We start from the raw sequence: 57,671 nt of genomic DNA on the forward strand, positions 1-57,671 counted from the left end.
GCGTAGCTTACACCGTAAAGCGCAAGTGGTGCCACGTTTAACAACATCAAATAAGCGAGCCTTGATGGATATCGCTTAACCATCATCATGCTAAATAACATCGTGATGACCACTGCTACTTGGATAAACAAATACTTACCGGTGAATGGAAAAAGTACGTCGTCGTAAGTGCCCACCTTGGGCATCAAGTAGAATGAGAGAAGTACAAACAATAGTAAATAAAATGGCCAACTATCCAATGCACTATGTCTATAAGCCGCACACAAAACAACGCTAGCAAATAACACATTAGCCCAAATAAGCGTATCGATTTGGGTTTTTATTATTAGCGCACATGCGATAAGTAACAGTGGGAGTAAAATTCCCAATTGTTCTTTTCTCGGCATTAATAGATCTTTGACAGGCAACGGACTTATCATTGAATTCGTCAGTCGCCAACCTAGTACGTCTACCAGCACATATAAGTACATAGAGATAAGTGCAAAAATCAGCAGCACCCAAAAGTCGCCGCTCCCACCAACCGCAACGGCGGTGCAAAACCATAAGAAATGCCCAACAAAACTTTGCCACCACAACCACTTTTGTTTCACATAATCCGCAACCCATATCGCAGAGAGTGAAACAAAGCTGATATATAGCAGTAACGCACCGATATTATTAGAACCTGTCGATACCAAAGCAGGCACGACATACGCACCAACGATGCCAATACCTGCGAGCACTGGGCCAAATCTCAGTGCCAACGAAGTCGCAGCCAAGGAGATAATGGCGAGTAAAACAAAAGCCAAATTAGCCGGTATAAAATGATAGAAATCAAAAGCAACTAGCGTCATGGCAAAGCAAGTGATCACGCCACCACTGGCAAGCGCTGCAGAAATGTATGGAGTATTAATTTTTAGCTTTTCTTTGTAGCGATTTACGGCTTCAGCGGCAGTAACCAAACCAGCTCCAAAAAGAGCCCCAAGTATCACTCGTACACTTGGGGGAAGAAGTCCGGCTTCGATGGAATACTTTGCCAAAAAAACACCGCCAAGAGCTAGCACCACGGCACCTAACCAGAAGAGTCCATTTCCTTTTAATAAGGGATCTAAAGTAAAGTCAAATTCAAAGGCAGGTTTACTCTTACTCGGCTTGGCTCTTGCGATAGTGACCGTGCTTTCGCTTTCAGACTGCTGAGATTGTGGATGATTGGCTGTTTCCGTGGATTCGCCCAATGCAGTCCGTGCAATTAATGATGTGCTATTAGCTGTTTCAACGTTTATTTCCCCACACTCAGAATGTTTGTGTTCTGTACGTGTTTGCTCTAGCGGCCGTTGCTCAGAATAGTCTCGGCTTTCAAGAGCCGAGATCCTGCGACTCTGCTGCTCTATCGTGCTTTGTAATTGATGTACCTTTTTGACTAGTTGCTTAAGCCTCTGTCTATCTTGTAGAGCAAAAACAGCGCCAATAAATACAAAAAGATAAAAAATAAAAGAGATAAACTCCGTATCCATACGACTCCTTATTTGTTTGCTAGGCACCTGGCTAACCTGTATTAGAAACAGTATGAGATCAACCACACCAATAAATCAATCTCTCATGATAGTAGTAATGACTTTAGCAAGCCGCATAAAAAGTACTATGACTTGAAATTTTCTAACATTGACCAAAAATACACATGAGCCCCGTTGTCATATTACCTCCTTGTAAATAAACTAAAAAATTATATTTAGAGACGTTGTTCTAAGAATTTTTCTATGCGTTTTTTATTGCTTTTACTCGCCATAGCATTTTCTGGCTGTAGCTATACTCAGTCGAACTTAAAGCCAAAACAGTGGCGTTTTGCGACCGATCCGCATGGCAGCCAAGCAATTCTGAATGGCCCGCTTGTTGATGAAGAGCAAGTTGCTATTCAGTTTAAACGCGTGCCGCGAGTCGACAAACAAAACAATTCTTGGGTAGAACTCATTTACGACTTACCCACTAAACAGCTCCCCTATCAATTCAATATCGCACTGACGTATAAAAGTGATAACGCTTTAATCGTTAAGTTATCACAACGTGAGTATGGCGGCTCAGGTGATAGAGGCTATGCGCACTATCAAACTAAATTACCAGCTTCAAGCACTTGGCAAACAATCAACGTATCTCTGAACGATTTTGCCAGACCCAATTGGACACCTGCTTGGTCAAAAGACAAAGGGGTTATACTCAAGCATGTTTCCGCACTTTACTTGGTACCTGACTTGACGGACGCAGAAGGTGGCGAGGCAAGTCTTGCAATAAAAAGTCTTCGAATTGAGTAATTCACTGATTAGAAATGATGTACGGTAGATGTGAAGTATTGCGGCCGTTCGCAAAGACACAATGTAGCCAGCACAGATAACGGTTAAATTATTAGCGCTGGCTAATCAGAGGCAATTAAGCGTTAGATTTCTATATTAAGCACCTAATGCCGTTAGCTTTTCTTTTAATTCTTCTTTATTGATTAGGCCCATTTCGTGTTGCTTTTTGGTTTTACGAATTTCATCGAAATTGTCTAGTTTCAAACGTGCTTTAGCCAGCTTAGTATCAAACTCGTCTTGTGAGATTACATCAAGTTTTAGCGCTTTTTCTAGCTTCTCTTTTTCACCATCAAACTCTTTTTGAAAAACCGCTTTTTCCTGGATAACAATCTGATCTTTCAGTTGCTTCTCAATAGCGATAACTTCGGCTTCCAGCTCGTCTTTACGCTTAATTAACGGGTCGATACGCTCGATAGTGTCTTGTAATACAGCTTCAAGGTTTGCACCATCATTTTTGATTAAATTTTCAATGTACTTACGACCAATGTCTTGGTACGCAATATTAAGTTGACCATCAATTGAGGCGATATCCGATTTCAAACCTGCAAGCTTTGCATTGTCTTTCGTTGAAGACACAATATCACCACCTAGTTTACTGGTAGATTCACCAATACTACTACCAATAGATTGCGCTTGAGTTTTAAATTTATTTAATAGACTCATGGTTATTTTTCCTTAAATAGATTGAGGTTTTCAATGTATATAATATCTAACACGTTAATAAACCAGATAAATATATTTCAGGTAGATTAAGTGATGCTTGTTAAGCCCAGAGTATCTCGACTTAGCTTTTAAGATACTCGTTTCTTACGCTTCGACATAATGCGCTTAGTGCCACTCCACGCCATCCAACAGCCGAATAACACGGCTCCCACGACCAAAGAGTAAATAGCAAAAGAAGCGATTTTAATAATAAAAATGACGAGCAAGGTGATGAACAGAACAACAAACAACAGAAGCTTTGGTGATTTAGCCAGCTGCTTGGCAATAAAAGAAGGTAAAAACGCACTTAATATGCGCTCCAATCTTTGAGCATTCATAACACTAGTATCCTTGTGTTTAAGTGAGATTATTTTTAAACGGACGATAGGTTATCAGCTTTATTTCTACCTGCCAAATTAATTATTGGTTAATTATCAAACTGAACAATTCCAACCTGCAAACCAGTTATTAAGTGTAATCTACGACAGAAATAAAAATTAAAACCATTACTTACAAAAAGTTATCATTTTAAAAAGTGTTACACTTTAAAATTTTTATACCTTTTTTATCAACAATTGAAACTAACCAATTGTTAGTACCCAAAACAATACTGTTTTATTTGAGTAAACCTAGATAGTGCCTTCTAGATTTAGGTCAACACTTTTCCAAGATTGTACATGGCTTCATCCAAATGCAGGATCGAAACCAACTTCTCCACTAGGGATACTTTCACACCAGCTGTTAATCATAAAATATTCTGCAGGTATCCCTGAAAATGTAAGCCTTGGGGAGTGATTAAACCCAAAGCGTGAGTAATACTCAGGCTCGCCAATCAGCACAACGCCGTCTACCTCTCGCTGTTTTAGTATCTCTAACGCTCGGTTAATTAGCAGACTTCCTATACCTTTTCCCTGCACTTTTGGGGCAACGGATAGCGGTGCTAGTGCTAACAACTTACTGGCTTTTCCATTGATTGTTATAGGAGAAAAGGCAATATGGCCAACAACGCTTTCTCCATTTTCAGCAACCAAAGATAGCGCTAAACGCTCTGTATTTCTTAACTTTTCAACTATCAGGTGCTCCGTCGGCTTTGCTCCTGGTTCATGATGTGGATGATTTTCAAAAGCTAAGTACGTAAGTGAGCGAATGGCTTCATAATCTTGTGTGTTTTCTGGTCTAATGTTCATCATTACCTCTTTAATTTGGTTATAAAAAACGGATAGCCATTTAGACCTAATTAATTGTCATAGATATCAATTGCATCTTTTAAATCTGAAAGAACAGTAGTGTCAAGTGTGCCAACTTGGCTCAGACAGCGTATTTGGGCAACAGGTTATTTACTCTACCCTGAGCTAATTTGCTCATCAAGTTGACTGTTTTTGTCCTAGCTATTGAATTTTCTTCATTCCTATACTGAAGAACATAATAATAACGACGAAAGGTTACTCAGCATGATTGCAGCAACTCAATCACATAGAGTCAGTTCAACCAAAGGTATGCCACGGCATACCTTGTCACTTCTGATAGCGGCAGTATTATCAGGCCATAGTTATGCCGAAGCGGAGTCCACGCTAAGCGCTGAGCAAAGCAAAAAAATTGAGCGGATCAGTGTTACCGCAACGCGGCAAACCGAAAATCTACAAGATGTCGCGCTTGCAGTGACCGCCCTCTCCGCCTCAGAGCTTGAGAAGATGAACGTACAAGATCTCGGAGACTTGGCATCTCACGTTCCGAACCTTAACCTACACTCAGGTGATGCTTCCAACGCCGTCATTTATATTCGCGGAGTTGGCCAAATTGACTCTATCTCCTTTAATGACCCCGGCGTTGGTGTGTATCTCGACGACGTATATCTTGGGCGCGTTCAAGGTGCCTTTTTAGATGTTGTCGACCCTGAGCAAATCGAGGTATTACGTGGTCCACAAGGCACCCTTTACGGTCGCAATACTATAGGTGGCGCGGTGCGTTTCAGTAGTGCCAAACCTTCGCAAGATAACGAAGGATATGTCAGCGTGGCGCTTGGAAATTATAATGCTCGGACGATAAAAGCTAGCGTCAACGGCGCATTGATTGAAGACACGCTCTCTGGGCGATTTGCGATTGCCAAAAGTAGCCGAGATGGCTTTAGTGAGAATCGCTATAACAATAGTGACGACCATGACAAAGATACCCTAGCGTGGCGCGGCAGCTTACTTTATCAACCAAGTGAGAATTTTTCGGCCTATTTAGTCGTCGATGGTTCGAACGCATCTCCCTCAAGCTCACGCACCCCACATCGAGAAACGCCTATCTATTCTGTGATAAAAGAAGGCTACTATGCACCCGAGGAAGACCCTTTTGTCGTCGACGTTAACTACAATGATTTAGAAGAGCTCGATACCTCGGGAGCGAGCTTAACGCTTGAATATCTCACGGGACACTCGGTATTTAAATCCATCACTGCTCGACGCGAAATGGAATACCGCACACACTTAGACTTAGATGCCACCCCTGATGCATCATTTGGTATTTTTAATTTCGAAGATCAACAGCAGATAAGCCAAGAGTTTCAATGGTTATACAAAGACGACAAATTCTCTTTGGTATCTGGGCTCTATTACTTTAATGAGGACGATCTGAGTTTTGGCGGCTCCGTTGCTCCGGACTTTTTCGTTATGGTGTCACCAGACGTTTACCTGCCTTGGCCTGTGATTAACGCAGGAGAACGCGACCAAGAAAATACCAGCTCAGCCCTCTACGCTAACCTCTCTTGGTCTTTGACTGAAAAGCTCGACGTCACGCTTGGCGCACGCTACACCATTGAGAAAAAAGAAGTCACATCCAAAGGCGAGGAGTTTTTTGGCACCGGTGTAACAACAGCAGAGGAAATGGAGGCGGTATTCGGCACAGGCATTGGCTATAGCCCTACAGGCTACAGCGCATCCAAGGAGTGGAAAGAGTTTACCCCAAAAGTGGTATTCGATTACAGCATCTCTGACGACAGCATGATTTACCTGAGCGCTGGAAAAGGGTTTAAAAGTGGCGGTTTTAACGGCCGGATCACCTCATTTGCACAACCTTTTGAACCAGAAACCTTGTGGAGCTATGAAATTGGCTCTAAGTCTTTATTGAATAAGCAGAATATTCGCTTAAATACCGCAGCTTTTTTCAATGACTACAAAAACTTTCAGCTCAGCCGCTTTTCTATCGACCCCGACACCGGCGCGTTTTTATCACTGTTTGAAAATGCAGGTAAAGCCACTATTTATGGTGCAGAAATGGAGCTCGAAGCCGTGGCTTCCGATAACCTCACACTGAACCTCAACCTGGGCTATTTAGGGGGCGGTTATGATGAGCTCATCGGCGACTTTGGTAAAGAAGTCAGCGATGAAAGGGAGCTGGTTAATTCACCCAAATGGAATGGCCGCGCAGGCTTTGAATACTTCTTTAGCACCTTTACACAAGGTGAATTTTCACTACGTGCTAGTGCCGCCTATCGCAGTAAAACCTATCTTACCGTGAGCAGCTCAGAGGTACTTGCACAGTCTGGCTACACCCTCTTTGATATGTCACTACACTACCGTTCCGCGGACGACAGTTGGGAAGCAAGTTTATACGGCAAAAACTTAGGCGATAAACGCTATCGTCAACACGGCTTCGATCTTAGCGCAGCACCTGGGGTTCAACTTGGTTATTACGGCGCGCCTAGAACGTACGGTATCAACCTTAAATATAAGTTTTAATTATGAAATTAGACAAACAAACACAAGCATTGTTAGACGATCTCGCGGCTCAAGCTGGCGACATTCATGACATCGAAATCTCCATTGAGACCTCACGACAAGGCGCAAGAGCGATGTTTTTGGGGCTCGCGGGAGAGGTTGACGCACAAGTAAGTAGCCAAGACCTACACATTGAACACAATGGTATTCACGTGGGCGTTCGCTGTTACCGCCCAGCGCAGTCTTTGGCAAGCCCCAGTCCTGCGGTGGTGTTTGTCCACGGCGGCGGTTGGTCTTTAGGAGATGTCGACTGCTATGGCGGACTGGTAAAAGACTTATGCCAGCAATCCGGAGTCGTTTTTTTCAGCGTCGAATACAGCCTTGCGCCTGAGCATAAATTCCCATGCGCCCTGCAACAAGTAATCGCTGTAGTGGATTGGCTGCAAGAAAACCACCAGCGGTTGGAGCTAGACCCTACTAAGATTTCCCTGATGGGTGACAGTGCGGGTGGCAACTTAGCGCTTGTTGCAGCGCATAACTTACATCAACAACAGCCAAACACCCTAAGTAACTTATACCTAGTTTACCCTGTGGTTGACTCTTTTTCTCCCCATGAAACCTATCCGTCACGCATGCAGTATGGCGATGGAAACTTGTTGCTAACCAGAGACGCAATAAAAGACACCTGCGACTGGTATTTAGCACCCGAACAAAGTGCGGCGGACGTCAATGTCTCGCCATTATTTATTGAAGACATGACGCACCTTCCTACCACCAGTGTGTTGCTTGCCGGCTGCGACCCACTTTACGATGAGGGAATACTGCTCGCTAAAAAACTAAAGCAAGCGGGTGTGCTTAATACTTTAACCTGCTTTGAAAATACCATACATGCGTTTTTCTCCTTTGCCGTGCTCGACGTCTGCAAGCTCGCGCGCAGTAATATCGCCAATCAGTTAAAACATGACTTGACCTAGGATAAGAATATGAAAAACACAAACACGGCGTTGCGCACTCATACTTATGGTTTGCTCGTTTTTATCTCACTTGCAGCAAGTGGTTTAGCGCACGCTTCAGCGACACTTGAAGCCACCTATACCTCAGGTATTAATAATGGCTGGCAAAAAGTTGAAAGGTGGCGAGATAACTCAGGGCATATTGGCAATGAAAGCTTTCCTGCCGACGGCCGTGGCGATCAATCAGGTCAGCGCGCTACTTTCTTTGCATCTAGCCAACCAAGCTCTGCGCAGTTTCTGCTTTATCATGCGCCGGGTTGGGATAGTAACAGCCGCCAAACACCGGTGTTGCTGATCCACGGTGCCAATCAAGATGCCGATTTGGCTTGGGCAAATCCAAACGAGGCCGGTAGTTACGGCTGTGGTCGACAAAACTGCCCTTCGCAAGGCTTAATGCAAGCGCTTGCCAATGATAATTATAAAGTTTTTGCCTTAAATCTGGCGCATAAAAATGGCGATGGCTTTATCTGGGCGGAGCAGATAGCCAATGCCATCGCTCAGGTTAAAAATAAGACGGGTGCAACGCAAGTCGATTTAGTCACTTGGTCAAAAAGCGCGTTTAATGCCCGTATGTATATTTCTTCTTTGACCAATGCTTGGAGCACTAAATTCAACAGTGACGTACGCAAACTGGTGATGCTCGGTGCCCCCAACAACGGCATTGATTGGTCATTTCGTCACGGTGTTAATCATACCTATGGTGCTTATTCGCAATGTGGCGGCAGCATAAATGGGCCTACTGCGCATGATCAGATATTATGTTTTGGCCTATGGTATTCAAGTTCTGAGTGGGTTTACGACTCGCCTTACTTTCCCGGCTCTGCGCAGATGCTAAAAGCACTAGATGATAAATATGCACTACCCACCACAGAGCAAGATTGGTATACCACTTACTACGGTGGCTTAGGGTTTGTGAGCAAAGGCCGAGGTATCGCAGCGTTTACGGTCAACTCACTAGTAGACCAAGTTCGTAGCACTGGCACCGACAGCAGCGTTCAAGTTTATAATCTTTGTGGCGATCAGGCCGATATGGCATTTATTCACAATGAGCATACCGGCCCTTCCGATGGCGTTGTATTTATCAGTAGCTGCATCGACAGCACGGGAATAAGTAACTTGGCGGGCTCCGCGGTTGTGACCACCAACCACCTAGAGCTTGGCTGGGAACCCAGTGCAATCAACCAAATCAAAAATTGGTTAAGTGCTCCCTAGCAGCCCCCTCTGCGGGTGGTGACAAAATACTGCACTAAAGTTGCAACGCAAAACTATTGCTATCTTGAGTTGATGTTGATTAACTGAATTGTTGAGAGTGACAGGATGAGCTTACGTATTTATGTCAAACACCGCCATTGCACCTTGCTACGTGCAATTGATGCAGCACACACTCACCGCAGCAAAACTGGAATTTGCTGCGGTCGCGCAGTATTTGGCTATCAATAAAGCCATTGACGCCCTAGATGCCATTGAGTTTATGCGCGTGATGGAACACTGTGCTGTCGAGCTCAATGACGAAAGCCTAAACCTTAACCGTAAAAAGCTTCTGCCTGGCACCAACGAATTTGTATTCAATAGTCTGCGCCATTGCCGTACCATTACTCAGCTATTACAAGAGCTTGCCCGTGGCTATAACTTTATCCATGCGGGAACTTACAATTTTTGTGAGGTATCTCACACTCAAGTGAGTTACATAATTGATGATGCAGCCTTTGACTACGCCACGGCCGCTGACGCACAATTTTCTCGCTGTATGTTAGATAGCATGCTGGTATTGATCCACGGCTTGGTAAAATACGTGTGCGCCGAAACCACCCAAGTTCAACTCACACAAGTACAGACCAAAAGTGACTCAAGCTCGCTGCTAAATTCGGTTATCACCCACATTCCCATTAAACCCTTAAGTAATCGCTACTTACTCACCTATCAATACCAAGAAACGAATCAATCATTAGATTTAGCGAAGCTAGAGCATCTTACGCTCAGCACCATTTACCATTCACTAGCAAACACGCTCCATCACCAGCAGTCGATTAACGACCATGCTAACTTGCTTGATAGAGTCTATAGTGAACTTAACGCGGGAATATTATGCCAAGAACAAATAGCCGACAAGCTCAATATCAGTCCAGCAACATTAAGACGAAGGCTCGCTGAGTATCAAACCAATTTTAGGCAACTAAAAAACAACGTACAGAACAAGCAAGCCAAACTGCGACTCACTCAAGGTAGTAGTTTGTATGAGGTGGCGCACACGCTGCAGTTTTCAGATGAACGTAGCTTTATTCGTGCATTTAAGTCGTGGAACGGCGTAACGCCCATGCAATTTCTGAAAGGTCTGAGCTCAAAATCCTAGCGACTTAATTTTGTTCAGAGCTGCTAATTACAACTTATGTAAAAGTTGACGTTAAACAAAGCAACGCACAACAAAAGTGATATTGTGCAACAAGCAAACAGAGTAAAAATGTAATACGTGGAAGGGATATGGAAACACTTCAACTTGCAGGAACGCTACTCGGCGGTTTGGGGATATTTTTAGTTGCGATAAGCATGATGACAGACGGCCTAAAATTAGCAGCCGGTTCGTCGCTGCGTCGAGTACTTGGAGTGTGGACCAAAACCCCTCAGCGCGGTATTGCTTCTGGCTTTTGCATGACAGCCTTAGTGCAATCATCCAGCGCGGTTACTGTGGCCTCTTTGGGCTTTGTGAATGCGGGTCTTATCAGCATGCATCAGGCGCTTGGTATCGTCTATGGCGCCAATGTTGGCACCACCATCACTGGCTGGTTAGTGGCCGCGGTTGGATTTAAATTTAATATCCAAGCTATCGCACTCCCCTTGATTGGTATTGGCGCCTTGATGAAGTTGCTACTACCTCGCTCACGACTAGCGTCAGCAGGCATGGCCTTGGTTGGTTTTGGGCTATTTTTTATCGGCATTGATATTCTCAAAGGCGCGTTTGAGCATATTGTCGCTGCTTTTGATTTAAGCCAGTTTACCGCAGAGGGAATAAGCGGCATGTTGACCTTTTTGCTGGTGGGCATGGTGATGACAACCCTCACTCAATCTTCCAGTGCTTCCATCGCCTTGACCATTACCGCCGCTGCTAGTGGTATGATTGGATTATATGCCGCAGGCGCGATGGTTATCGGCGCAAACGTCGGTACCACATCAACATCTATTTTGGCATCCATTGGCGCAACAGCTAATGCCAAACGCGTCGCGGCGGCTCAGGTGATATTTAATGTGTTCACCGCGGTCGTCGCTTTCGCGGTATTACCTGTGCTGTTTTATCTCATCAACTATTTTACCGCGCTTTTCGGCGTCACTGCTGATCCCGCCTTGTCATTGGCACTTTTTCATACTTTGTTTAATATTTTGGGTGTGCTACTCATCTTTCCACTTAATGACAGGCTCGCTGGCTTTTTAATGAAACGCTTTTGCAGTGCCGAGGAAACGGCTTCAAGACCACGCTTTTTGGATAATACCATCGCTCAAACGCCTGAACTTGCAATCAATGCTTTATTGCTTGAGTCCAAACTCGTTGCAGATAAGGTGTTAGCCCAGTTTGATAAATGCCTACTCCCGACCGATAAACTCGCGATTGAACAGGCACTCCATGCAATCCAATCACTGTGTCAGCAGATTAGCCTTTTTATTGTGTCGGTAGAGCAATCAGCATTATCACCCCAGACCACCTCATTACTCGCTAAACTCATGCGTATTGAGCAGTATTTGTCTACATGTAGCCATTGTGTAGAGCAGTTAAGGGAACACGCTCCATATAAGCAACTCGCAGAACACCATGACTTGCATGCACAATTGAATGAATACCAAGCCCAGCTTAGCCACTTTATGAAAACCAGTTTACATGAGCAAAGCATAACACCTGCAGAACTATCGTCGGCGCAAGAGGCATTGCAACGTTTACATGACGATGTGAAAGATGACTTAATTCTAGCAGGTACTCACGCGTCACTAGCGATAGATAAGATGGTAAGCAATATCAATACACTGTCGGAAATGTGGCAACTTTCACAACAGTGGCATAAAGCGATGTTGCTGATCCACGCCATTGAAGCGCAGCTGGAGCCGCCTCAATCAAGTATTCAAAGCAGTGAACACAGCACCACAGCTTAACGCTGTGGTGTGATACTTTTAGTATTATTCGATAAAACTGAGTTCTTGAGATTCTAGCGAAAACTGTTCGCCGGTATCCAGTGAAATTTCAATATAAAATACATGGTTCTGCTTATAGGTGGGCTCACTATTCAGTGCAAACTGGATAAATTTGCTGGCTCTTTTCTCTTCAATATTTAAAAACTCGGATATTGAAAAGTAGTCTTTTTCGCCATTATCCAGCCCACGATAATCAACCTGATTTGAGTAATCAGAACCAATATAGACAATGTCAAACACCTCATTTAAGCTTGAACCTGCAGGTAACTCGTCACTAAACGCAGCGCTAGAGGTTATGTTTATATCCGTAATTTTTTCATCGGTATACGGAGGAACAGGTGAACAGGCATAAGCGGTGCTAATTAAAGAGAACTTAAAGCTCGGTGCGCTTAATTGCGCTACAGACTGCGTATCAGCTTTAAGTTGAAATACGAGTGTTTGATACGAAATAGGTTCAACGCCATCATACTCAGTGTCAACCCATTCATCCACCTTATCAGCGCTAAATTCGCCGAGGGTAAAGCCAGTTATATCAAACCTTGAGTTACCAACACCACCACATTGCCCCCCGCCATGTGGACCACTACTGTCGCTATTACACCCCACTAACCCTATCGCTAATACTGCGCTTACAAATATCAATTTTGTTTTCATTCTGGCTCCGTTTCCAGCGAGATAAAGTCTCTATTTTGAGTCCAAACCAGGATAAAAATAAAGTCGATCATCTACTTTATTTGTTATTAAATGTTTTCGTAACAACGATTCAGTCTAAAGAGTTCGCTTTTCTTCAATATTTTATTGGGCAAGAAAATATAGTATAACCAACTGACAAGTATCTAGTAAAGGGACAGCGAAATGCACAGTAACGCGCGCTTTCATTATATTGATAATATGCGAGGCTTAGCACTATTGCTTGGCGTTGTTTTTCATGCGGCCTTGGCGCACGGCCCTTATTTTCATAACCTTTGGATCAGTGTCGATCCAAACAAAAATGTCTTTTTTAACTACCTCGCCATGTGGACGCACCTATTCAGGATGCCACTATTTTTTATCATCGCCGGCTTTTGTGCCGCCCTGCTTATTCAAAAACGAGGTGGTAACGCTTATATTCAAAACAGGTTAAAACGGCTACTCATTCCCTTTATTATTTTTCTACCGCTCACCTTGTTGGTGTTATTACATGCGATGCATTGGGGCAGCAGCGTTGCCAGCGCCCCACCACCGTTATTTGATGTTATGCAGCAGATAAAAGAGCCTCAGGTGACAAGTATGCATCTATGGTTTTTATGGTATTTAAGCCAGTTCTGTGTGTTATTTTGGCTGCTACACAAGTTTCCACAGTTTTATCAACACATCCTTGATACCGTTGTTAAACCAATCTTTTTATGTGCCGTGTTACCGCTTATTGTCATCGTATCTATGGTCAATTTGATGGTGCCATTTCCAGCTCCTGATAAACTGCAACCTCATTGGTGGGCTTACGGGTTTTATGGCTCTTTGTTTTTGTTGGGTGCAGGACTATTTCATCATCATGGAGTGGTAACTCGCTACTCAAAGCAATTCAACTGGTTATTAATTATTGCCTGCACTTCATTGGTTGCATACTTTTACTTTTTGCCGCCACCACCGTCGCTTGAAAAAGTTATAATCGCGGTTAAAACAGGCGACGCAGCGCCTGAAAAAATCAATTTGATCAGCGTTGTAGTTCAAACCATCGCCATCCTCAGCTGGACAGCTGTCGCTTACTTAGCGGGGTTCAAATGGTTGAGTCGATTTAACAAACAAAGTCGCTATATCTCAGATGCCTCCTATTGGATTTATCTCATCCATATTCCTGTACTTATGTATATTCAATTTCCTCTTACGAACATGGAGGTATCTGCCTTCATCAAGTTTATTATTGCTTTATCTCTGACGGTGACGGTAGGCATTATTAGCTACCATTATTTGGTTAGAAATACGGTGATTGGTATTTTATTAAACGGCAGAAAAGCCAAGCCAAAAAATGAAAAAGCAGGCATATTGACGGAGTGATCTGTAGTAGAAGGAATCGTATGCAAAAGCCAGAGCAAAGCTCTGGCTTTTAAAAACGCTAACCATAGCTTCGTGCAGCTTGATATGCACCGCGAGCTTGCACTTTTTCAAGATAAGCTTTGATATTGCCACGCGTTGTGAGCAAACCGACTTTATCTGCAATTTCTAGCATCACCGTCATCATAATATCTGCGGCGGTAAAGTCGTTGCCAGCAAAATAGCTTTGCTTAGCAAGTGTGGCATCTATGTAAGAAAAGTCGACATTTACTTCTTTAGCAATATAGCCATCCATTGGTTTATCGCCTGTACGCTGCTCCATCTTCATCATCAAAGACGCGATCACCGGCAGCGCCAATGACCCCTCAGCAAAGTGCAACCATTCTTGATATTGATAGTACTCAGGTGTCCCCACATCTGGTCGCAAACTACTTTTTTCCGCCTTATCTAGCAGATATTCCATGATGGCTCCAGACTCACATAAGACTAGGCTGTCATCGACCAACACGGGGGCTTTTCCAAGTGGATGCACCTTTTTAAGACTTTCAGGCGCAAGGCGCGTTTCAGAGTTTCGCTCGTGCTCCACAAGCTCATAAGGCATGTTGAGTTCATGTAAAAGCCAAAGCACTCTTGTCGAGCGTGACTCGTTTAAGTGGTGAACAGTTAACATCGATTTATCCTTCCTAAAATTTAGTTATACCAGCTCGTCTGGACCTAAACGCACAACAAGCTTGCCAAAGTTTTTACCCTCTAGTAAGCCAATGAACGCCTCAACAGCATTATCCATACCCTCAACTAGATGCTCTTTGTATTTAATCTTGCCCGCGTTTAACCATGGTTGCATCGCTTCGCTAAACTCGTTGTATCTATGCCCATAATCATCGAATACAATAAAGCCTTGCATTTTCACTCGCTTAGTAAGCAGTGTCGCCATCAACATAGACATACGATCAGGTCCTGGTGGCAATTCAGTGGCATTATACTGAGAGATCAACCCACAAAGTGGGATCCGAGCACTTGAGTTAAGCAGTGGCATAACCGCATCGAACACCTTACCACCCACATTTTCAAAATAGACGTCGATACCAGATGGGCAAGCCTGAGCTAACTGCTCTGCGAGATCATCCTTACGATGATCAAGGCAGACATCAAAACCAAGTGCCTCAGTAGCGTAACTGCACTTTTCAGCGCCACCAGCAATACCTATTACTCTACAGCCTTGCAGTTTTGCTATTTGTCCAACAAGGCTCCCTACAGCACCTGTTGCTGCAGCAACCACTACAGTTTCTCCAGCTTTTGGCTGGCCGATATCCATCAATCCCATGTAGGCAGTAAGGCCTGGCACCCCTAAAACGCCCAAGCTATATGATGGGTTGGGTAAATTGTTATCTAACTTAAGTAAGCCCGTGCCATCCGAAACGCTATAGTCCTGCCAGCCACTCATCGCGAGTACCCAGTCACCTTGGGTAAATTTAGGGTTATTCGATTCTTCGACTCGGCATACCGTACCACCCACCATCACTTCGCCGATAGCAACCGGATCTGCATAGGATTTTGCGTCGCTCATACGGCCACGCATGTAAGGATCTAACGACAAAAAGACGGTACGAAGAAGCACCTCTCCCTCTTTTAGCGTTGGGATCTGTGCTTCTTCATAATTGAAATTTTCTTGCGTTGGTGCACCATGTGGGCGCGACGCCAAGGTAATGCGACGATTCGTTTGTGCGTTTTGAGCTTGGTTTATTGCGTTACTCATGATTTATTCCTTTTGATAAGCAGGTTACAGCTGGTTTAGGTACGTCAGCATTTTCTCAGCGACAAGTTCAGAGCTTGCTGGATTTTGTCCTGTAAACAGTAAGCCATCTCTAATGGCAAACACATTCCAGTCATCCACTTTTTGGAAATCTGCACCTCGTTTAACCAGCTCATCTTCTAATAAAAATGGCACGACATCAGTTAGCCCGACGGCCTCCTCTTCACTATTCGTAAAACCAGACACCACCTTACCTTTTACCAGATATTCGCCCGATGTAGCTTTTACATCCATCAGCACAGCGGTTGCATGGCATACCGCACCAACTGGTTTATCTGCAGCTAAAAAGGAACTGATCAATTGGATTGAATTGGTATCTGTTGCTAAATCCCATAGAGGTCCGTGACCGCCTGGGTAAAATACGGCGTCAAAATCTGCCGCGTTCACCTCTGCTAGCGGCAGCGTATTTGCCACCAGTTCCTGCGTTTTTTGATCATCAAAATAGCGCTTAGTACTGTCGGTTTGGAAATCAGGCTGTTCGCTTTTTGGGTCAATTGGCGGCTGACCACCTTTTGGTGAAGCAAGCGTTACTTCTACCCCTGCATCCACAAAGGCATAGTAAGGTGCAGCAAACTCTTCAATCCAAAACCCTGTCTTCTCACCTGTGTTGCCTAGTTCTGCATGTGACGTTAGCACCATTAAAATTTTCTTTGCTGTCATCAAAATTACCTCTCATTCTTTGTTCAAACTTCAGACTATTTAGCCTGCGGATAAATATAAAAGTATGAGCTTAAGACTAGTTAAACAATGCAGACAAAAGCTAACTCTTTGTTCAAACAATTGATACAATGAATTTATCAAAGTCGATGGAGTAGTGCGTGGATATTTCGTTTGAGCAACTCAAAAGCATGGTTGTCTTTGCCCAAGTTATCGAGCAAGGCACTTTAAGTGGCGCCGCTAGGCATTTAAATTTGTCTCGCGCAGTGGTGAGCTACCATGTTAAAAAACTGGAGTCACAGTTAGGCATAAAATTGCTCAATCGCTCGACTCGCACCATTTCACTTACAGAAGCAGGTCGCGAATACTACCAGCGCTGCCGTGTGATTGCAGAGCAAGCCTTTGCCGCAAACCAGCAAATTGAGAATTTAAAGAAAGAGCCTATCGGTCTAATAAAGCTTACCTGCCCTGTTAATGTTGGCTTGCAAACCATAGTGCCTGCACTCAATGAATTTAGAGCTATGTATCCTAAGATCCAGCTCGATATCATGCTCACAGATGAAGTCGTCAATATCATCAAAGAAGGCATTGATCTGGCCATTCGAGGTGCCCCACTTCCCGATTCAGGCTTGCAAGCCAGTAAACTTTCAGTGCTAGAAACCTGTCTGTGCGCATCGCCAGATTATTTGCAAAAGTATGGCGTCCCCAAACACCCCACCGATCTCTACCAGCATCAATGGGTGATTTACAAGCTGACATCGGGGGCGCTCACATTGAGTAAAGGGGCTAGGGCCTATAGCATCACGATGAAGGGCGATATAAGCACCAACAATGCAGCGGCACGCACCGCTTTTGTGGAGGGTGGTCATGGTCTTGGACGAATTCCAACTTACGACGCGTTACCAAAAATACAAGCCGGAACTTTGGTTCCTGTATTAGAAGATTACACCCTGCCAGACATACATGTTTATGGCGTTTTCCCTGAAGGCAATGCCAACTCTAAAAAAGTTCGCTTACTGCTCGATTTTCTAAAAGGGTATTTTCAGCGTCAACTGGTTGAAGCGTAAGCCTCAATCAATTGCATATTTAGCCTAGTAACTTTCAGCGGGCTTAAGTCCGTAGCGCTTTCCTAATTTGATGAGTCTGGGCTCTGCTACGCTTGGTTTTACCGTCAATACTTGGATAGGTAAATCATCTCCAACCTGCAACTTGTCATAAAAATCTTTGTTATCCAGAATAAACTCACCTTCACGGCTGCCCTGAAATTGATAGCTGTACTCAACGAAATAGAAAGTCTCCTGATGCTCCACTTCCCGGTCATACTCGTCTCGGTGAACATAAGTGTTAGATTCAATTCTTTTGTTAGTGATGGTGCCGAAAAGGTGCTTACCAAACTCTTTCGTCAATTCTTTTTCGTAGTAGTAGCGAATACTTGATGGCAGGGAAAAAGCGTACATTCCAAGAGGTATCAAGATAAATATAGCACCAAAAATAACAGCCCCAATACCTGCACCGTATTGCTCAGTTGCCCCAATGTAAATGGCGAATCCACCAACAATACAAAACGGAATGCCAATGGAGATAAGGCCCAAATGCTTGCCAATTGCAGCAAACAAAAACTTCAGCTTTGTAGAAAGTGATAACGATTTTTCCTTGGTCATAACAGACTATGCTCCTTGCATAAGATTTATACTGCCATGATAATAAAATATTTAGCCCTGTTGGTCGAGCAGATGCCTAAACTGCAGGATGAGATACTAATGTAAAGTGACCACACAATGATGAATAGGGATATGCAAGAAGGCTTTCATGAAATATTTAGCACTTATAGCAACGATCAGCATAAGTAATTTAGCGGCTGCACAAGGCGAAGTAGCAGCAAAGTGGCAACTGGGACAATACGCTGTATCCATTGGTGAAAAATGTGTCATTACCGTTTCGACCCCAGCCTCTAAGGAGATAATAGCAAACGGTTTCAATAACGACAAAGCCTGCAAAGTCGCCTTTCTAGCGCAAACCAACATTCCCAACGCTTACGTGATAGGCGGTGGACATATTCTTATCGTCGAACAGCAAACTATCCAATCAAAAAGCTGCAGACGTGTATCAAAAGCGCTTTATTTACCAACCGATGGTCAAGCCGCATTGAGCACCGCTCAAATAGAAAGCGGCAACTGCGACGGCCATATAGAGCCAAACGGAGCGATGTATTTAATTTCATCTCTACAAAACCCAATTTAAAAGATCTACAGCACAGAAGTAATCCAACTACCGCTACCAAAACTTGCGCTGTCAGCACAGGAATTCGAAAAAAGCGGCTCAAAGTGAATTGAAAAAGCAATTCACTTTGAGCGTGCAACCACCAACAAAGTTGTTGATAGCCCAAAAGCTTGGGTATAATTAGGCTTTTGGCCTCTTACATCCATAGCATTATGAAAAAGCTCTCAAAAGTACAAGAAAAACAGCAAGCTTTGGTACTCACCATTGCAGACAAACTCGAAGAACAAGCTCGTGCAGAAATTCCCGGCATGGTGCAATGTTGGTTTGATGTGGAATATCACTTGTTCCCCGGCTCATTAATACTCTTTTTCCAATTTGAGAATGAACAGGCATTGGAAGTCGCAAAGCCGGATCTTCTAAAATGGCAAAAGCGTTTAAGCGCCGCCATGCTGAAAAAAGGAGTGATTTTAAAAGATCTGCGTAAACATCTTACCTATACCCTACTCGGGCCTGAGGATTAGTTTATAAAGCAAAGATTTCAATAACTCACCAAAGCAGCTAACTTAATCTACTGCTGCGGTTTTTAGAACAATTGTATCGTGTTTTGGTTATTTTAATCTTGAAAAACCATGATTTGCCCTACATTATGGCGTACTTATTTTAGCTATTCGTTTTAGATACATGACACCACCAAACAACGTAATGTCAAAGCTAACTGCACTCGTAGAGGCTAAACTGTTTCAGAACTTTCTGATTGCAGTAATTTTGTTTAATGCTGTGACACTGGGCCTAGAAACGACTCAGTTTGGCAAAAACAATGCAGCTCTACTGCACAAGATTGACTTTGTCATATTGATGATTTTTACCCTTGAACTCTTGTTGAAGCTGATTGTTTATCGTCTGAAATTTTTCAAGTCCGGTTGGAACATCTTTGACTTCGTTATTGTCGCTATCTCATGGGCACCTTCAACTGGAGCCTTGTCGGTGCTACGGGCGTTTAGAATTTTAAGGGTCTTAAGACTATTTTCTGTTGTTCCTCAGATGCGTCGGGTTATTGGTGCCCTTGGACACTCACTACCGGGTATGGCTTCAGTAATTGGCGTACTTGGCATTGTGTTTTATGTGTCTGCAGTACTCACAACAAAATTATTTGGCCAACACCCAGATCCCAACATGCAAGAGTGGTTTGGCTCCATTGGCGCCTCAGCTTACACACTGTTTCAGGTAATGACGCTAGAGAGCTGGTCAATGGGAATTGTCCGTCCGACTATGGAACTATTTCCGCAGTCTTGGTTGTTCTTTGTACCCTTTATCATTATCACCAGCTTTGCGGTACTTAATCTTTTTATCGGTATTATCGTCGATGCGATGCAAGTAATGCATGAAGAAGAGCAAGGCAAACCTGATCAAGTTTTAGCGACCAAAGAAGATATTTTGCGGGTTGAAGAGAAGCTCAATGAGCTTTTAAAAAGCAAAAACCGCTAGCGTCTAGAATAGCGCAGAAAACGCAGTTGATTTACGTTTTCTGCGCGCCTATTACATCAGAGCAGCCGTTTTGCTACAGCATCATTCAGGCATATATCCAATCCCACCTACAATGATCAACACACCATTAAGCCATTTGATAATATCGCTATGTATACTTCTAATAGTTGGAGAATTTACTCAATTGGTATAAGCTGCCAGAGTTCCAGATAAACCCGAAAAAGAGGAATATACCTTGGATAAAAGAATTGAGCCTGAGCTACCAAGTATTACGCCCGATTTAGATCAGGTTGAAGCGTTTAAAGACTCTCTCAATCAAGCGAATAATAAGGTATCTACGTCGAACACCTCCTCCAAATCAAAAGCAATAAAAACCCAAAAAACAGGTGTCATAAACTGGATAAGCATTGCTGCCATTATTGCTCTGGCCGCATCAGTATTTGGGCTCTATGGGCAGCTTTCAGCAACACAAACGCAATTACTCGAATCAACAAAACGCATTGCCGAGCTTGAGCATACGCTCACTGCCACAGATGAAGAGATGGATTTGTCTGCAGGTGCAATGCAAGCAAAGTTGAACACACTTACCGAGCGCACAGACGAGCTTTGGTCACAGATGGATAAACTGTGGGCGTCAGCGTGGCGACGAAACCAATCAGAAATCAAAAAGCTTGAGGAACAAGCAAGTAATAATGCTAAAAGCCAAACCAGTACAACTACTAGGGTGGAAGCACTATCTCAGAGCCAAACGGAGCTTGCTTTAAAACTCTCGCTAATAGAAGAGCAACAGCAAGCAGCTAACGTACTCAAAAACCAAATTGCCGCAATCAATGATGACGTTGATCAGTTAAAGTCTCAAACGCAAAGCCGAGACTCGAAACAAATTGAGATCGGAGGAAGCCTTGCCCAAATAGAAATGACGCAAACCGCACTGGCAGAAAAGCTAGAGCGCTTGGAGCGTAGATTGGCGGCCGCGACCGTAACGCAACCTAGCACGAATTAACCCGTCATAATCAACAGCTACTTTAGTAACATGAGTTGGCTGCGAACTCACGCAACCAATTCAGCTTTTATTCTCTTCGGCATTCACAAAGTCCCTCGCCAGCTCATAAAATATAACGTAAAATACCCTACTACATTTCTGTATTTATTCGAGTGTAAGCTTTACGCTTAAATCAATACACATTACCTACTCAGGCATACTGTTTTGCCGATTGAGTATTTTTTGCTTGAAGGCAACTATGAAAAAGACATTTGAACTAATTCACCCGAAAATCAAACTTGAAAGACGCGTTGATGCGGTTAAGCATGAGCTTAAAAAATACCTAAAGCGCGAGCGCAACAAAACTCTGCCTGCAGGGGCTGATTATTGGGATTTTGATTGTAAGTTTGGTAATACAGAAGCAGAAGCCGAGCCAGTGCACCTATCACAACTAAACAAATTGATTGATAAAACGCAAACTGAAAACCTCACTTCCTTTTATGTTGAGATTTTAGCAAAGCCAGGCTATAGAAAATCAAACGATTTATCTGACGATGAGTTAGAAGACTACTAAACCCACTTCTGAAGGTCGAGCTTTAGCTCGACAACATCTGCTCTATCCCGAAAACGCAGATTGCTCGACCCCAGCAAAAACGTAGGTCGAGCTTTAGCCCGACAACACCAGCCCTACTCCTACAATACCAACTGGCACAAAATCAAGCGCATGATATAATCGCTCGTCGAATTTTTGCTGGCACTACTGCCAGTATAGTGAGAATTAAAAAGTATGAACGAGTCATTTGTAGCAATCGGATTAGTAAACCCTAAATCACCAACCAACGTGGGTGGCGTATTACGGGCCGCAGGTTGTTATGATGCGCAAGCCATCTACTTTAGCGGCAATCGTTACGCAAGGGCTGCAAAGTATCATACGGATACAAAAAACGTTGCCGACAATATTCCCATCAAACAAGTTGATGATTTCATCAGTTTAAAAGTAGCAGGCCGTGCGCTTGTCTGTGTTGAGCTGGTAGAGGGCGCAACCCCACTGCCACAGTTTACTCACCCCGACAATGCGTTATACATTTTTGGTCCTGAAGATGGCAGTCTGCCACAAGAAATCGTCGATGCCGCCGATGCCGTGGTGTATGTACCAACCATAGGCTGCATGAACTTAGCCGCGACAGTCAATGTGTTGTTATATGATCGCATGGCAAAACGTTCAACCGGGTTTGATGCCTCGCAGATACTCACCAGTCGCGATATCAATAACCGCCTAACGGTTGAATAAGCTTTTGCAGTAAACAGCTTTTTATTTTTGACTAACCTGGACTTTGACCGAGTAGTGATTTGCATTTTTTAAGCTTTGTAAGTCATCAAAATGCACGCCATGCTGGGCCATAACCGGACGTATTTTTTTACTTATTAATTGTCGAATATAAAATGGCTGATTAGGCACAAAGTGGTGGATCGTGTGCGTGCGGCCAAAATCAAAACAAAATAACTGAAATGGTAAAAACCAGCAACTGGTGATCACATGGGTCTGCTCTAACACATTATTCACCCCACCATAATAATGCATTGAAGATGTGACAAGGTTTAAAGATGCTGAACGGATCATATTAGGTATAATCAATACCACCATAAAGAACTCAGCAACCGCTAGTAAATCTGCTCCCCACCTAGGTAATTCAAATGGTTGTATAAATTGCAGCACGTAATAAGCAATCACACCATATAAAGTCGCAAAATAAGCCGTAGCAAGCGGAAAGCCAGCATTAAAGACTTGTAAAAACGTAAAACCCTTGACTTCTCGACTAAACTGCTTGGCATTCAATAATAAACCTAGCAATCCATCTGTAATGACCACAGCTCGCAACCAAAGAGATTGGATACCATTACCCACCAAGCGCTCTTCTAGGTCTTGTTCAGTGCCAGACACTTTATGATGATGTAAATGAATTTGCCTGCGATACCAAGGATTCACTGTATTAGGTCGCATCATCCACACTACTAACATCATAAAATGATATACGAATGGACGGTCACTAAAATACTGCTTGTGGATCAAATCGTGTTCAAGTTCATGAGAAATAGAAGTAATAAAAGCCGCCAACAGAATGCACAGCCATGCAGGAATAACGGCAAAATAGTAAAGCAAGGCAACGCCAATTAACGCAGTTAACGACAACAGCAAAATCACCATCGCAATGCTGTTTTGCCAGTTTAAAATAGGATAACGCGATCGAAGCGACTGCTCTTCGGCTTGGATAGCAGTCACTATCACTTTGATATTCTGCCTAGCGGTTAATGTTGGCATTTATCGCTTTACTCACCTTTTGGTATCAAAATCATCGCGCAATCTCGTATTAGCTTAGTAGCGGCTTTATGCCGCGACAATTTTTAAAACTTTAATACAACGAAACACCCAAGCTCCATGCTTCTATTGACTATCGTCCATCTCGTATTGCTTCAATATAGCCAGCATATTCTCTGGAATTGGCGATTTTTTCCCTGTTTTCATATTAAACATCACCACATTCGCATACCCCGTTGTGCATACTGCTTGTTGCGATTCACTAAAAGCCTCGTAGCGCATGGTAAAACGATCTTCTTTGATATCAGTGATATATGAACCAATATGCAAGGTATCTGGAAAAGTGACGGGTCGTTTATATTGCGCGTACGTATCACGCAAAACCGGACTATGGGTAGGCTCTGATAATACCGAAAGTAAGCCCGTTTGAGTCAAAAAATCGATTCGCGCAGTTTCAAAGTAGCGAAAATACGACACGTTATTCACATGCCCCAATGCATCCATTTCTCCCCATACCACATTCACTTTGGTGGTGATTGCAAACTTTTCTAAAAACTCCTGCATGATATTGCCTTTAATTTTGTTTATTGAACTTGAGAGTAACAACTCATCGTACCAGCAACAAGATTAACGAGATAATTTAAAGACAACTTGTCAAAACAAAGAAAGCAAAGCCAGCATTTCGCAGCACAACCTTACGCCTCCCGCGTAGGTCGCCATTGATGGCGACAAATAATACACCCACTCCCCTTGATTTCGACACAACGGTAAACATAAGCGCAACCCCTATCATTCAATCTCACAAAAAATTGACGCCTTTTGTGGGAGCAACACCCAAGACAAATCACTAATAATTTTTCTCAATACTTTCAATACATAAGAAAACAGCGGAGCGATATTTACTAGCTTGGTTTAAAAAATGCATATGAAATCAAAATCATAATTCAGCCAAAAAACATTACCAATATGAACAAAAGCACAAATACAGTTTATGTGTTGAGCGGTTACGCTAAATGCGCCATCACTCAGCAAGGAAAATACAAACTCGGCAATAAACACTCCATCGGCCTGCTGACTACAGATGAAAACTATGAAGATAACATCAGCAAGCTTAAGACCTTTATTAAAGATTTAGGTTGGGAGTCCATTACGTTTTGCATGGTCGAAACCGTTAACGACATCAGCACCCTACCCAACGATATTTTGGTAGCAAGCTTTCTTCGTGCTCAGCAAAATGGCCAATCATTAGTGGTAAACGATCTCCCTATTACCGTCCATTAAGGCGATAAGTACACGCCGCGATCTTTTATGGTTTCCGTCGGTGGCTACAAACAATTTGTAGCCGCGGCTCTATATCACAGCTTTTTTTTTATCCAGTCTTCAACTTTGCTTTTATATCGCCTTGCCGACCAGAAGCAGCGGGCTATTCTACACTGACAAGAAGTAGATCGGGTAGGAGCGGCTTCACGCCGCGATCTTTTATGGTTTCGGTCTGTGGCTACAAACAACGTGCAGCTATGACTCTTTTAAATCCAATCTTCAACTTTGCCGAACTGCTCGTTAGCCAAGCTTTATACGAAAAAGCTCGTTGATAGGCTTATCTACAAAATACTCCCATACATGTTTAAACACTGCATGTTGCGCTGGAAAAGGTGCGAGCTTCAATGCTTCTTCTAAATTGCACCATTCAAAGTCAGTATGTTCATCGTTTAGAACCACTTCTTGATTGGCTGGACACTTGACTACAAATACAGGAATAACCTCAATAACGTTGGAATAGGATGCATAAAACTGCTCTAAAAATTGGCCATTGTACAGGTCCGTTACTTCTATCTGAGTTTCTTCATAAAACTCTCGAACAATGGTTTGCCAAGGTAATTCACCTTCTTCCATTGAGCCTGCGACATGACACCAGAAGCTACCTTGCGTTCGCTTCATCAGTAGCATTTTTGTTTCGCCATTTATTTCCGACAATGCTACTCCGGAAACAATTGAATTATTTATTGGAATCATTTTTATACCTTATAAATCGCGATAGTCGCAAACACCACGCGCAATGTGAGAAAAGCCGACAATCTAACCTAAGCTTTTATGTCGCAGCAACTAATCTGAGCGCTAAGTGTTGAGAACTAGCCTTGAGAGTACCTTTTATCGACACTTACTTTCAACAACGAGTCAAAACATTCAGCCCGCTTGAATTTGTTATACAAAAATTCAATTATTTACCGTGGTTGCTATTTAAGGCTACGAACAATTCGTTGCAGCGACTTTATGTCGTGACTTGTTTTTTGACCCCGCCCTGCAATTTTACCTTTCGTCGCTTCGGCGATGACAAGCAACGGACTAATCTATTCAACGCCGAGCTGAATTTGGTCGGGTGGGAGCGGCTTCACGCCGCGATCTTTAGATGATTACCATCTACAGCTACGAACAATTCGTAGCAGCGACTTTATGTCGCGAATTATTTTTTGAATCCAGTCTTCAACTTTGCCTGATATCACTTCACCAGCGAGGCAAAACCAAAGAGATACATTATTAGTCGCCATAAATGGCGACCTACGTAGAGATTTAGTGTGAAATCGCAGTTATGCGTCGTTATAAGAGATCGCGGCGTAAAGCCGCCCTTTTTACAAAGGGCGGCTTTTCAAAATTTGCTAAGTCGCGCTAAAGCGCGACCTACAAACCCTTACGCGTCGCGATAGGTATCAACCGCTGGGCAAGAACAAATTAGGTTACGGTCGCCGTATACGTCGTCGATACGGGTTACCGTTGGCCAGAACTTGTCTTTTGCTACGCTTGGTACTGGGAATGCAGCTGCGAGGCGATCATATGCACGGTTCCAGTCGTTGCTTAGTACGTCAGCTTGCGTGTGTGGTGCAAATACTAATGGGTTATCTTCGATAGACCACTCGCCTGATGCAATCTTGTCGATTTCACCTTTGATAGAAACCATAGCTTCGATAAAGCGGTCGATTTCTACCTTAGACTCAGATTCCGTTGGCTCAACCATAAGTGTGCCCGCTACTGGGAACGACATTGTTGGTGAGTGGAAGCCGTAGTCTTGTAGACGCTTAGCAACGTCCATTTCGGTAATGCCTGTCGCTTCTTTCAGTGGGCGAAGGTCAACAATACATTCGTGGGCAACACGGTCGTTACGGCCACGGTATAGAATTGGGAAGTGCTCGCTCAACTTAGCCGTTAGGTAGTTAGCGTTTACGATTGCCATTTCTGTTGCTTGTTTTAGACCTTCGCTGCCCATCATCGCGATGTATGCCCACGAGATAGGCAGGATAGCAGCAGAGCCGTAAGGTGCCGCAGAAACCGCGCCGTTACCTACGTTTGTGCCTTCTACGTTGATCACGCTGTGGTTAGGCATAAATGGCGCTAGGTGCGATTTAACACCGATAGGACCAACACCTGGGCCACCGCCACCGTGTGGAATACAGAATGTTTTGTGTAGGTTTAAGTGTGATACGTCAGAGCCGATTGAACCTGGGCTAGTTACCCCAACCTGCGCGTTCATGTTTGCGCCGTCCATGTATACTTGGCCGCCGTGCTGGTGCACGATGTCACATACTTCACGGATAGACTCTTCGTATACACCGTGTGTCGACGGGTAAGTGACCATGATGCACGATAGGTTTTCAGCTACGTCTGCGGCTTTCGCGCGTAGGTCTTCCATATCGATGTTACCGTTTTTATCACAGTCAACCACAACCACTTTCATGCTTGCCATTTGTGCAGACGCTGGGTTTGTACCGTGCGCTGAACTTGGGATCAAACAGATGTTACGGTGACCTTCACCGCGAGACTCATGGTACTTACGGATCGCGATAAGACCTGCGTATTCACCTTGTGCACCTGAGTTTGGCTGTAGTGATACTGCGTCGTAACCTGTGATGTTCACAAGCCAGTCGTGCAGCTCAGTCATCATGATCTTGTAACCCTCTGCTTGGTCGATTGGGCAGAACGGGTGTAGCTCTGCAAACTCAGGCCAAGTCACTGGGATCATTTCAGCGGTTGCGTTTAGCTTCATGGTACACGAGCCCAATGAGATCATTGAGTGGTTTAGTGCTAAATCTTTGTTTTCAAGACGCTTGATATAACGCAGCATCTCGGTTTCGCTGTGATAGCTGTTGAAGTTTGCGTGCGTTAAAATTTCGTCGTCGCGCACTAGGCTTGCAGGAATACCTGTGATGTTCTCGCCTGACACTTGTGCGTCTAGCGCATCTACATTTAGGCCGTGGTCGTCGCCTAAAATGATGTCGAATAGCTCAGCTACGTCTGCACGCGTTGTGGTTTCGTTTACTGCAATTGAGTATTCGCCGTTGTGGTTAAGGGCAAAGTTCACGCCTTTTGCTATTGCACGCGCCACAACCGCTTGCTTGTCAGCGTCGTCCGCTTTAACGGTAATGGTGTCAAACCACGTATCGTGCTTAAGTGCCACGCCTTTTGCTTTAAGACCCGTTGCGAGAATGCTTGCAAGACGGTTAATGCGCTCTGCGATGATCTTAAGACCTTGAGGACCATGGTAAACCGCGTAAAACGCAGCCATGTTCGCAAGTAGCACCTGTGCAGTACAAATGTTTGAGTTGGCTTTTTCACGGCGGATGTGCTGTTCACGAGTTTGCATCGCCATACGTAGCGCGTCGTTACCTAAACGGTCTTTAGACACACCAATAATACGGCCTGGTAGTGAACGCTTGTAAGCATCACGCGTGGCAAAGAATGCCGCGTGTGGACCGCCGTAACCCATTGGTACACCAAAACGCTGTGCAGAACCAAGCACTACGTCTGCGCCTAGTTTGCCTGGTGCTTTAAGCAGCATTAAGCTCATGATATCTGCAGCAACACAGGCAATCGCTTTTTTGTCTTGTACTTGTGCGATTAGGTCAGTAACGTCAACCACTTCACCTGATGTTGTTGGATACTGGAATAGCGCACCAAAAATCTCGTGGTTAGCAGCGTCGCTAGCAGGACCTACTACTACTTCAAAGCCAAACTGTTCAGCACGCGTAGATACTACGTCGATAGTTTGTACGTGTACGTCGTCTGCAATAAAGAAGATGTTTGCTTTTTTCGCTTTAGATACACGTTTTGCAAGCGCCATTGCTTCTGCCGCTGCGGTTGATTCGTCAAGTAGTGATGCACTGGCTAAGTCTAGGCCGGTAATGTCCATAGTCAGCGTTTGGAAGTTAAGTAGTGATTCCAAGCGACCTTGCGCAATCTCTGGCTGATAAGGGGTGTAAGCCGTGTACCAACCCGGATTCTCAAGTACGTTACGTAAAATAACATTAGGTACGTGAGTTGGGTGGTAGCCTTGACCGATGTAAGATTTGAAAACCTTGTTTTTGCTTGCTACTGATTTAAGGTAGCTTAGGGTTTCCACTTCTGTGCGGCTTTCACCGATCTGTAAGCCCTCTTCTAAACGAATTGAAGCAGGTACAGTTTGACCGATCAGCTCTTCAACACTAGATACTCCAAGAGCGCTTAGCATCTCGCTCACCTGTGCTGGGCTTGGCCCGATATGGCGGCGGATAAAATCTTGCTTTTGCTCTAACTGTTCAAGAGATTTGGCGTTTGACATTAGTCCAGGTTCCTATGATCCAAATGAAAAAGGTGAATACTGTTTTTATCTAAATGAGATACCTTGGTAACGGCAGTATTCTAAAAACGTTGGCATGAGCTCGTCATACCCTGAGCAAGCACCCTTGCCCAAAAAGCAACAATAAAAGCCCCTAAAAAGGGGCTTTTATTACTATCAACAAATTAGTCTTCGTCGATTGAATTTGCGTAGCCTTCAGCGTCTAGTAGGTTATCTAGCTCAGACTCATCAGACGCTTTAATACGGAACAACCAACCGTCACCGTAAGCATCGTTGTTTACAGTTTCAGGCGCATCTTCTAGGTCTTCGTTTACCGCAATGATAGTACCGCCGATTGGTGCGTAGATGTCTGATGCTGCTTTTACAGACTCAGCAACCGCGCAGTCTTCACCCGCGTCAACTTCATCGTCTACTTCTGGTAATTCAACAAATACCATGTCGCCTAGAAGTTCTTGTGCGTGCTCAGTGATACCTACTGTGTACTCGCCATTGCCTTCAGCGCGAACCCACTCGTGTGAAGTAGCGTACTTTAACTCGCTAGGAATGTTGCTCATTTTTTTGTTCCTTTGGTCGGTTGCGATGTCACCACGCGAGCGACATCAATGTTATTCTATTTATTATCTATAAAAACTAGATAATTGACTTGCCGTTACGAACGAAGCTTGGCTTAACTACTTTAACATCAACTAGCTTCTTACGCATTTCAACTTGTGCAGTCTCGCCAATTGAACGAGGTACACGCGCAAGCGCTACACTGAAGCCTAAAGTTGGTGAGAATGTACCAGAAGTAATAACACCTTCGCCACCTTCTACGATAACTTTAGAACCACCACGTAATACGCCTTTGCTTTCTAGGACTAAACCTACCAGCTTATCCGTGCTTTGCTCAGCACGTTGTTTAGTGATAGCTGCACGACCGATAAAGTCACGCTCCTCTGGCTCCCATGCAATTGTCCATGCCATGTTCGCTGCAAGTGGAGACACCGTCTCGTCCATGTCTGAGCCGTAAAGGTTCATGCCCGCTTCTAAACGTAGCGTATCACGTGCACCTAGGCCAGCAGGACGCACACCTGCGTCTAATAATTTTTGCCATAAGTCCGCCGCACCGTCGTTGTGTACTACGATCTCATAACCCTCTTCACCAGTGTAGCCAGTCGTTGCGATAAATAGGTCGCCAGCTTGCACACCAAAGAATGGCTTCATGCCTTCAACAGCCGCTTGTTGTTGTTCGTCTAGGATAGTTGCTGTTTTTGCTTTTGCATTTGGACCTTGTACCGCAATCATCGCGTACTCAGGACGCTCTGTTACTGCCACATCAAAATCTGCAGCTACTGCACCGATATGCGCAAGGTCTTTTTCGCGTGTTGCAGAGTTAACGACTAGGCGATATTGCGTTTCAGTGAAGAAGTAAATGATAAGGTCGTCAATTACACCGCCCTGCTCGTTTAGCATGCCTGTGTATAGCGCCTTACCAGCCACAGTAAGCTTAGCTACATCGTTTGCAACTAGCTTTTGTAAAAATGCCTTTGCGTCTACACCTTCGATATCAACAATCGTCATGTGTGAAACGTCAAACATGCCCGCATCTTGACGCACCGCATGGTGTTCTTCAATTTGTGAGCCATAATTGATTGGCATTTCCCAACCGTGGAAGTCTACCATTTTCGCGCCAGCTTCTAGGTGCTTCGCGTGTAGTACTGTTTTAGAAGTCATACTTATCCTTCACTTTTTTACTCAGCCGCCATCGGTTGGCGCTGAGGGGGTTATTGTTATCGCGCTTGCGATAACTGCACGGAATTTATGAAACGAGTTTAAAACCAGCGTCAGTGAGCGTCGTTTGCCACTTATCTAACACAGCAGCTTGCGCAATCAACTGATACTGTTGCTGTTCGTCCACCAGCAAGGTCGTAATAAATACTTCACCGCTTTGCTTGCCATAGCAGGCATTTTTATCTGAGATCCTAAGGCCAGGCGTTAACGTAAAGTCACTGACTAAACGCTCAAACGCAAGCTCACCGCTTATGGTGGCGGCAACTAAATCATGACGGCGAACCAGTTCAATATCGAACTCGTCGGCATGGCTATCAATCAGTGTTGCCAGCTCAGCGGCTGCGCTTTCACTTACAACAAAACGGTAAGCCGTTTCACTAAAATAGTACACGGCGAAATTTTCGCCACTGTCTAGTTTGCCTTGAAAACCTAAGCCAGGTGCCATTAACTTATTCAAGTTAAGTGCAAGAATTTGGCTTAAGAAAGGCGTGGTCTCAAAGCCGCTGAAATCGAGTACAACAACAGCATCAGTTGGCATGTAATGGTTTTGCGCCGGAACACTGCCCTGACGGTGCTTTGCAAAGATAATTGGCGTGACGCTCATGGCACTACCTTAGTGAAATTTCGATGAGCAAAAGTATAAGGATGCACAAACTCAACAACAAATTGTATTTACTTATCAATTGATAAATAATATTAATGTACTTGGGTTTTATAAATTGCATTTCCTTATATGAAAAACTTATCAATTGATGGATTAAGAACGCTGGTCACTGTGGTTGATGTCGGTGGCTTTGCCAAGGCCGGGGAGTTGCTTGGCTTATCTCAGCCAGCTGTTAGCTTGCAAATCAAACGTTTAGAAGACATGCTCGGTTGCAAGCTGTTTAAAAAGCAAGGCCAAAGGCAGGTGTTGAATCAATATGGTGAGCTACTTTTGCCCCTAGCCAAACAAATGCTGCAGCAGAACGATGCAATTATACAGCAATTTACCTCTGAGAGCGTGACGGGCCGAGTGCGTTTAGGCATTCCCAGCGAATTTGCAGCACGGATCTTACCCTCAATTATTGGCGATTTCGTTTCTTTATATCCTGATGTTGCATTAGAAGTTAAATCAAGACTGAGTAAACACTTACTTTCCGTGGTAAGGCAAGACCAGTTTGATTTGGTGCTAGCGCTTAATGAGGAGCTGAGCTCGTCCAAATACCCAGTGTTTATGCAAGACCAACTAGTTTGGGTTGGCGATTTATCGCTTGCGCAGCATTCTGTTGTCACTTTAGTCACCGCGCCGGAGGGCTGTATTTATCGCCGCCGTGCTATCGAAGCGCTGCAACAAGCTGGATTACAATACCGGATTGTATATAGCAACGCCGACTTAACCGGCCTTACCGCCGCTTTAAAAGAGGGACTCGGGATCACTGTGCTGGCCAAAAGCACTGTGCCAGCAGAGCTGCCTTATCAGACCCAAACTCAAATATTACCCGAACTCGGTCAAATCGGTATCAGCCTTGTCAAAAACACCCAAGAATCCGCCCACGCGGTTGATAAACTCGCTGAGTTTATTGCATTGAGATTAGGTTAAAAGATCGCGGGGTAAACCCGCTCCTACCAGTAACATAAAACCTCTGTGGGAGCCGCTTTACACGGTGAGATTGTTGAAATGATCGAGGGGTGAACCCTCTCCCACCAACAGCGCAAAACCTATGTGGGAGCCGCTTTACGCGGCGAGATTGTTGAAATGATCGCGGGGTGAACCCGCTCCTACCAGCAACATAAAACCTCCGTGGGAGCCGCTTTACGCGGCGAAATTGTTGAAATGATCGCGGGGTGAACCCGCTCCTACCAGCAACATAAAACCTCCGTGGGGGCCGCTTTACGCGACGATACTGATTTAGGAAAAGATCGCGGTGTAAAATCGCTCCTACCAGCAACATAAAACCTCTGTGGGAGGCGCTTTACGCAGCGATCTTGTCCTATACTTACATGAGCACTTATTAATGAACTCAAGGAGAGAGTCATGCCACATAGCTGCCGTTTAAGGAAGGGCCGAGTTTCATCGGCTGGTCAATATTATGCAATCACTATTTGCTGTAAAAACAAAACAGCTGTTTTTAATAACCTCGCAGTCAATCAAGTTGTTATTCGCGAAATTTACCACCTTGAGCAGGATAACTTTATCAAATTAATTGCCTACACACTGATGCCAGATCATTTACATCTCCTGTTTCAACTAAAGGATGTGTGTTCCTTGTCTGATGCCATTAAGTCTTTAAAGGGAAGAACGGCAACTAAGCTAAGAACAATGAACATTCGGCAGCTATGGCAAAGAGATTTTTATGACACCTGTATTTTGCATAATACCATGTTAAGAAACCAAGCAAGATACATAGTTGCAAGTCCGCTTCGGGCAGGGTTGGTAAAACAGATTGGTGATTATCCTTATTGGAATTGTATTTATTTAAGCAATGGGATTGGGGAGTTATAAAGTTGGTGATGCCTGTTTTAGGAAAAGATCGCGATGTAAAATCGCTCCCACCAGCAACATAAAACTTCTGTGGGGGCCGCTTTACGCGGCGATACTGATTTAGGAAAAGATCGCGGGGTAAACCCGCTCCTACCAGCAGCATAAAATCTCTGTAGGAGCCGCTTTACGCGGCGATTTTTTTTATTTACCGCCTATCGCTTCTTTGGCGAACAGGTGCTTGATTGGGCCGAGGTTGTCGACCAAGCTCAGGCCCACACCACGTACTAGCTTTTTAAGCGGATGATTGCCTTCAAACAGCTCTTTAAGCCCTTGCATCATGGCAATATGCTTTTGAGCATCTGCTTTTCTGCTGCGCTCATATTGGCGCAGTATCCGAGTGCTGGCAAATTGCTCTTGCGGTGCTGATAACAAGGTGATCAAATAGGCAGCATCTTTTAGCCCTAAATTCATGCCAAGACCTGCAAGTGGGTGAATGGTATGTGCCGCATCGCCCATTAAAACGATCCGCCCTTGCACCCATTGTTTTGCATAACGCATGGTTAAAGGAAAAACATGTCTTTCGCTAATCAATTCACACACGCCACACTGCATATCAATTGCTGCACTTAGTGCTTTATTAAACGCCTCGGCCGGCATGGCTTGTAGTTGCTTTGCTTTATCCGGTGCGGTAGACCATACAATTGAATGAGTATATGGGTCATCAAGCGGCAAAAAGGCCAGCGGTCCATCAGGGAGGAACACTTGCCTTGCCGTTGCATCATGAGGTGCTGCAGTTTTTATCGTTGCAACCAGCGCATGGTGGTCATAATCCCAATAAGTGATTGGCATATTAAACTGCTGACGAATCGCCGAACGTGCACCGTCAGCTGCTACCACCAGCTTTGCCATCACTGGCTCACCAGTAGCCAACGTTAGCAACACATCGGTGTCTGTTTGATGCAAGCTTTGGTACTTTGTGTTCCACATCAGTTTGGCCGATTGCTGTGCTTCGAGTGCTGTTAACAACGCATAGCGAATGGCATCGTTTTCAATGATGTGACCAAGCTCAGGTAAGTCTAGCGATTCGTTGTCAAAGGCGATTTTACCAAAGCTGTCTTTATCACGGACATCCATGCGAGTATATGCAGCGGCGCGCTGCGCTTTAATATCAGGCCAAACGCCCAAGCGCTCAAATAAAGCCTGACTTGCTGCGCTTATTGCGCTTACGCGTGCGCTGTATTCTTGTGCCAATGGTGTTGGTTTTTCACCACTGTCTAGCACTAATACCGAGATATTTTGCTGCGCAAGCCCTAGCGCCAGCGTTAAACCAACACATCCACCACCAACAATACAAACTTGAACTTGTTGCATGCCAACTCCTTTATCCTTTATATCCCATCAATTGTTTAGCCAACGGCGCTCTTGCTGTTTTGGACAGCGCCATGGTAAGTAGACCTAAACTACGGCCTAAGGCTAAGGTTCTTGATGAGTTTGAAAATAGTCGAACGAGCGCATCGGTTAATGTCATCACCGTATTAATATCTTGCGCTCGCGCCTGTTGATAAGCACGCGTAAATTGAAAACTTCCCCACTCATCAAGCGCATTCGCCTGACATTGTGAGGTTAGGACTTGAATATCTCGTAGACCTAAATTAAAGCCTTGCCCTGCAATGGGATGGATGGCATGCGCCGCATTGCCAATCACCACCACCCGATGATGAGTGAGTTGCTCTACTCGTCCGAGCACTAGCGGATAACTGGCTCGCATGCCCACTTGGACAAAGCGCCCAGCGCGATATCCAAAGGCTTGCTGCAATGCAGCTAAAAACTCGTGTGCTGCCATCGCTTCAAACTCACTGAGGTGCTCATTTGGCATACACCACACCAGTGAATAGCGATTATCACTCATTGGCAGCAGCGCCATTGGTCCATGCTCAGTAAAGCGTTCAAATGCCTGACCACGATGTGCCGTGTCGATTTGCACATTGGCAATCAATGCACCTTGCTCGTAGCCTATGCTATCAAAGCCAATATTGAGCTTAGCCCGCGTAGGAGATTGTGCGCCATCCGCAACAACCAGTAATCGACTTTGTAATTGCTCACCATTATCGAGGGTCAGTTCAACCTGCTCTGGTTGTTGATGTATATGCGCCACTTGGTTTGGGCAAAACAGTGCAATATCAAGGCTGCTCAACTGCTCGTGTAAAAAGCAACCATAGGGATTGACTTCAACCACATAGCCTAACGCTTTTTGATTGTAGTCATCGGGATTGATCCACGCTTTACCAAAGTGACCTCTGTCAGAAACATTCACTTGTGTGATTGGCTCAACGTATTGCCACTCGGGATTAAATAGATTTAGCTCGCCCAAAAATGCGACTGACTGCGCAGCAAGCGCAATACTACGGTCGTCAAAACTTGGATGCTGCTTGCCTTTTGGCGCAAAGGCTTCAATAACCGCAATCTTTGCCTGCGGAGAGACTTTTTTTATGGCGATGGCGGCGCTGGCTCCCGCCATACCCCCACCAACCACGACGACATCAAACTGTTGCACGCAAAGTGTCCACTAGTTATTCATTAATGCTTCTATTTCTGAGATGGTTTTTGGCACCAGTTCGGTTAAGTTTTCATAACCGGAATCTGTAACCAACAAATCATCTTCGATACGAATGCCAATTCCTTTATACTCATCAGGAACTTGCGCATCTTCGTCAAAATACAGGCCCGGCTCAATGGTAAGTACCATACCTGGTTCAAATGGGCGATCTGCTTCATCTAACTTGTATTCACCGACATCGTGAACATCAAGACCCAGCCAATGACCTAAACCATGCATGTAAAATGCTTTGCATGCCTGTGCCTCTACAAGTTCATTAACGTCGCCCGCAAGAATGCCTAAATTCACTAGCCCTTGGGTCAATACGGTCATCGCCACTTGATTGGCTTTGACTAATGTACCACCCGGTTTTACTTCACCAAAGGCCGCATGTTGCGCCGCCAATACCAACTCATAAATCTTGCGCTGCGCATCAGTAAACTGGCCATTTACTGGGAAAGTACGAGTTATATCAGCCGCATAGCCTTCCAGTTCACAACCCGAATCAATCAGTACCAAGTCGCCGTCTTGTAGCGCGTCACAGTTGTCGGTGTAGTGTAAAATCGTTGCATTGATACCGCTACCAACAATGGTGCCATAGGCTGGGTGACGCGCACCGTTCATTGCATAATGATGATGAATTTCGGCTTCAAGCTGGTATTCCGTCGCACCCGGCTTTGCAAACTGCATGGCCCGTTTGTGCGCCTCAGCACTAATTCTGCCCGCTTCGCGCATGATGGCGATTTCAGCATCCGACTTAAATAAGCGCATTTCATGGACGAGTGGACGAATATCTTTGATGATCTCAGGGGCACGATAGCCCTTTTTCGGTGCGCCACGTAATGTACTCAGTAACTGCCAAACCTTATCATCAAAGGCGCTGTACGTGCCTTGGCCGTAGAATAATACCTTGCGACCATTCACGAGATTTAATAGCTCGTCGTCTAAGTCACTCAGCGCAAAGGTCTGGTCGAGTTCAAGTTGCGACTTAGCTTGCTCATAGCCCATACGGCGACCATGCCAAATCTCAGCAACCTTATCTTTATTACGACAGAACAACGTAGACTGACCATTACCCTCGCGGTCTTTTGTTAATACTAAAACCGCATCAGGCTCTTTAAAGCCTGTGAGATAAAAAAAGTCACTATCTTGACGAAACGGAAACTCGGTATCGCGGCTACGGGTTAATTCAACAGCCGCAGGAATAATTGCGACAGCATTATTATCAAGTGCCGCAATAAGACGCGCACGGCGTGCTACAAACTCGCTGTTTTTTATCATAATTAATGTATCGTCTTTGATGTGCTAACGGATTGGGGCTCTTTACCCATCTCGGCAAAGCATAACAGTGTAGAAACACGCACATATTCTACCACTTCGAGCAGTGCTTCTTTATCATCATTGCTGTCTTCAAAACCAGTATCAAGCTTAGTTATTTCGCTAAAATCGTTAATCACTTCTTTAACATCTGCAGATAACTTACCGTAATCTTTTTGCTTTAAACCAAAGCCTAGTAAAAAGCCGGATACCCAAGCAATCAGTGCGTTAGCTTGGTCGTGTAATGATTCGTCTTCCGGCGGTAAATATAATTCAAACTGGAACTCACCGTCGTTGAAGTGCTCGGCAACTTGCTTATATAAATCGATGCAAAACTCTCTAATTGGCGCTGAAAATTTTTGACCGTCATTAAATACGTCGCTCAATAGACCCAAATACTCCGAATCTTCGATATTTAGACCACAAGCCAATAGCCCAGAAATGGTGCCGTGAACTTCGGCAGGGGCAATAAATAGTTCGTGTTTTTCTAATAGCAATTGAGCTTGCTGGTAGTCTTTGAATTCGCTCATAAATACATTCCCAAGCAATTGATACTCCAATGCTACCACCGCAGCCTTTGCAACTCCAACGAATTGTATGATCAACCTCAAGGCTGCTTTAGATTTCACCAATTTGGTAAAAACAATATTGCGAATTAATGGGTTTATGAGAGATGGAGGGATTGAGGAGCAAGTCCACAACCCCGCTAAACGAGCTGGATTGGCTTTATTTACCGCTCGCCTTGATTTCGATAAGTTCAGACAGCGTTTCTGGATTTTGCGCCATAGACATAGATAATTGCTGCCCCAGGGTCATCATACTTTGACTTTGTGGTACCGAAACAGATATCGCAAGTGACTCCACTCCATTAGCAAAGTCATTTACAGCCGTTTGAATTTCAGCAGGTAACATCATCATTTGCAGTTGCTGGGCAACAATCGCCTGAAAGTCAGCCTTGCTCATGCCCTGCTGAGCAATTTCAGACTCAAGTAATTGAGGTAAGCCGCCTGCATTATCAATATTAATGCTAAGGGACTTTAACTCAAGAGACTGCATTGCCGTCATCATCTGCGACTGTGCTTGAAGCTCTTGCTCAAGATTCGGTGTATCACCTTGAATTTTTGATGCTGCCAATGAAGCATCCATAAAAGCCTTACTGTTTCCAAACGCAGCATTAAAAGAAGTCTTCACAATGCCTTCTGCAGAAGATGCGAATGTAAACTCACTGGCGCCAGATGCTTCATCATAGGCGAGACTTGTATTCAAATGGTACGTTGCATTCACCAGCTCCGGCGACATCCCTTGGGTAAACTCTTCAGCTTCTTTTGCTAATTTCAAACCAACTAGATCAAGCTCGGTATAAGGGCTAATTTTGTCCTGCTCGTAACCTACAACATTGAGCTTATCGATGGTAAATAGTGCTATATTTTCATCGGGTTGTGAAATTATTAAGTCGGTGATTTCTACTCCACGGGTAAATAAATCAACAGAGCTGTTTGCAAAACTCACCGTAAGGCCACTGTCTTGTTCGAAGCTTTCTATTTGCTTGGTGATTTCTTGTTTCACTTGCTCATTTACATAGTAGTTGGCACCAACATACCCTGCGCCCGCTAGTACCACAACGGCAACTGCTAATGTGGACTTATTCATATTTCACTCCATTATTTAAAAAAGTGCCTCAAGCGCTTCGCTGAGGCTAGAGACGGCAACAATTTCCATCCCCTCAATATTCTCTTTTGGTTTATTTGCTTTTGGTACAATCGCTCTTGTAAATCCATGTTTGGACGCTTCACGCAATCGCTCTTGCCCACTAGGCACCGGTCGGATCTCACCACCAAGACCCACCTCGCCAAATACCACCAGCTGCCTGTCTAAGGTTTGGTTTTTAAAGCTTGAAACCAGTGCAGCTATCAAGGCTAAATCGGCACTGGTTTCAGTCACTTTGACGCCACCTACAACGTTTACAAACACATCTTGATCCGACACCTGTAAACCGCCGTGACGATGCAATACCGCAAGTAGCATGGCCAAACGATTTTGCTCCAAACCAACAGTGACGCGACGCGGGTTAGCGAGCTGTGAATAGTCTACTAGCGCTTGGACTTCCACAAGGAGTGGCCGTGTGCCCTCCCAAATAACCATGACTAATGAGCCTGGTGTTTGCGCTTCGCCACGGTTTAAGAAAATAGCCGAAGGATTGTTTACTTCCTTTAAGCCTTGGCTTGTCATAGCAAACACACCCAATTCGTTTACAGCACCAAAACGGTTTTTATTGCCACGTAAGGTTCTAAAACGGCTGTCCGCACTGCCTTCTAGCAAAATAGAGCAATCTATACAGTGCTCCAGCACCTTAGGGCCGGCCAGTGTACCATCTTTAGTTACATGCCCCACCATAATAATGGCAACTTGGTTGGTTTTGGCAAAACGCGTCAAATAAGCAGCGCTTTCACGCACTTGAGAAACCGACCCCGGTGCCGATTGGATATCACTCATGTGCATAACTTGAATTGAATCAATAACCATGATGCTTGGCTTTTCACGAAGCGCGAGCTGGCAAATTGTTTCAACGTTGGTTTCTGCGAGTGTTTTAAGCTTATTTGTCGGTAGCCCCAATCGTGTGGCACGCATGGCAACTTGTTGCAGCGACTCCTCACCTGTGACATACAAAGTGTTCATGGTTTCAGCAAGGCGACACATGGTTTGCAGCAGCACCGTACTCTTACCAGCCCCGGGACTACCACCGATTAATATTGCACTTCCCGGCACAACACCGCCACCAAGGACACGGTCAAACTCTTTAAATCCCGTTGAAAATCGCGGTAACTGCTCTAGGTTAACTTCATCTAAGGTTTGTACTTTAGCTTCAACCAGCCCAGCATAACCTGACGTTGAACCACCTTGAGGAACTGACTTTGCTGACGGAACGCGAAATTCCGTTACCGTATTCCACGCCTTACACTCCGAACACTGACCTTGCCAACGCGCGAACTCGGCACCACAATCGCTACATACAAATGCTGTTTTCTTTTTTGCCATAAATTACAGGTATATATCTTGCTTAAACACAATAATAGGTTAAGAATAAACTAATAAAGCGCCAATGTTGACATAATATTGGCGGTGACCCAACTGGTCACATAAAATGAGCGCGTGTAAAACTGTTTATGCCTGAAGATAGATTACAAAAATATCAAAGCTTAATTGAGGATTTAAAACTGGATCTTGGCGATCCGGCTTTTGATCGCATATTTAAGCAACGAACTGCGGACTTATCTAAGCCAGACCAATTTCTGTTAAAAATGGAAATGTCGCGGCTGTCTCAGCCCGTGGCACGATTTATTGACCTCAGAGGACAAGTCGCAGGCCAAGTTAAGCCTTACGAATACGAAGGCAAACAGCACTTTATGGACGACTTGGCAATCGAAGTATTCGAACGGGAAGTCGCTAAACACGGGGGTTATACTCTTGCAGTTTACGAGTCTGTAATGAGTACCGACAATAATTATAAGGTCATGCAAAAGCAGGCCCAAGCGCGCGAAGAAGAGGTAGAGAAGGACGCGGAGAATCATAACTACACTAAACTCGTTCGTTTCGCGTCATACGAAAGTCGCTCCGAAGAGCGCATGAATTACTCCATTAAAATAACGGTGGAATTGGCAAAAAATCGCCCTAAGGTTTCCGCCACGACCTCCGATATTTCCCTCAGCGGCGCTAAAATAAAATTACCGACCAATCAGCAAGTCGACCCTGGACAAATTATTTCGATCCGCTTAGTGGGTCTCGAGCAAGACTTTGAGCTTGGCTTGAAAGAAGGTATTCAGTATGAAGTCGTCGCCGTAGAACCGGGTACGATTGAATATAATCAAGTTCGCTTAAAACGTACATTTATCGAGAAAAACCAAGGGTTTGATGACTTTTTGAATAGCTTTATTCACGGTAACAAGCGCCGTTATAAAATAAATCTCGACAACACTCTGGATGCCGTCGTTTGTAAGGGCTATGAACAATACTATCTACCACGGGTCTGCTCTTTGTTTGTTTTCATCAGTGAGAAACAAAAACAACTTTATCCAAGTATGGTGCTCACCAACGAAAATAACGCTTACATCAATTACTACTTTGAGGACGAAAGAAAGCAATCAAGCCTTTATTCCGTCTTCAACCAAAAACGAATTCAGCGACTGCTCGCGCTTTCTGGCGCGGTAAAAGAAGCGGTATGCCATGTGTTTACTCACTCTAGTCAAGGTAAAATGTACTTTTACTCAGCCTTTGACTTTGAACTGGAAGAAATGCAGCAACTAAACGATCTGTTTTTTGCCTTTGGCAGTCAAAAAGACAGCTGGCGCACGTTTAAAGTACAGCTGATGCCAAGCCATCATGAAGATGCGTTTATCCCGCTTTCGCTTCCTGCCAGTGCAGGAAAAAATATCGAGAAACTAAATAAGCGCCCGACACCAAGGGTTCAAGGCTTTATTCAAGATGTAAAATATCTCATGTTGCTAACAGATATTGGCAATCCATCTATTAATGAGCGATTTCAACGACTAAGTTATGAACAAAACTTAGTTAATCAATTAAAAAAGTTTGGCCACGGCAAGTCAGCTAGCCCCCCTCCCCTTGAAGTGGTTGCCTTAGAGTACGTTAACTTGCGTGCGCATAGGCGCTACCTTTATAAAACCAGTGCCGTCGTTCACATTGACGGTCAAGGGAGTTTCAACTGTGTAACCCGCGACTTTTCAGTAATGGGCTTACAAGTAGAGTGCGGCCAAGAAATGCCGCTGAATAAGGGCGACTCCATACACTTAGACTTGGTCGATTTACAAAAATTGACGAAACAGCATAATTTAACCAACTTACGCTATGAAGTGATGATGGTAAATAAAACCAAAACTATCATTAACCTAAAAGTACAAAAGATAGGTCAGTTGGACCACTCTGCAATGAACTTCTTCAAAGCGTTGATAGAAAACAACAAAGACAAGTTAGTCGCTTGTGATGAAACACCAAAGGTACCGGGATTGTCTCTTGCACTGCGTAATATGGTTACGAAATCGGTTTGTCAGTTCCCCCTTTATTTACACAAAGAAACCTCACATAATGCAGTTGGAGCGATTGGGCAAGGACTCTACCCAACATCCCTCCATCACTTATTGCACTCGTTTAGCGATAACGATGACAATACTTTAGACGCTAAGGCTGTTTTCCCCGAGCGCTTTGTCGAAGAGAAGCTAACAGAAATTCTAAAAGCAAAATCAAGACAAGATAAACCACTTAAATATTTGGTGTTTATTAAATTTGACCCAAAGCAAAGCAGTCAACACGAAGCGGTAAGCGCGCAAGTTATTGCCCACGAAGAAGCGCTTGATAGCCTGTATTTATATGCTAAAAAGGCGCTACGCAACGACTTACTTTTTGTCTATCAGCTTTACGTGTCAAAAACCGGCCGCCCAGATATGGACTATCTGGCTAATGAGTTACGTTACGTAAGCCATTACGCAATCCACAAAGCAAAAGACCTTGAAGAGGCACTATGGTCCATCACAGGTGTCTGTGATTTGGTTGACGTCACTGATTATGTGGTTCGAAACATGGGCTTTGATGCGCCGCTTATTTCTAAGATGGAAGAGCTGAAAAAGCGCTGGTTAGAGGCCAACTTCAAGCACTGATGTCAACAGCTCCATATACACTTACGGTATATGGAGCATTGTTATATAAAGGTGTGCTTTGCAGCTTAGGTTACTTACTCAACCCACCCAAATAAAGTCAGCACAGCAATAATCACGAGATAAAACAAAATATTACGCTTCACAAGACGCATCATACAGCTTGCTTCAAAGGTACAGCCTAAAAACTGCTGTTCAATTTGCTCGGCCGCAAGTGCAGTGCTTGTGACAATTTGACGATTCGTGGTTTTAAAATCTAGCACATACTTCAACCAACTTGATGTACCTTTACTAAAGTTACCTATAATCAAAAAACCGAAGCTTGCGATCCGAGCAGGGATCCAATTTAACCAGTAAAATAACCGGCAAAACTGCTCAAACACGTGGTCTAGCGGCGGATTTTCTTGCTCATGATGCCAATGCACAATTTGTCTTACCATCGCATATAGCACAGCGCCCGGCGCGCCCAGTGCCACAAACCAAAAAATAACTCCGCAGTAGTGCTGAAAGTTGATCCACGAAAGCGTCTGACCAAACGTCTCTCCGCCTGGCTCATCTTCTAATTTGTCTTGCCCCATTTGCAACGCATAAAGCGTAGCGGCTTCGTTGTCACCTCTGGTCAGTGCATTCAAATAGCCCTTATAAAGCTTGCGATATTTAGCACAACCAAAACAGACCAAGAGCACACAGATATTTATTGCAAACTGCCAAAATACAAAGTCACTTAAGCTGTATATAAAAGCAACGACGCATGCAGGAATAACTAACCAAAGCATCACACCGAAATGCGAGCCCAACATGGCACTTGGCTGAGTCCAAGATTTGGTTTTCGCGTAGTAACTTTGCAGGTAATAGTCGACTTGCCAGTAATCCGCCCGCGCGCCAAGTCGTTCAATAATAAGCGCGATGATGATAGAAATTAAGATCATGCTTGCCTAGCTCTCTTGGTTATTTAACAAGGTAAAATAATGCTGCCAATCAAATGCAGCTCCCGGATCTGTCTTTCGTCCTGGAGCAATATCATTGTGCCCTACAATACGATCATTCGTCAGTTTTGGATAGTGCTGTTGCAGCCAACGCGTTGTTTTTACTAAACTCGCATATTGCGCTTCGGTATATGGCGTGGTGTCTGTTCCCTCCATTTCAATACCAATTGCAAAGTCATTGCAGCGAGTTCGACCTTGCCACTGCGACACGCCCGCATGCCATGCCCGCTCAACAAAAGGAACGTATTGGGTGATGCTACCGTCACGACGTATAACACAGTGCGCCGACACCCTAACTCCCTCTAAGTCAGAAAAAGTCGGATGCGCACCACAGTCCAGCGTACCCATAAATAAGTCTTCCACATACGGCGTGCCAAAGTCCCCTGCGGGCAGCGAGATATTATGAATAACCAGTAAATCTATCTCACACGCTTGCGGTCTTGCATCGTAATGTGGGGATTGCTTGTGTTTAGCAAAAGGTAGCCAATTCAAAGTATTAGTTCCAAGCCTTGGTTTAGATTCGATTATAAAGACAAAATAAGACAAAAGGTAGGGATGGACCTAGGTGTAATTTAACGATAGTGTCGCGATGTAAATTCACAGTAGCAAACAACGCATGACCGTAGCAGCGGATTTACCTCGCGAAATAAAAATCGCGCCGCCAAATTCCATGAATTCTTCTCCATCAATTGTACTCCTAGACAAACGCGCGTAAAATTCGGCCATTACAGAAAAATGAAAAGACAACCTATGATTGACCAAAATCTTATCAGCCAATTGGTAAAGCAGGCGCTAGACGAAGACCTTAATTATCAAACACCAAACCAAGGTGATATTACCGCAGCCCTTATCCCAGAAACACAGCAAGCAAATGCCTATGTGATCACGAGGGAAGATTGTGTGTTCGTTGGCAAGGCGTTAATCGAGGAGGTTTTTCAGCAAGTCGACCCAAGTGTTAGCGTCAATGTACTTGTGAACGACGGCGACCTTGTCACCGCTAATACCCGTTTGTTTACCGCAAGTGGTTCAGCAAGAGCGATCCTAACCGCAGAGCGCACGGCACTTAATTTTGTACAAACACTGTCGGGCACAGCAACTACCACAGCAAAATATGTTGAGATGCTGAGCGGTACGCAAACTAAACTGCTGGATACACGTAAAACCATCCCAGGATTAAGAGCACTACAAAAATACGCAGTTAAATGTGGTGGTGGAAAAAATCATAGAATCGGTCTATTTGATGCGTATCTTATTAAAGAAAACCACATTGCAGCCTGTGGTAGTATCACCAAAGCCGTTGCGACCGCGCGCAATAATCATCCGGACAAGCCAGTAGAAGTTGAAGTAGAAAATTTGGGCGAATTACAACAAGCCTTGGATGCGGGCAGCGATATTATTATGTTAGATAATTTCAGCGTAAGTGAGATTCAACAAGCAGTTGAAATCACACAAGGCAAAGCCAAGCTGGAAGTCTCTGGTAATATGACCATTGAAATTTTGACGACTTACGCACAAGCTGGTGTTGATTTTATTTCAAGCGGCGCACTGACCAAGCATGTACAAAGTATCGATCTTTCGATGCGCTTTGAATAACCAGCTTGCGCTAAATTTCAAAAAACATTCATACAGGGCTCATTGCTGGGCCCTATCCCCTTTTTATAGTGCTATCAAGTAACCTGTAGTTCGCTCACTGTAGCTGATTTGCCAACCCGTGTGAGCTCAGATTTTTCATTTTTAAAAGAATACCACTACGTAACAGCAAAGTGTGCACTCACCCTGTAATCCTACGTAATAGGAAAAGTTTTCTATTTCGTTGACAAACCTACTTAAAACTCGTTAAATACGACAAAAGAACTAGAGTGTAACAAGATCTTAATGTTCGGTAACGATTGATTCCGCTTATTTTTTGAACCGATATTAGGAAAGTTTGCGCTACCGCAAGAGAATCAATAATTTATTATTAAAATTTGATTGTAGGGATCAGCGTTTACTATTAAAGTAAATGTTAATTGTGATCGCTGAAGCTAAATCGGTGCTACACTTCTAGTTGATTAGGGAACGGTCACAAACTTAACGGGTTTAGTTTTCAAGATGTTTGAATGATAAACTTGCTTCACCTTCTTGGGCGCCGTTAAGTCAATTTGAGCACACCAGTTTGTTGATTCGATGGATTGGTATTTATTGCAAAGGTTTTAATAAACGCTTAACTTAAACCTATTATGGTTAAGTCACTTAAAATTTAGGAGACACATCATGACTCAAAAACAACAGGGTGGTTTTACCCTAATCGAACTAATGATTGTAGTAGCAATCGTAGGTATTCTTGCAGCAGTAGCACTGCCTGCTTATCAAGATTACACTGTTAAAGCTCGCTTTACTGAAGTGGTTACCGCTGGTGCATCAGTAAGGACTACTATGACTGAGTGTTTGCAGACGAATAATAATGTCATTGCAGCATGTGACTCTTATGCTGAGTTAGGCATTGCAGCTCCAGCAGCTACAAATAACTTAGCAAGCGTAGCAATTACAGAGACTACAGGTGTTATTACTGCAACAGGCACTGCTGTAGCAGGTGGTTATACATATATTTTAACTCCGCCAACAATCGATCCAGCAAATCCTGCACCTTCAACGTACGTGTTCACAAAAGGTGGAACTTGTACAACAGCAAGCATCACAAATCTTTGCTAATTAAGTATTGGGGAGGATTATTCTCCCCATTCACCTCTCAATCAAACACTCTCATCCATGAATAAAAAATCTACAGAATCTAGCAATACTTTAGACACCTTTATTTGGGTCGGAGTAAATAATAGAGGTAAACGCCTCGAAGGCGAAATAACAGGCTCGAGTATCGCTTTAGTTAAAGCGCAGCTAAGAAAACAGGGCGTTACTCCTTCTAAAGTCAAGCGTAAACCTAAACCACTGTTTGGTTTGTCTGGTGCGCAAAAAATCACCCCTCAAGATATTGCAACGGTTACAAGACAAATTGCCACTATGTTGACTGCTGGTGTATCTCTAGTACAGACCCTTGAGATGCTGGCCAGAGGCAGTAAAAATAAATCATTGTCTAAACTCATAGGTCATGTAGGCGATGAAGTGAAGGCAGGTCAGCCTTTAGCGAAAGCATTACGTGCTTACCCCAGATATTTTGATGAACTTTATTGCGACCTTGTTCATTCAGGAGAACAATCTGGCGCACTAGATACCATATTTGACCGCATAGCGCTCTATAAAGAAAAGACCGAAGCGCTGAAATCTAAAATTAAGAAAGCATTGTTTTACCCGATAGCTGTCATTGTTGTCGCGTTAATTGTTACCTCTATACTATTAATTTTTGTCGTACCTCAATTCCAAGACATATTTAACGGTTTTGGGGCTGAGTTACCTGCATTTACGCTTATGGTTATTGGGTTTTCTGAATTTCTGCAAGAATATTGGTGGGTATTTTTGATTGGACTTGGCCTATTTGGCTACACCTACAAAGAAATGCTTATTCGCAGTCCTGCTGCAAAACACTTTAACGACAGAATGATACTTAAACTTCCAGTTGTCGGTGAAATTCTGAAAAAAGCCGCAGTAGCCCGTTATGCCCGTACGCTTTCTACCACCTTTGCTGCAGGTGTACCGCTTGGCGATGCGCTCGATTCTGCCGCAGGAGCTTCTGGTAATATAATCTATAAAAATGCAATTAAAGAAATTAAAGCAGAGGTTAATTCTGGTAACCAAATGCACTGGGCAATGCATAACACCAAGGTCTTCCCTGATATGGTGGTGCAAATGGTGTCTATTGGTGAAGAATCAGGTTCGCTGGACGGTATGCTAGCAAAAGTTGCGAACATTTATGAGCAAGAAGTCGATGATGCGGTAGATGGCCTTTCTAGCCTATTAGAGCCACTCATTATGGTGGTACTCGGCGTCCTGATCGGTGGCCTAATTATTGCTATGTATTTACCGATATTCCAGCTAGGCTCCGTGGTGTAGGGGAAAACACTCCGTAAGCTTTCGAGCTCAAGATTATTTCCTATGGTACACTGCTACATCCAAAAAACCGATACCGAGCATGCCTCGAAAATTTAAACAAAAAATATAAGCAAGCGCACAACCTATGCAAGATATTATCAACTTGATGCAAACCCAGTTATGGTATTGGTTACTTACAGTCGGACTCGTTAGTCTTTGCATCGGAAGCTTTCTCAATGTGGTTATTCTTCGCTTACCTAAAATGATGAAGCAGAGCTGGCAGTCAGAATGTCGCGTATTGCTCGCTAATGAGCTACCAAAACAAACCGCTGAAGCTCCAGTGTTTAATCTAGTAAAACCAAACTCTCATTGCCCAAGCTGCAAAACACCAATTAAAGCGTGGCAAAACATTCCCCTGATCAGCTGGCTGTTATTAAAAGGCAAATGTAACCACTGCAACGCGTCAATCTCGGTACGCTATCCTTTGATAGAGCTAACAACCGCCCTACTCTCCACATGGGTTGCGTGGCATTTTGGTGCCACTTTAGAAGCCACTCTGTACATTTTGATTACTTGGGTATTAGTTGCACTTACCGTCATTGATATCGACGAAATGTTGCTGCCCGATCAGTTAACACTACCAACTTTATGGTTAGTACTGGTTGCCAGTTGTTTTGGCGTTGGCATCAAGCCCAATGATGCCATTATCGGTGCGGCCGTTGGTTATTTGAGTTTATGGAGCGTGTATTGGCTGTTTAAATTACTCACAGGTAAAGAAGGCATGGGCTATGGCGACTTTAAACTGTTAGCTATATTTGGTGCATTGATGGGCTGGGAAGCAATTCTAACTATAGTGCTACTTTCAAGCCTGGTCGGCGCAATTATTGGTAGCATCCAATTAAGTGTTCAAGGCCGAGATAAAGCCACACCTATTCCGTTTGGTCCTTACTTAGCCATTGCAGGCTGGATCACCTTAATGTATGGCAAGCAGCTGCAGCTGTGGTACGTAAACCTAATAACGTAAAGTAAGACAATGCTAAAAACGAAGAATTGGATTTTAGGAGTAACTGGCGGTATTGGAGCGGGTAAAACGGCGATCACTAATCACTTACAGCAAAAAGGGGTAGTGGTTGTTGACGCAGATATCGTTGCACGAGAAGTAGTCGCGCTAGGCAGCGCTGGGCTGCAAGCGATTGCTGATGAGTTTGGCAGTGCCATTTTACAGCCTGACGGCAATTTAGACAGGGCCAAGTTAAGAGCCATTATTTTTGCTGATGCAGCTAAAAAACAGTGGCTTAATGACCTACTTCACCCGTTAATCCGTAACGAAATACTCGCGCAGTTAAACTCAGCACAAAGCGATTACGTGGTTTTAGCGGCGCCTTTGCTGTTCGAAAATGGCTTAGAGCGCTATTGCGATGCCACTTTACTTGTCGATGTCGCTGTTGATACGCAAATCGCGAGAACAACCAGCCGAGATTCGGTAGATGCCGCGCAAGTAAGCCGTATTATCGAGTCGCAGTTACCGCGCTCAGAAAAACAAGCAAAGGCGGATTACATACTAGACAACGACCGGCCACTACTTGAAAGCCTGCAACAGGTAGATAGGTTACACAACGAATTTCTTAAACTAGCACAAGTGAAAATAAGTCTAAATAATTAGGCTAGACTTGGCTGTAAAACTTAATCTACACTCATTGTGAAAACTTGGCATTTTTCCAACTTAATGATAAATATTGAATATGCATTCAATGTGAAGGCAAAGAGGTACTATGGAACATCATTCCCCGCTACTGCGTAAATTTATTACCCTAGGGCGAGTCACTGCTGAGCAAATAAAGTCTCGCCAGTCAGAAGCAAACACCACTGCCGAGTTGATTTGCTTAAGTTCAGGAATGAGCTCCAAAGAGCTAGCTGAAGAATGCCTAGACTTATTCAAGGTGCCATTTTTTAATCTTGATCACTTTAACGTTAGTGAAATTCCGCCGGCGCTAGTCAAAGAAAAGCTGATCCGTAAGCACCATATTTTACCACTGGTACAAAAAGGTAGAAAACTCTACGTAGCGGCTTCCGATCCGACTGATTTTGGCGCATTTGAAAATTTTGAGTTTAGTACTGGATTACAGTGTGAAGTACTGGTAGCCGACTACAAAAAACTCGAAGCAAAGATTGATCAGCTGTTTGATGCAACGGGCGGCCTCTCGATTTCTGAAGAGGAGTTTAAAGAATTTGCCGATTTAGAAGTCGATGACGAGCCTAAACAGCAAACCACCAACGAAGATAAAGACGATGCGCCAATCATCGTTTATATCAATAAAATTTTAATGGATGCGATAAAAAAAGGTGCGTCGGATCTGCACTTTGAGCCTTACGAAAAAAAATACCGCGTGCGCTTTCGTATCGACGGCCTATTGCATGAAATGGCAAGCCCACCAAACACACTCGCGACGCGCCTCGCCGCCCGTATTAAAGTGATGGCGCACTTAGACATAGCGGAAAAACGTAAACCACAAGATGGTCGCATTAAACTAAAAATTTCCGAACGCAAAAGTATCGATTTCCGTGTGAGTACACTGCCTACCATGTGGGGCGAGAAGATCGTAATGCGTATTCTAGATTCGTCCAGTGCTATGCTCGGCATTGACGTGCTAGGTTATGAGCCTGAGCAAAAACAACTTTACCTCGACGCACTAGAGCAGCCTCAAGGCATGATTTTGGTAACCGGTCCAACGGGTTCTGGTAAAACCGTGTCACTTTACACTGGCCTGAATATTCTTAATCAGCCAGAGCGCAATATCAGCACCGCGGAAGACCCTGTAGAAATAAACCTTGAGGGTATTAACCAAGTACAAATCAATACCAAAGCGGATATGACTTTCGCCAATGCCTTGAGAGCATTCTTGCGTCAGGATCCGGATGTGGTGATGGTTGGTGAGATCCGTGACCTTGAAACCGCTGAGATCTCAATAAAAGCTGCCCAAACCGGTCACTTAGTATTGAGTACGCTGCACACCAACTCTGCCCCTGAAACGCTTACTCGTCTATTAAACATGGGCGTGCCAGCGTACAACGTAGCAAGCTCGGTAAGTCTGATTATCGCCCAGCGTCTCGCAAGACGCCTTTGCCCTAAGTGTAAAACACCCGAAACGCTGCCGGAAGAAGCCTTGTTAGGGCAAGGCTTTACTGCCGAGCAAATTAAAGAGATTACCCTTTTCGCGCCTAAAGGCTGTGAACACTGCACCGATGGTTACAAAGGCCGTGTGGGTATTTATGAAGTGGTAAAAATCACGCCGGAGCTTTCGCATCTGATCATGGAAGGGGGTAATTCTCTTGAGATTGCCGAAAAAGCGGAGCAGTTAGGTTTTGATAACCTACGTAAGTCTGGCCTGAAAAAAGCCGCCGCAGGGGTGACATCGCTTACAGAAATCAACCGTGTAACGAGTTATTAAGACAGATTGATTAAAACAAAAAGATCGCGATATAAAATCGCTCCCATAAATAAGCTAACATCTATGTGAGAGCTGCTGCATACGGCGAGCTTGATAAAAAATATCGCGATGTGAAATCGCTCCTACAACTAAGCTAACCACCGTGTGGGAGCCGCTTTATGCGGCGAGCTTGATGAAAAATATCGCGATGTGAAATCGCTCCTACAACTAAGTAAACACCTGTTTAGGAGCCGTTTTACGCGGCGAGCTTTATGAAAAATATCACGATGTGAGATCGCTCCTACAACTAAGCTAACCACCGTGTGGGAGCCGCTTTACGCGGCGGGCTTGATGAAAAAGATCGCGATGTGAAATCGCTCCTACAAATCAGCTGTACAAATTTTGCGGTACTTTAAGCACATTAATATGTACCGTGACTTCCTCACGGTCATGATATAGGTGCTTTGCTTGGATCTCATAATCTACATTGTACTTTTGCAGCTCTTCATGGATAAGCGTAAGACATTCATACACACTGTCGAAGCGTTTTTTCATCGGTAGCTTTAAGTTAAAGATCAGCTCTCGAGCAAACGCATTCACCACCCAGTCCACCATTAAATCAGCAACACGCGTTGGCTTTTCGACCATATCACACACCAGCCAATCAATATTGCGTTTTTCTGGGCGATATTTGAATCCATCTTCACGATAGTGCTTCACTTGTCCCGTTTCCATCAGGTTATCATTCATCGGGCCATTATCGATTGAGGCGACAAACATGCCACGGCGTACGAGTTGGTATGTCCAACCACCAGGGCAAGCACCTAAATCAACGGCTCGCATTCCTGCGCGAACACGTGTCTCTTGCTGGTCTTTAGGTACAAAGACATGGAATGCCTCGTCTAATTTTAGCGTCGAGCGACTTGGTGCGTCCGACGGCATTCTCAGACGCGGGATCCCCATAAAAAATGGCGAATTGTTATCACTAAACGAATAACCAACATAAGCGGTATTATTGGCAAGAAACAATACATGTAATACAGGCTTGGCAGGTTTTACCTCACGAGTCAGCTTGTGTTGCTTCTCGAGCGCCTTAGACAAAGGCGTTGAAAACTTTTTACAGAATTTAGAAAGTTCTTTTCCTTCATTAGTATCTGGCGTTTCAACGCGCAGCTCACCACACAAAGGAAAACCTTCCACAGCCGCTTTTATCACGCTCACTCTGTCTTCAATCGGCATGTGGGTATGTAAAGTGCCAACAAACCACTGCCTTGCAAACACCAGTTTCTTAAAGTCGATTTTCTTCGCTAAGGTCTCAGCATCATTTGGCGAAAAGCACTCAAATGTTACAAAAGCAGTATTCGGCTTAGCTTTTACGTAGCCAGCAATTCCATGCTTTGCAGCATAATGATTAATTTCGGCTGCGGCGTCACTTTCAAAACCACCGCGACAATAGATAACGATACTCGACATTAGATTCTCTAGATTAAAAGGAAGATTTAGCAACTTGAACTATTAATAAAATCCAAGCAATTAAAAAACAGGTACCACCGATTGGGGTGATTGGCCCTAGCCATTTCATACCTGTTAAGGCAAGTAAGTACAAACTACCACTAAATAGCAATACACCAGCAATAAAGAAACCACCAGCAACTTGTACCTTGAGGCCCCATTTGATTAAAAACGCGGTGGCAATAATGGCAAGGCCGTGAGTCATTTGGTACTGTGCAGCCGTATTAAAAATACCAATGGCATAGTCGCTCAAACGTCCTTTGAGACCGTGAGCGGCAAACGCGCCGAGTGCCACAGACAATAAACAAAACACGCTGCCAATAATCAAGTAGAGCTTAGCCATGACAGCGCTCCTTAATAAAATTCGCCGCTATCGCGGCGGCATTCGCGCGGCTCTCTGACTCGCTTACACCACTCACCTTACGTGGTTTGAGTGAATGGTCACCATCTTTGAGCCACTTCACCATAACTTGCTCGGGAAAGCACATGGCATCAACCTCTGTGCGATTGCCAAAGGTATCGCGTTCGCCTTGTAAAATGAGCAGCGGGCATTTCAACTCAGGAAAATGATCCACTCTGAGCTTTTCCGGCTTACCAGGCGGATGGAATGGATAGCCAAACGCAAGTACTCCTTCCACCTTTACAGTGGTTTCACAGGCCAGCATAGATGCCATACGCCCGCCCATTGATTTACCACCAATAAAGAGCGGTAGACTTGGTTCTACTGCTGCCAGTACTTGTTGAAAATACGCGAGTAGCTTAGGAGCACGCTCAGGTGGGCGTTTTTTCCCTTCTTGTTTGGCTTGCTGCATATATTCAAAATCAAAGAGCCCAACTTGAACGCCCTTAGAAACAAGCAATTTAGCCATTTCTTGCATAAAATCACTATCGCTTCCTGCACCTGCACCATGGGCAAAAATAAACTGCGCAACTGGGTTTTCAGTATAGTGCCATTCGATATTTACTGCGCTCATAAACTATTTAACTCTTGTTCGTGTTCTACCATATCAAGCATCCATTCTTTGAATGAAACTATTTTACCCAGCTCTGACTGTGACTCTCTAAATACCAAGTAATAGGCATTTTTACTTTCGAGGTGGTGACTAAATGGAATAACCAGTCGCCCTGCATCTATATCCGGTCTTGCCAGTACGCTATTGCCCAGCGCCACGCCTTGGCCGTGAATTGCTGCCTGTAACACCATAGAAGAGTGACTGAAGATAGGCCCGGTATTTACTGCCACATTTCTGACCCCAGCGGTTTTCATCCATGCTTTCCAAGCACGACGCGTGGTGTCATGAAGCAAAGTATGCTGGGCCAAATCGCTTGGCTGATTAAGCGGTTTGGGGCCAGTTAACAAAAACGGGCTACACAATGGTACGAAGTACTCGGTATGTAGCTTATGGGTTTGCACCCCATTCCAGTTACCACGACCGTAGTAAATCGCGACATCAACGTCGTCCGTTAACGAGTTGTCGTCGTGATCTTGGGCTTTGATCCGTACGTCGATTTCAGGGTGCAACTCGTTAAAGTTACTCAGCCTTGGTACCAACCATTGAATTGCAAAACTAGGCGTCAAACTCACCGTTAACGACCCTTTTGCGCCTCGCGCTAGGAGCTTTTCAGTCGCATCGATTAATTGTGAAAAAATATCTTTAATATCGAGGTAATAGCCCTGCCCCTCCTCAGTTAATAGTAAGGAGCGATTTTTGCGCAAAAACAGCTTTAAACCTAGATGTTCTTCTAAGATTTTAATTTGATGACTAACCGCAGCTTGAGTGACGTATAACTCCTCTGCTGCTTTGGTAAAGCTCAGGTGTCGTGCCGCCGCCTCAAAGGCTTTTAATGCATTTAATGGTGGAACTCGTCGTGACATTCATTCATGCCTATAAAAAACCCGCTAACCGCGGGCAAGTAAAATCCCCAAACAACATCTAATTATGAGATCGCTTGGGTATAGATTATAAATCAGCTGCGCTGGTGTCCAGTGGTGCAAAACTCTTAACTAGCTCATCTACCGCTTTCATCTGTTGTAGATAGCCTTCAAGTTTAACCAATGGCAATGCACAAGGACCATCACACTTAGCTTCATTTGGATTCGGATGCGCTTCAATAAAGAGTCCAGCTAACCCAAGTGCCATACCGCTACGAGCAAGCTCAGCAGCCTGAGCACGGCGGCCATCAGCAGAGTCGCTACGACCACCCGGACGCTGTAGCGCATGTGTCGCATCAAAAATAACAGGAGCCATACGCTTCATGTCATCCATGCCCAACATATCCACGATCAGGTTATTATAGCCAAAGCTACTGCCGCGCTCACAGAGGATAACTTTGTCATTACCCGCTTCATTGATCTTCTTAATGATATGGCGCATTTCATGTGGCGCTAAAAACTGTGGTTTTTTCACGTTAATCACCGCACCAGTTTCTGCCATAGCGACAACTAAGTCAGTTTGACGGGCAAGGAACGCAGGTAACTGGATCACATCAGCAACTTCCGCAACGGGCTTTGCTTGGAATGGCTCATGTACATCGGTGATCACCGGTACATTAAAGGTCTTTTTGATTTCTTCAAAAATCTTTAAGCCTTCTTCCATACCGGGGCCACGGTAAGAATTGATTGACGAGCGATTGGCTTTATCAAATGACGCTTTAAATACGTATGGGATCCCAAGTTTACTCGTCACTTCAACGTAATGCTCTGCGATTTGCATTGCCAAGTCACGAGACTCAAGCACATTCATTCCACCGAACAGCACGAACGGTTTATCGTTTGCAACTTCTCGTCCCGCAACGTTAATAATATCTGTATTCATTTTTTATCCTTTAGCTGCCTATCACACGAAGCAATTGTCCGCATAACCAAGCCATATAAGTACCAAGGGCATAACCAAGCACCGCCAGTAACACACCGACCGGAGCAAGCGCTGGGTGGAACGCCGAGGCCACCACCGGCGCAGATGCCGCACCACCAATATTTGCTTTACTGCCAACGGCAACATAAAACACGGGTGCTTTAATTAATTTAGCAACAATAAATAACAAACCAACATGCACGGCCATCCAAATAACACCAATAACGACGTATTTAGGCGCCTCAACAATTTTGGTGATATCCATGTGTAGACCAATGGTTGCTACTAAAATATATAAAAAGCTCGAGCCAATTTTTGACGCGCCAACCGCTTCATATTGACGTGCTTTGGTAAATGAAAGTGCCAGACCTATGGTCGTAACGAGGACAATAATCCAAAACAGTTTGCTATGAAGAGAAAACTTCTTCAGCTCTGGGTAATTGCTACTAAAAAATGGCACCAGTAAGTCTGCAGCAAAATGCGCAAAACCCGTTGCACCAAAAGCAAAACCAACTAGGATCATCAAGTCTTTGAGTTCGGGTTTTCTTGCGTGCTCGGCTTCAAATGCTTGTACTTTGTCAATTAGGCGGTTGATTGAAGATGTATCCGCCCCTGTTCGCGCATCGATTTCTTTATTGCGCGCCGCCATGTAGAGCAAACACGCCATCCACAAGTTTGCGACAACAATATCAACCGTTACCATGATGGTGAAGATTTCTCCGCCTGCGCCGTAAATCTCTTTCATCGCGACCATATTGGCACCACCACCAATCCAGCTTCCTGCAAGCGCGGCCATGCCACGCCATACGGCTTCTGGGCCAGTTACACCAAGTAGCTCAGGCATAAAGGTAGCAGTAAGTAAAAGCGCAATTGGGCCACCAATCACCACACCCACCGTTCCTGTCAGGAACATGATAATTGCCTTTTTACCCAAAGCCGCTATCGATTTTAGGTCAATACTTAGTGTCAATAACACCAAACAAGCGGGTAATAGATAATATTTTGCTACCGTGTAAACATCATTATTGTTGCCATCAACGATACCAAAGGTATTTAATAGAGATGGTAAGAAATAACACATCAACAGCGCTGGCACGTACTTGTAAAACTTAGCCCAAACTCCGCTTTTTTGACTTGATGTGTAAAAAACAAATCCCAGTATAACGGCCAAAAGGCCCATAATTACCGCGTTATTGGTAACGAGCGCAGCGCTTTGCTCCATAAATCCTCGCTGTTATTATTTTTTATATAACTATGTTTAATGCAAAATATTATTATGATCAGCCAACTCTTTGATCTGATGCTGGATCACTTCAATGGTTGGGTCGTCCGGACATTCATCAACGAAAAACTGTAAGTCGTCTTTTGCCATCTTCGGACAATTTAACTGGTTGAGTAGATAGCCTCTATCACGACGCTCATAAGGATCATCGCCTAAGATATCCATCAATTGCTCGACGCAACTTAACGCATGACCAAACTTTTCTGCCGCAATAAACGCCCACTTTTGCTGAGACAAATAAAGCTTCAACGACTCTTCGTTAAAAATAAGCTCCATCGGCTCTTGGTCTTTTTCTTGCTCTTTGTCTTGGTTGTTTTCGTTTTCTGGAATTATGTACCAGCTCTGATGACCTGAGCTTGGCTCAATGACATAACCCTCTTCTTCGCTAAATGCGACATGCACGATAATCTCCCCTTGACTTAGAGCAAGGCTTGCCTCTAACTTCGCTCGTTCAAGCAGGTGCACTAAAATAAGACCCAATGCAGTATTAGTACCACTGCGCATAGAAAGAGCGTAGCAAACACTGTTTAGCTTGTATTCTGGTACCTTTTGACTGCTACCACTGAATAGCCACAGGGTATAAAAAGCGTCCAAGATTTCATCTAAACATTTATGTTTGCTTGCATGCTTATGGCGAATTTCATCCACGGCAAATTCAAGCTCTGCTAACTGACACAAAGTTTCATTGGTATCAGCTTGTGCATCCCAACTTTGCTCAGCCTTGATACAGCGGATCAATGGCGGATAGGAAAATGCATCTGAATTGTCATCGAGAGATAAGTCATTCTCATCTAACCAGATATCATTCTTCATAA

General features: G+C 44.2%; 55 protein-coding genes (2 of these 55 only partly in view). 24 read left to right on the plus strand and 31 right to left on the minus strand.

All coding sequences use genetic code 11. The features are described from left to right. Positions 1 to 1,493, minus strand: the 5' portion of a protein-coding gene (locus tag CWC29_RS12005; RefSeq protein WP_138521879.1) for a DUF2339 domain-containing protein. It extends 1,204 nt beyond the left edge of the window; the window shows 1,493 of its 2,697 coding nt (coding positions 1-1,493); its start codon is at positions 1,491 to 1,493; its stop codon lies off the left edge, out of view. A gap of 243 nt (positions 1,494 to 1,736) precedes the next feature. On the opposite strand from CWC29_RS12005, the gene CWC29_RS12010 reads away from it, so the two are divergent. Further along, a complete protein-coding gene (locus tag CWC29_RS12010; protein ID WP_138521881.1) occupies positions 1,737 to 2,285 on the plus strand; it encodes a CIA30 family protein in 549 nt (182 codons plus the stop codon). A gap of 135 nt (positions 2,286 to 2,420) precedes the next feature. On the opposite strand, the gene CWC29_RS12015 is transcribed toward CWC29_RS12010, so the two are convergent. The 3 genes from CWC29_RS12015 to CWC29_RS12025 all read right to left on the minus strand — a co-directional run bounded on the left by CWC29_RS12015 (position 2,421) and on the right by CWC29_RS12025 (position 4,216). Next, complete coding sequence (locus CWC29_RS12015; protein WP_128725926.1) at positions 2,421 to 2,987, minus strand: hypothetical protein; 567 nt, start codon at positions 2,985 to 2,987, stop codon at positions 2,421 to 2,423. Between the two features lie 128 nt (positions 2,988 to 3,115). Further along, positions 3,116 to 3,364 (minus strand): hypothetical protein, encoded by a 249-nt coding sequence (locus tag CWC29_RS12020; RefSeq protein ID WP_138521883.1) that lies wholly within the window; start codon positions 3,362 to 3,364, stop codon positions 3,116 to 3,118. Between the two features lie 345 nt (positions 3,365 to 3,709). Further along, positions 3,710 to 4,216, minus strand: coding sequence for a GNAT family N-acetyltransferase (locus CWC29_RS12025; protein WP_209319050.1), 507 nt, complete (start codon positions 4,214 to 4,216; stop codon positions 3,710 to 3,712). Positions 4,217 to 4,477: 261 nt separating this feature from the next. Here CWC29_RS12025 and CWC29_RS12030 point away from each other — a divergent pair, with 261 nt between their 5' ends. The 5 genes from CWC29_RS12030 (at position 4,478) to CWC29_RS12050 (ending at position 11,874) form a co-directional block, all read left to right on the plus strand. Then, positions 4,478 to 6,748 (plus strand): TonB-dependent receptor, encoded by a 2,271-nt coding sequence (locus CWC29_RS12030; RefSeq protein ID WP_138521887.1) that lies wholly within the window; start codon positions 4,478 to 4,480, stop codon positions 6,746 to 6,748. A gap of 2 nt (positions 6,749 to 6,750) precedes the next feature. After that, positions 6,751 to 7,701 (plus strand): alpha/beta hydrolase, encoded by a 951-nt coding sequence (locus CWC29_RS12035; protein WP_138521890.1) that lies wholly within the window; start codon positions 6,751 to 6,753, stop codon positions 7,699 to 7,701. 9 nt (positions 7,702 to 7,710) lie between these two features. Further along, on the plus strand, positions 7,711 to 8,952 hold the full coding sequence (locus CWC29_RS12040) for an esterase/lipase family protein (protein WP_138521892.1): 1,242 nt from the start codon (positions 7,711 to 7,713) through the stop codon (positions 8,950 to 8,952). 121 nt (positions 8,953 to 9,073) lie between these two features. Then, positions 9,074 to 10,090: a helix-turn-helix domain-containing protein gene (locus tag CWC29_RS12045; protein WP_138521894.1), complete on the plus strand. Its 1,017-nt coding sequence runs from the start codon at positions 9,074 to 9,076 to the stop codon at positions 10,088 to 10,090. Between the two features lie 128 nt (positions 10,091 to 10,218). Continuing rightward, complete coding sequence (locus CWC29_RS12050; RefSeq protein WP_128725931.1) at positions 10,219 to 11,874, plus strand: Na/Pi cotransporter family protein; 1,656 nt, start codon at positions 10,219 to 10,221, stop codon at positions 11,872 to 11,874. Positions 11,875 to 11,898: 24 nt separating this feature from the next. On the opposite strand, the gene CWC29_RS12055 is transcribed toward CWC29_RS12050, so the two are convergent. Further along, on the minus strand, positions 11,899 to 12,567 hold the full coding sequence (locus CWC29_RS12055) for a hypothetical protein (RefSeq protein WP_162847781.1): 669 nt from the start codon (positions 12,565 to 12,567) through the stop codon (positions 11,899 to 11,901). 201 nt (positions 12,568 to 12,768) lie between these two features. On the opposite strand from CWC29_RS12055, the gene CWC29_RS12060 reads away from it, so the two are divergent. After that, positions 12,769 to 13,947, plus strand: coding sequence for an acyltransferase family protein (locus CWC29_RS12060; RefSeq protein ID WP_128725932.1), 1,179 nt, complete (start codon positions 12,769 to 12,771; stop codon positions 13,945 to 13,947). 58 nt (positions 13,948 to 14,005) lie between these two features. Here CWC29_RS12060 and CWC29_RS12065 read toward each other — a convergent pair whose 3' ends face one another. The 3 genes from CWC29_RS12065 to CWC29_RS12075 are packed head-to-tail and all read right to left on the minus strand — an operon-like array spanning position 14,006 to position 16,417. Further along, positions 14,006 to 14,614 (minus strand): glutathione S-transferase family protein, encoded by a 609-nt coding sequence (locus CWC29_RS12065; protein ID WP_128725933.1) that lies wholly within the window; start codon positions 14,612 to 14,614, stop codon positions 14,006 to 14,008. Between the two features lie 24 nt (positions 14,615 to 14,638). After that, entirely contained in the window at positions 14,639 to 15,700 is a 1,062-nt protein-coding gene (locus CWC29_RS12070) for an NADP-dependent oxidoreductase (protein ID WP_138521896.1), read from the minus strand. Between the two features lie 24 nt (positions 15,701 to 15,724). After that, complete coding sequence (locus CWC29_RS12075; RefSeq protein WP_128725935.1) at positions 15,725 to 16,417, minus strand: type 1 glutamine amidotransferase domain-containing protein; 693 nt, start codon at positions 16,415 to 16,417, stop codon at positions 15,725 to 15,727. Positions 16,418 to 16,575: 158 nt separating this feature from the next. On the opposite strand from CWC29_RS12075, the gene CWC29_RS12080 reads away from it, so the two are divergent. Further along, positions 16,576 to 17,481 (plus strand): LysR family transcriptional regulator, encoded by a 906-nt coding sequence (locus tag CWC29_RS12080; RefSeq protein ID WP_128725936.1) that lies wholly within the window; start codon positions 16,576 to 16,578, stop codon positions 17,479 to 17,481. A 24-nt stretch (positions 17,482 to 17,505) separates the two neighbouring features. Here the strand turns inward: CWC29_RS12080 and CWC29_RS12085 are convergent, their stop codons facing one another. Next, positions 17,506 to 18,075 (minus strand): hypothetical protein, encoded by a 570-nt coding sequence (locus CWC29_RS12085; protein ID WP_138521898.1) that lies wholly within the window; start codon positions 18,073 to 18,075, stop codon positions 17,506 to 17,508. A 148-nt stretch (positions 18,076 to 18,223) separates the two neighbouring features. Here CWC29_RS12085 and CWC29_RS12090 point away from each other — a divergent pair, with 148 nt between their 5' ends. From CWC29_RS12090 to CWC29_RS12115, 6 genes are all read left to right on the plus strand, one after another. Continuing rightward, a complete protein-coding gene (locus CWC29_RS12090; protein WP_138521900.1) occupies positions 18,224 to 18,655 on the plus strand; it encodes a hypothetical protein in 432 nt (143 codons plus the stop codon). Between the two features lie 191 nt (positions 18,656 to 18,846). Then, on the plus strand, positions 18,847 to 19,155 hold the full coding sequence (locus CWC29_RS12095) for a hypothetical protein (RefSeq protein WP_138521902.1): 309 nt from the start codon (positions 18,847 to 18,849) through the stop codon (positions 19,153 to 19,155). 181 nt (positions 19,156 to 19,336) lie between these two features. Further along, positions 19,337 to 20,119 carry an ion transporter gene (locus CWC29_RS12100; RefSeq protein ID WP_128725939.1) on the plus strand — a complete coding sequence of 261 codons (783 nt, stop codon included), beginning with the start codon at positions 19,337 to 19,339 and terminating at the stop codon, positions 20,117 to 20,119. A gap of 235 nt (positions 20,120 to 20,354) precedes the next feature. Beyond that, positions 20,355 to 21,122 carry a hypothetical protein gene (locus CWC29_RS12105; protein WP_138521904.1) on the plus strand — a complete coding sequence of 256 codons (768 nt, stop codon included), beginning with the start codon at positions 20,355 to 20,357 and terminating at the stop codon, positions 21,120 to 21,122. A gap of 238 nt (positions 21,123 to 21,360) precedes the next feature. Further along, positions 21,361 to 21,675, plus strand: coding sequence for a DUF6172 family protein (locus tag CWC29_RS12110; RefSeq protein ID WP_010370561.1), 315 nt, complete (start codon positions 21,361 to 21,363; stop codon positions 21,673 to 21,675). 213 nt (positions 21,676 to 21,888) lie between these two features. After that, complete coding sequence (locus tag CWC29_RS12115) at positions 21,889 to 22,392, plus strand: RNA methyltransferase (protein ID WP_138521906.1); 504 nt, start codon at positions 21,889 to 21,891, stop codon at positions 22,390 to 22,392. A 21-nt stretch (positions 22,393 to 22,413) separates the two neighbouring features. Here the strand turns inward: CWC29_RS12115 and CWC29_RS12120 are convergent, their stop codons facing one another. Beyond that, positions 22,414 to 23,421, minus strand: coding sequence for a fatty acid desaturase (locus CWC29_RS12120; protein ID WP_138521908.1), 1,008 nt, complete (start codon positions 23,419 to 23,421; stop codon positions 22,414 to 22,416). Positions 23,422 to 23,544: 123 nt separating this feature from the next. After that, complete coding sequence (locus CWC29_RS12125; protein WP_138521910.1) at positions 23,545 to 23,982, minus strand: acyl-CoA thioesterase; 438 nt, start codon at positions 23,980 to 23,982, stop codon at positions 23,545 to 23,547. A 402-nt stretch (positions 23,983 to 24,384) separates the two neighbouring features. On the opposite strand from CWC29_RS12125, the gene CWC29_RS12130 reads away from it, so the two are divergent. After that, a complete protein-coding gene (locus CWC29_RS12130) occupies positions 24,385 to 24,699 on the plus strand; it encodes a hypothetical protein (protein ID WP_128725944.1) in 315 nt (104 codons plus the stop codon). Positions 24,700 to 24,978: 279 nt separating this feature from the next. On the opposite strand, the gene CWC29_RS12135 is transcribed toward CWC29_RS12130, so the two are convergent. The 5 genes from CWC29_RS12135 to CWC29_RS12155 all read right to left on the minus strand — a co-directional run bounded on the left by CWC29_RS12135 (position 24,979) and on the right by CWC29_RS12155 (position 31,397). Next, complete coding sequence (locus CWC29_RS12135; protein ID WP_138521911.1) at positions 24,979 to 25,431, minus strand: NUDIX hydrolase; 453 nt, start codon at positions 25,429 to 25,431, stop codon at positions 24,979 to 24,981. 673 nt (positions 25,432 to 26,104) lie between these two features. Further along, positions 26,105 to 29,005: an aminomethyl-transferring glycine dehydrogenase gene (gene gcvP / locus CWC29_RS12140; RefSeq protein WP_128725946.1), complete on the minus strand. Its 2,901-nt coding sequence runs from the start codon at positions 29,003 to 29,005 to the stop codon at positions 26,105 to 26,107. Between the two features lie 182 nt (positions 29,006 to 29,187). Then, positions 29,188 to 29,577, minus strand: a complete 390-nt coding sequence (gcvH, locus tag CWC29_RS12145; protein WP_095727220.1) for a glycine cleavage system protein GcvH — start codon at positions 29,575 to 29,577, stop codon at positions 29,188 to 29,190. A gap of 76 nt (positions 29,578 to 29,653) precedes the next feature. Further along, a complete protein-coding gene (gcvT, locus tag CWC29_RS12150; RefSeq protein WP_045990156.1) occupies positions 29,654 to 30,736 on the minus strand; it encodes a glycine cleavage system aminomethyltransferase GcvT in 1,083 nt (360 codons plus the stop codon). An 85-nt stretch (positions 30,737 to 30,821) separates the two neighbouring features. Beyond that, a complete protein-coding gene (locus CWC29_RS12155) occupies positions 30,822 to 31,397 on the minus strand; it encodes a hypothetical protein (protein WP_010370535.1) in 576 nt (191 codons plus the stop codon). 129 nt (positions 31,398 to 31,526) lie between these two features. On the opposite strand from CWC29_RS12155, the gene CWC29_RS12160 reads away from it, so the two are divergent. Then, a complete protein-coding gene (locus CWC29_RS12160) occupies positions 31,527 to 32,372 on the plus strand; it encodes a LysR family transcriptional regulator (protein ID WP_010370532.1) in 846 nt (281 codons plus the stop codon). Positions 32,373 to 32,807: 435 nt separating this feature from the next. Next, on the plus strand, positions 32,808 to 33,275 hold the full coding sequence (locus tag CWC29_RS12165; protein ID WP_128725947.1) for an REP-associated tyrosine transposase: 468 nt from the start codon (positions 32,808 to 32,810) through the stop codon (positions 33,273 to 33,275). Positions 33,276 to 33,455: 180 nt separating this feature from the next. Here CWC29_RS12165 and CWC29_RS12170 read toward each other — a convergent pair whose 3' ends face one another. From CWC29_RS12170 to radA, 6 genes are all read right to left on the minus strand, one after another. Further along, a complete protein-coding gene (locus CWC29_RS12170; RefSeq protein ID WP_138521913.1) occupies positions 33,456 to 34,625 on the minus strand; it encodes an FAD-dependent monooxygenase in 1,170 nt (389 codons plus the stop codon). Positions 34,626 to 34,635: 10 nt separating this feature from the next. Further along, a complete protein-coding gene (gene ubiH / locus CWC29_RS12175) occupies positions 34,636 to 35,808 on the minus strand; it encodes a 2-octaprenyl-6-methoxyphenyl hydroxylase (protein WP_138521915.1) in 1,173 nt (390 codons plus the stop codon). Between the two features lie 12 nt (positions 35,809 to 35,820). Beyond that, complete coding sequence (pepP, locus tag CWC29_RS12180; RefSeq protein ID WP_138521917.1) at positions 35,821 to 37,131, minus strand: Xaa-Pro aminopeptidase; 1,311 nt, start codon at positions 37,129 to 37,131, stop codon at positions 35,821 to 35,823. 2 nt (positions 37,132 to 37,133) lie between these two features. Next, a complete protein-coding gene (locus CWC29_RS12185; protein ID WP_026000986.1) occupies positions 37,134 to 37,697 on the minus strand; it encodes a UPF0149 family protein in 564 nt (187 codons plus the stop codon). A 196-nt stretch (positions 37,698 to 37,893) separates the two neighbouring features. Then, positions 37,894 to 38,817, minus strand: coding sequence for a DUF945 family protein (locus CWC29_RS12190; protein WP_128725951.1), 924 nt, complete (start codon positions 38,815 to 38,817; stop codon positions 37,894 to 37,896). Between the two features lie 15 nt (positions 38,818 to 38,832). After that, the gene (gene radA, locus CWC29_RS12195; protein WP_010370516.1) at positions 38,833 to 40,203 is read right to left on the minus strand and encodes a DNA repair protein RadA; all 1,371 of its coding nucleotides are present in this window, start codon (positions 40,201 to 40,203) and stop codon (positions 38,833 to 38,835) included. A gap of 128 nt (positions 40,204 to 40,331) precedes the next feature. On the opposite strand from radA, the gene CWC29_RS12200 reads away from it, so the two are divergent. Then, positions 40,332 to 42,833: a PilZ domain-containing protein gene (locus CWC29_RS12200; protein WP_128725952.1), complete on the plus strand. Its 2,502-nt coding sequence runs from the start codon at positions 40,332 to 40,334 to the stop codon at positions 42,831 to 42,833. 74 nt (positions 42,834 to 42,907) lie between these two features. Here CWC29_RS12200 and ampE read toward each other — a convergent pair whose 3' ends face one another. Together ampE and ampD are read right to left on the minus strand one after the other, a co-directional pair. Further along, complete coding sequence (gene ampE / locus CWC29_RS12205; RefSeq protein WP_128725953.1) at positions 42,908 to 43,759, minus strand: beta-lactamase regulator AmpE; 852 nt, start codon at positions 43,757 to 43,759, stop codon at positions 42,908 to 42,910. Positions 43,760 to 43,765: 6 nt separating this feature from the next. Then, a complete protein-coding gene (gene ampD, locus CWC29_RS12210; protein WP_138521919.1) occupies positions 43,766 to 44,308 on the minus strand; it encodes a 1,6-anhydro-N-acetylmuramyl-L-alanine amidase AmpD in 543 nt (180 codons plus the stop codon). A 258-nt stretch (positions 44,309 to 44,566) separates the two neighbouring features. Between ampD and nadC the strand changes: the two genes are divergently transcribed. From nadC to pilB, 6 genes are all read left to right on the plus strand, one after another. Then, a complete protein-coding gene (nadC, locus tag CWC29_RS12215; protein WP_128725955.1) occupies positions 44,567 to 45,409 on the plus strand; it encodes a carboxylating nicotinate-nucleotide diphosphorylase in 843 nt (280 codons plus the stop codon). 660 nt (positions 45,410 to 46,069) lie between these two features. Continuing rightward, on the plus strand, positions 46,070 to 46,507 hold the full coding sequence (locus CWC29_RS12220; RefSeq protein ID WP_138521921.1) for a pilin: 438 nt from the start codon (positions 46,070 to 46,072) through the stop codon (positions 46,505 to 46,507). Positions 46,508 to 46,564: 57 nt separating this feature from the next. After that, positions 46,565 to 47,800, plus strand: coding sequence for a type II secretion system F family protein (locus CWC29_RS12225; protein WP_138521923.1), 1,236 nt, complete (start codon positions 46,565 to 46,567; stop codon positions 47,798 to 47,800). Between the two features lie 124 nt (positions 47,801 to 47,924). Further along, complete coding sequence (locus CWC29_RS12230; RefSeq protein ID WP_138521925.1) at positions 47,925 to 48,803, plus strand: prepilin peptidase; 879 nt, start codon at positions 47,925 to 47,927, stop codon at positions 48,801 to 48,803. 9 nt (positions 48,804 to 48,812) lie between these two features. Next, the gene (coaE, locus tag CWC29_RS12235) at positions 48,813 to 49,442 is read left to right on the plus strand and encodes a dephospho-CoA kinase (RefSeq protein ID WP_138521927.1); all 630 of its coding nucleotides are present in this window, start codon (positions 48,813 to 48,815) and stop codon (positions 49,440 to 49,442) included. A 109-nt stretch (positions 49,443 to 49,551) separates the two neighbouring features. After that, positions 49,552 to 51,228 carry a type IV-A pilus assembly ATPase PilB gene (gene pilB, locus CWC29_RS12240; protein ID WP_128725960.1) on the plus strand — a complete coding sequence of 559 codons (1,677 nt, stop codon included), beginning with the start codon at positions 49,552 to 49,554 and terminating at the stop codon, positions 51,226 to 51,228. Positions 51,229 to 51,594: 366 nt separating this feature from the next. Here pilB and rlmM read toward each other — a convergent pair whose 3' ends face one another. From rlmM to CWC29_RS12275, 7 genes are all read right to left on the minus strand, one after another. Then, positions 51,595 to 52,680, minus strand: coding sequence for a 23S rRNA (cytidine(2498)-2'-O)-methyltransferase RlmM (gene rlmM / locus CWC29_RS12245; protein ID WP_138524925.1), 1,086 nt, complete (start codon positions 52,678 to 52,680; stop codon positions 51,595 to 51,597). A gap of 13 nt (positions 52,681 to 52,693) precedes the next feature. Beyond that, positions 52,694 to 53,062: a DUF423 domain-containing protein gene (locus tag CWC29_RS12250; protein ID WP_138524927.1), complete on the minus strand. Its 369-nt coding sequence runs from the start codon at positions 53,060 to 53,062 to the stop codon at positions 52,694 to 52,696. Next, a complete protein-coding gene (locus tag CWC29_RS12255) occupies positions 53,055 to 53,693 on the minus strand; it encodes an alpha/beta family hydrolase (protein ID WP_138524929.1) in 639 nt (212 codons plus the stop codon). The genes CWC29_RS12250 and CWC29_RS12255 overlap by 8 nt, the downstream gene beginning before the upstream one ends. Then, positions 53,690 to 54,595, minus strand: coding sequence for a transcriptional regulator GcvA (locus tag CWC29_RS12260; protein WP_128725963.1), 906 nt, complete (start codon positions 54,593 to 54,595; stop codon positions 53,690 to 53,692). Before CWC29_RS12260 ends, CWC29_RS12255 begins: the two co-directional genes overlap by 4 nt. Positions 54,596 to 54,680: 85 nt before the next feature. Next, positions 54,681 to 55,535: a 3-deoxy-8-phosphooctulonate synthase gene (kdsA, locus tag CWC29_RS12265; RefSeq protein ID WP_138524931.1), complete on the minus strand. Its 855-nt coding sequence runs from the start codon at positions 55,533 to 55,535 to the stop codon at positions 54,681 to 54,683. 10 nt (positions 55,536 to 55,545) lie between these two features. Continuing rightward, positions 55,546 to 56,796: a DUF819 family protein gene (locus CWC29_RS12270; RefSeq protein WP_102056259.1), complete on the minus strand. Its 1,251-nt coding sequence runs from the start codon at positions 56,794 to 56,796 to the stop codon at positions 55,546 to 55,548. 36 nt (positions 56,797 to 56,832) lie between these two features. Continuing rightward, positions 56,833 to 57,671 carry the 3' portion of a tetratricopeptide repeat protein gene (locus tag CWC29_RS12275; protein ID WP_128725965.1) on the minus strand. 28 nt of this gene lie beyond the right edge of the window, so 839 of the gene's 867 nt are visible here — the last part of the coding sequence; its start codon lies off the right edge, out of view; its stop codon occupies positions 56,833 to 56,835.

Origin of the sequence: Pseudoalteromonas galatheae (assembly GCF_005886105.2) — a bacterium.
Classification (GTDB): domain Bacteria; phylum Pseudomonadota; class Gammaproteobacteria; order Enterobacterales; family Alteromonadaceae; genus Pseudoalteromonas; species Pseudoalteromonas galatheae.

Excerpts from the sequence above, each read along its gene's own strand:
- CWC29_RS12010 (WP_138521881.1), top strand. The coding sequence starts at position 1,737 with ATGCGTTTTTTATTGCTTTTACTCGCCATAGCATTTTCTGGCTGTAGC.
- CWC29_RS12015 (WP_128725926.1), bottom strand. The coding sequence starts at position 2,987 with ATGAGTCTATTAAATAAATTTAAAACTCAAGCGCAATCTATTGGTAGT.
- CWC29_RS12020 (WP_138521883.1), bottom strand. The coding sequence starts at position 3,364 with ATGAATGCTCAAAGATTGGAGCGCATATTAAGTGCGTTTTTACCTTCT.
- CWC29_RS12025 (WP_209319050.1), bottom strand. The coding sequence starts at position 4,216 with ATGATGAACATTAGACCAGAAAACACACAAGATTATGAAGCCATTCGC.
- CWC29_RS12030 (WP_138521887.1), top strand. The coding sequence starts at position 4,478 with ATGATTGCAGCAACTCAATCACATAGAGTCAGTTCAACCAAAGGTATG.
- CWC29_RS12035 (WP_138521890.1), top strand. The coding sequence starts at position 6,751 with ATGAAATTAGACAAACAAACACAAGCATTGTTAGACGATCTCGCGGCT.
- CWC29_RS12040 (WP_138521892.1), top strand. The coding sequence starts at position 7,711 with ATGAAAAACACAAACACGGCGTTGCGCACTCATACTTATGGTTTGCTC.
- CWC29_RS12045 (WP_138521894.1), top strand. The coding sequence starts at position 9,074 with ATGTCAAACACCGCCATTGCACCTTGCTACGTGCAATTGATGCAGCAC.
- CWC29_RS12050 (WP_128725931.1), top strand. The coding sequence starts at position 10,219 with ATGGAAACACTTCAACTTGCAGGAACGCTACTCGGCGGTTTGGGGATA.
- CWC29_RS12055 (WP_162847781.1), bottom strand. The coding sequence starts at position 12,567 with ATGAAAACAAAATTGATATTTGTAAGCGCAGTATTAGCGATAGGGTTA.
- CWC29_RS12060 (WP_128725932.1), top strand. The coding sequence starts at position 12,769 with ATGCACAGTAACGCGCGCTTTCATTATATTGATAATATGCGAGGCTTA.
- CWC29_RS12065 (WP_128725933.1), bottom strand. The coding sequence starts at position 14,614 with ATGTTAACTGTTCACCACTTAAACGAGTCACGCTCGACAAGAGTGCTT.
- CWC29_RS12070 (WP_138521896.1), bottom strand. The coding sequence starts at position 15,700 with ATGAGTAACGCAATAAACCAAGCTCAAAACGCACAAACGAATCGTCGC.
- CWC29_RS12075 (WP_128725935.1), bottom strand. The coding sequence starts at position 16,417 with ATGACAGCAAAGAAAATTTTAATGGTGCTAACGTCACATGCAGAACTA.
- CWC29_RS12085 (WP_138521898.1), bottom strand. The coding sequence starts at position 18,075 with ATGACCAAGGAAAAATCGTTATCACTTTCTACAAAGCTGAAGTTTTTG.
- CWC29_RS12090 (WP_138521900.1), top strand. The coding sequence starts at position 18,224 with ATGAAATATTTAGCACTTATAGCAACGATCAGCATAAGTAATTTAGCG.
- CWC29_RS12095 (WP_138521902.1), top strand. The coding sequence starts at position 18,847 with ATGAAAAAGCTCTCAAAAGTACAAGAAAAACAGCAAGCTTTGGTACTC.
- CWC29_RS12100 (WP_128725939.1), top strand. The coding sequence starts at position 19,337 with ATGTCAAAGCTAACTGCACTCGTAGAGGCTAAACTGTTTCAGAACTTT.
- CWC29_RS12110 (WP_010370561.1), top strand. The coding sequence starts at position 21,361 with ATGAAAAAGACATTTGAACTAATTCACCCGAAAATCAAACTTGAAAGA.
- CWC29_RS12115 (WP_138521906.1), top strand. The coding sequence starts at position 21,889 with ATGAACGAGTCATTTGTAGCAATCGGATTAGTAAACCCTAAATCACCA.
- CWC29_RS12120 (WP_138521908.1), bottom strand. The coding sequence starts at position 23,421 with ATGCCAACATTAACCGCTAGGCAGAATATCAAAGTGATAGTGACTGCT.
- CWC29_RS12125 (WP_138521910.1), bottom strand. The coding sequence starts at position 23,982 with ATGCAGGAGTTTTTAGAAAAGTTTGCAATCACCACCAAAGTGAATGTG.
- CWC29_RS12130 (WP_128725944.1), top strand. The coding sequence starts at position 24,385 with ATGAACAAAAGCACAAATACAGTTTATGTGTTGAGCGGTTACGCTAAA.
- CWC29_RS12135 (WP_138521911.1), bottom strand. The coding sequence starts at position 25,431 with ATGATTCCAATAAATAATTCAATTGTTTCCGGAGTAGCATTGTCGGAA.
- gcvP (WP_128725946.1), bottom strand. The coding sequence starts at position 29,005 with ATGTCAAACGCCAAATCTCTTGAACAGTTAGAGCAAAAGCAAGATTTT.
- gcvH (WP_095727220.1), bottom strand. The coding sequence starts at position 29,577 with ATGAGCAACATTCCTAGCGAGTTAAAGTACGCTACTTCACACGAGTGG.
- gcvT (WP_045990156.1), bottom strand. The coding sequence starts at position 30,736 with ATGACTTCTAAAACAGTACTACACGCGAAGCACCTAGAAGCTGGCGCG.
- CWC29_RS12155 (WP_010370535.1), bottom strand. The coding sequence starts at position 31,397 with ATGAGCGTCACGCCAATTATCTTTGCAAAGCACCGTCAGGGCAGTGTT.
- CWC29_RS12160 (WP_010370532.1), top strand. The coding sequence starts at position 31,527 with ATGAAAAACTTATCAATTGATGGATTAAGAACGCTGGTCACTGTGGTT.
- CWC29_RS12165 (WP_128725947.1), top strand. The coding sequence starts at position 32,808 with ATGCCACATAGCTGCCGTTTAAGGAAGGGCCGAGTTTCATCGGCTGGT.
- CWC29_RS12170 (WP_138521913.1), bottom strand. The coding sequence starts at position 34,625 with ATGCAACAAGTTCAAGTTTGTATTGTTGGTGGTGGATGTGTTGGTTTA.
- pepP (WP_138521917.1), bottom strand. The coding sequence starts at position 37,131 with ATGATAAAAAACAGCGAGTTTGTAGCACGCCGTGCGCGTCTTATTGCG.
- CWC29_RS12185 (WP_026000986.1), bottom strand. The coding sequence starts at position 37,697 with ATGAGCGAATTCAAAGACTACCAGCAAGCTCAATTGCTATTAGAAAAA.
- CWC29_RS12190 (WP_128725951.1), bottom strand. The coding sequence starts at position 38,817 with ATGAATAAGTCCACATTAGCAGTTGCCGTTGTGGTACTAGCGGGCGCA.
- radA (WP_010370516.1), bottom strand. The coding sequence starts at position 40,203 with ATGGCAAAAAAGAAAACAGCATTTGTATGTAGCGATTGTGGTGCCGAG.
- CWC29_RS12200 (WP_128725952.1), top strand. The coding sequence starts at position 40,332 with ATGCCTGAAGATAGATTACAAAAATATCAAAGCTTAATTGAGGATTTA.
- ampE (WP_128725953.1), bottom strand. The coding sequence starts at position 43,759 with ATGATCTTAATTTCTATCATCATCGCGCTTATTATTGAACGACTTGGC.
- nadC (WP_128725955.1), top strand. The coding sequence starts at position 44,567 with ATGATTGACCAAAATCTTATCAGCCAATTGGTAAAGCAGGCGCTAGAC.
- CWC29_RS12220 (WP_138521921.1), top strand. The coding sequence starts at position 46,070 with ATGACTCAAAAACAACAGGGTGGTTTTACCCTAATCGAACTAATGATT.
- CWC29_RS12225 (WP_138521923.1), top strand. The coding sequence starts at position 46,565 with ATGAATAAAAAATCTACAGAATCTAGCAATACTTTAGACACCTTTATT.
- CWC29_RS12230 (WP_138521925.1), top strand. The coding sequence starts at position 47,925 with ATGCAAGATATTATCAACTTGATGCAAACCCAGTTATGGTATTGGTTA.
- coaE (WP_138521927.1), top strand. The coding sequence starts at position 48,813 with ATGCTAAAAACGAAGAATTGGATTTTAGGAGTAACTGGCGGTATTGGA.
- pilB (WP_128725960.1), top strand. The coding sequence starts at position 49,552 with ATGGAACATCATTCCCCGCTACTGCGTAAATTTATTACCCTAGGGCGA.
- rlmM (WP_138524925.1), bottom strand. The coding sequence starts at position 52,680 with ATGTCGAGTATCGTTATCTATTGTCGCGGTGGTTTTGAAAGTGACGCC.
- CWC29_RS12250 (WP_138524927.1), bottom strand. The coding sequence starts at position 53,062 with ATGGCTAAGCTCTACTTGATTATTGGCAGCGTGTTTTGTTTATTGTCT.
- CWC29_RS12255 (WP_138524929.1), bottom strand. The coding sequence starts at position 53,693 with ATGAGCGCAGTAAATATCGAATGGCACTATACTGAAAACCCAGTTGCG.
- CWC29_RS12260 (WP_128725963.1), bottom strand. The coding sequence starts at position 54,595 with ATGTCACGACGAGTTCCACCATTAAATGCATTAAAAGCCTTTGAGGCG.
- kdsA (WP_138524931.1), bottom strand. The coding sequence starts at position 55,535 with ATGAATACAGATATTATTAACGTTGCGGGACGAGAAGTTGCAAACGAT.
- CWC29_RS12270 (WP_102056259.1), bottom strand. The coding sequence starts at position 56,796 with ATGGAGCAAAGCGCTGCGCTCGTTACCAATAACGCGGTAATTATGGGC.